Source organism: Pseudogracilibacillus sp. SO30301A (assembly GCF_037072025.1).
Lineage (GTDB): Bacteria > Bacillota > Bacilli > Bacillales > Amphibacillaceae > Pseudogracilibacillus.
On sequence record NZ_JAXHDD010000013.1, the window covers coordinates 1 to 57,671 of the forward strand.

A 57,671-nucleotide genomic window follows, 5' to 3' on the forward strand; every position below is an offset into this window, starting at 1 on the left:
ATACTATGAAAAATAAATTCTTGTTTCATTACTTCCTTAATCCCAATATATGTAAATCAAATCATCTTCAAAACTCTCTGAAATACTTTTAGTTTATTTAATAAATACAATTTAAGACACATTTAAGACATTGTCTTAAATGGATCATAACTATATACTTTATTTAAGTTTGAAATATTCAAAAAATAGGAGGGATTTATAATTGGAAGTTGAAAGACAGGACGTAAATGGTAGGAGCACAAAAGGAAAAAAGGGTTTTCTAAAGTATTTGGGACCAGCACTTATCACATCAGCGCTAGTAGTAGGTCCTGGAAGTTTAACATTAGCCTCTAAAATTGGTGCTATCTATGGAAACCAACTTATTTGGATACTTATTATAACGGTGATATTTATGATGATTTATACGGAAATGAGTATGAGAATTGGGCTTGCATCTAAGTTTACTTTTATTCAGTTAATCAACCAGAAATGGGGTAAATTCGGTGGGCTTCTCATCGGAGTAGGTGCATTCTTAGTTACTACTTCTTTCCAAGCCGGAAATTCAGTTGGAGTCGGCGTTGCTTTTTCCATTATCACTGGACTCAATACGCAACTATTAATCGTATTATTGACTATTTTTGGGATAGTCCTACTATTTTCAAAGAATTTTTATGATTTGTTAGAAAAATTGATGATTGGTCTTATAGCACTTATGTTACTGTCATTTTTAATCACTACATTTTTAGCTAAACCATCCGTTACTTCAATCGCTTCAGGATTTATTCCAACTATTCCGGAAGGATCCTTAGGTTTGATCATTGCTTTAACTGCAACCTCTTTTTCCATAGTAGGGGCAGCTTATCAATCTTATCTTGTTAAGGAAAAAGGATGGGGTATTACAGATGCTAAAGAGGGGTCAAAAGAGTCTTATTTCGGGATATTTCTTTTAGGGCTTATCACTTTTTTAGTAATGATTGTAGGAGCTGCAGTTTTAAAACCCGCTGGAATAATGGTCGACTCTGTAGATGAAATGGGATTAACTTTAGAACCGCTCTTTGGTAGTTGGGCAACGATTGTGTTCATGTTTGGATTATTTGGTGCAGCCTTTTCTTCACTTATGGGGAATGCCACAATTGGTGGGGCAATGCTTTCCGATGGTTTAGGTTTTGGAAATAGTTTAAAAGATATTCGAGTTAAACTGATGATTATTTCCGTTATGCTAATCGGTTCTATCATTGCATTAATATTTGGTGGTGCACCGGTGAATATGATTGTCTTTGCACAAGCGATTACGATTGTCGTTGTTCCATTCATCGCAATTGCCCTACTTGTTGTAGCAAACGACGAGAATATCATGGGAGAACTAAAAAATACAACGACTAAAAATATAATTGCTATCATCGGCTTAATAGTTCTTATCCTATTAGCATTCAATAACGTTAAAAATATATTCTTTAGTTAATGAGGTGACTTATTTGAAAACAACAGAACAATTAATGACAACACTTACAACTCCCTCAAACCGGTTGATTAATGACATTAAAAAAATAAAGGGAGACATTATGATTCTCGGAGTAGGTGGGAAAATGGGGCCTTCCTTAGCGATCCTTGCGAAAAAGGCTTTTGATGAAGCAGGTTTAGACAATAAAGTAATTGGCGTTTCCCGTTTTTCCAGTGGAAATTTAAAAAGTGAATTAGAGGCTAGCGGCGTAGAAACATTGGCAGTTGATTTACTTGATGAGAATGAATTAAATTCATTACCAGAAGTCGCAAATATCATATTTATGGCCGGGAAAAAATTTGGTACATCTGGCAATGAACACGAGACTTGGGGAATGAATACGTATCTTCCTAGTAAAGTCTCAGAGAAATTTCCGAACTCAAATATTGTTGTATTTTCATCAGGAAATATTTATCCATTTATCGATATTGCAACAGGGGGATGTACAGAGCAGACACCTACCAGCCCAATCGGTGAATATGCTCAGTCTTGTTTAGGTAGAGAAAGAATTTTCACTTACTTCGCCAAGAAAAATAATACACCGATACTTTTATTCCGTTTGAATTACGCAATTGATATGAAGTATGGCGTTTTACTCGAAATTGCAAATCAAGTCTACAACGAAAAACCCATCGACTTAACTACAGGTTTAGTTAATGTAATTTGGCAAGGTGATGCCAATGAATATGCAATCCGCTCACTGCTTCACTGCACAACTGAACCATCTATTTTGAATGTCACAGGACCTGAAACAATATCTATCCGCTGGCTTGCCGAAGAATTTGGTAATCATTTCAATAAAGAAGTAACATTTTTGAATGAAGAAGCATCAAGTGCACTGTTAAATAATGCCGGAAAGGCACACCAACTATTCGGATATCCACATGTTTCTATACAGCAAATGATTGAGTGGACTGCGGAATGGATAAAGAACGAAGGAGAAATAATTGAAAAACCAACACATTTTCAGGAAAGAAAAGGAGAATTTTAATGCTGACAAATTCAGAATTAAATTTACTACATGATGGAGCGTTTATTCCCGCCCATCCACTTGCCCTAACAGAAGATAAGCAACTCGATGAACAACATCAGCGAGCATTAACACGATATTATATGGATGCGGGTGTAGATGGAGTGGCAGTTGGTGTTCATACTACACAATTTGAAATTAGGGATCCAAATATCAATTTATATGAGAAGGTATTACGAATTGCTATCGAAGAAATTGAAAATCAAAACGCACAAAAACCTTTTTTAAAAGTTACCGGTATTTGTGGTCATACAGAGCAGGCAATTAAAGAAGCAAAGATAGCCAAAGATTTGGGTTATAATCTTGGATTGTTAAGCTTTGGTGGGCTAGGACATCTAACGGAAGAAGCCTTGCTGCAACATTCAGAAGAGGTTGCAAAAATCATTCCAATCTTCGGATTCTACCTTCAACCTGCTGTTGGTGGTAGAGAATTAAGTTTTCAGTTTTGGAAACGTTTTACAGAGATTCAAAATGTGCATGCTATCAAAATTGCACCATTCAATCGGTATAAAACATTAGACGTAGTTAGGGCAGTCTGTCATTCGTCCAGAAATAAAGAAATCGCCCTCTATACCGGAAATGATGATAATATCGTCATCGATTTATTGTCGAACTACCAAATTAGAGTTGGTGGTAAAACAATAAGTAAGCAAATTGTCGGTGGACTGCTTGGTCACTGGGCAGTGTGGACAGAAAATGCAGTTAATATGTTTCAACAATTAAAAAATGCTCGTAAAAATGGGGACGATGTTACACCTTATTTATCTTTAGCAAATGAAGTTACCGATGCAAACGCTGCTTTTTTTGATACTGCTAATAATTTTAAAGGATGTATTGCTGGTATTAATGAAGTTCTTAGAAGGCAGGGTCTGTTAAAAGGTAATTGGTGTTTACTTGATAGCGAAAAGCTTAGTGTTGGTCAAACAGCAGAGATTGATCGCGTGTATAAAGAATACGCCCATTTACATGACGATAAGTTTGTTGAAAAGAATTTGCAAAAATGGCTAAAATGATATAAATTTACGTTATAGATCTGGGAGCGATGCTTTAGGCAAAGCTCCCAAAATTTTTAGGGGGCGCTTTGCATGATAAAAATAGGCATTATTGGACCTACTTGGATTGAAACACGAATTAAACGGTGCATTAAAAGGTTTCCTAATTTTCATCCAATCTTCAAAACTTCCAACAATATCTATGATGCTATTACTTTCACAAAGGAATTGGGCGATAGCTGTGATGTATTACTTTATTCTGGTTATATTCCTTATTATATTTCGAGAAAAGCTAGAGTTCATTCCGTCCCCGCCCACTATATCCCAGTAAAGGGTGCGTCTTTATACCGTGCTTTCTATCGATTACAAAAGCGACTTCATTCTATTCAGACTGTATCAATAGATACGCTGGCAAGAGCTGACTTGAAAGCACTCAATCTAGATCTCGATGAAAATATAAATAGCATTCATTATCGTGAGAAAGTTACACTTGCGGATACTGAAAAAGTAGTGAAGTTCCATACCGATAATGTTCAAAAATCTGAAGCGGATTGCGCCCTCACTGGTTTGAAAGTAGTTTCCGATAAACTAAATGAGTTATCAATTCCGAATGAATGGATTTTGCCTACTGACGGTGATATTATTGTGACACTGGAACGAGCCTTATTAGCTACGGAGAAAAGAAAAAAACTTGAATCACAAATTGTTTTCGGAATCATTTATATCGCTAACTTTGAAGCACTTAAAAGAGAAGCGGCTAATGAGCAAACAATTCAACGTCTTAATTTGGAAATTCAAAAAATTATTCTAGACTTTGTTGATTTATCGGAAGGTCATTTAACTTCTCTTGGCGGCAACGAATATATGTTTATCACAACTAGAGGCACCTTTGAAAGAGTGACACAAGGATATAAATATTTCCCTTTATTTGATGAAAAAAAACAAAATAAAATTCAAATTTCTGCAGGAGTTGGTTTTGGCGTAACAGCCAGCGAGGCCGGTTCACATGCCCGAATGGCATTACTACAAGCAATTGAGTATGGAGAGGGTAAATGTTTTATAGTAAAAGAAGACCGGAGCGTGATTGGTCCTATTGAAAATGAAATTCCTTTAACGTACCCTTTAACAATAACAGATATAAATATTATCAAAAAAGCGGAAAGTGCCTCTGTTTCCCCATTTTATATAAAAAAAGTGATTTCACTATTACAAAGGAAAAATACAAATACATTTACCGCACATGAATTGGCTGCAACTTTGGGAATTACTACAAGAAGTGCAAATCGCTTAATCGTCAGTTGGCTTGATGCAAAAATTATAGAAATTACAGGTATTGAAAAATTAAAAAAACGCGGAAGACCACGACAAGTATATTCATTGATAGAATAAGAGTTAGGAGGTAAATCATGGTATTTAAAATAGGATTAATTGGACTAGACACTTCCCATGTAGAAATTTTCACAAAACTATTGTATGAAGATAAAAGTAATTTTTACTGCAATATAAAAATTGTCATTGGGTATCCCTGTCCATCCCCAGATTTAACATTAAGCAAAACGAGGGTTGACGAATATACGTCCGTTTTGAACAAAGAGTATGGTGTCGAAATTGCGAAATCAATAGAAGAAGTAGCAGAAAAGTCAGATGCTATTTTTATTACCGCAATGGATGGGAGAAAACATCTCGACATTTTCAAGAAACTGCTCCCGTACAAAATACCAGTATTTATCGATAAACCTTTAACCATAACTGAAAATGACGCAAAAGAAATATTTACTTGGAGTGAAACATACAATACCCCTGTAATGAGTTCCTCTGCACTGAGATACTCAGATTCACTAACAACTTTATTACAAAATGAAAAGGAAAAACCAACTAGCGTTTATTTAAATGGACCACTGCCTTTTATTGAACATATCCCTTATTATTCTTGGTACGGTATCCATATGGTTGAAATGTTATTTACAGTTTTCGGTTCAAATTACACTCAATTGTCCGTTCAAGGCAATGAGCACAATGACGTAATTACTGCCGAATGGGAAGATGGACAATTTGGTGTAATAAGAGGTGTTCACGTATGGCATAGCAAGTTTGAAGCTCTCTTCCACTATCCAACTAGAACGGTGCATCTGCCTATCTATAAAGACAAAAAGTCTTATTACGCGCTATTATTGAAAAAAATAATCACTTTTTGTAAAACCGGACAAAGCCCAATTCCGAAAGAAGAGACACTTTCAATCATAAGGTTTATTGAAGAAGCCAATGCAAAAAGAGCTAAATTGATTATGTAAGTTATCGCCGAACCCGCTTTATTTCAAGCCCTTTTCCTACTTCTTCCACCTTCCAATTAGTGGAGATCCAAGTCTTTAAATTTTCAATTTCTAATTCTGTGAGTTGCAATTCTTTAATACTAAATTCCTCCACTATAAAATCCTTATCTTTTACTTTATCAAATTTCAGTTTTAAAAGATTAACTAAACCAGGGAATGTGAGAAATTTAATTTTGTAGCCTTCCTCTAAAATTTCCTTAAATACATTCCCTTCTTTGCCCACAAGCGGATATAATTCAGTGAAATCAAAGTTTTCATGTAAATTGTTTAAGCTCTCGAGATCTTGCTGCTCCGCTTTTGACAGCATTTCCTCGTTAGAAACTCCTGCTTTTCTAGCTGTTTCAATTAAATAGGCTTCCATTAATGTTATTTTATGTACCAATTCGTACCCTCCTAATTAAAAATTCGCTTCATCGCTTTTATGAATTCATTTACAGCAACCGGTATAATGGATAATCCGATTACAAAGAGCCATTCTTGCCAAACGAGTGGGCGTAGATGGAACCATTCGTTTAACACTGGAACAGAGACTAAGGCAATTTGTAAAACAAGACCGATTAAGACCGCACCTATTAAATAACGGTTTTTAAATATACCCGCTTGAAAAATAGATTGGCGGTTTGTTCGTAAATTAAACGCGTGAAATAATTGCGATACACTTAATGTTAAGAAAGCAAGTGTTTGGGCATGAATGATTGCTTCACTATTTATATTCTGTATATTCATTGAAAATAATGAAGTAGATTCTGTATAGATTTTTAACCCTTCCATGAACGCAAATAAGGTTAAAACCCCAATTATAATTCCGTTTAACACCATGAAAGAAACATCATCTTTCACAAAAATCTTCTCTGATGCGGAACGAGGTTTCTCCTTCATCACATTCGGATCTTCCGGGTCAACACCTAATGCAATTGCGGGTAGTGTATCTGTAATTAAGTTCACCCATAAAATATGAATGGCGGTGAGTGGTGCAGGCCACCCCATTAAAATGCCGATAAATAATGTGACAATTTCTCCTAAATTACATGACAATAAAAACAAAATAGATTTTTTTATGTTTTTATAAATGTTTCTCCCTTCTTCGACTGCTGCAGTAATCGTGGAAAAATTATCGTCAGTAAGAACGACATCCGCTGCCCCTTTTGCCACGTCTGTTCCCGTTATTCCCATCGCTACGCCAACGTCTGCCTGTTGTAAGGAAGGCGCATCGTTTACTCCGTCTCCTGTCATCGAAACAATATTTCCTTCCTTCTTTAAGGCTTGGACAATCCGTACTTTATGTTCTGGAGAAACGCGGGCATAAACATGAACCTTTTTTACTTTGTCTCTTAAAACCGCATCACTCATCTCATTTAACTCTTGACCGGTAATCGTTTCATCAATATGATCAGCAATGTGAAGCTCTTTTGCAATGGCAAGCGCCGTTTTCTGGTGATCTCCGGTAATCATGACAACACGAACGCCTGCCTCATGACATGTCGCAATCGCATCTTTTACCTCTTCTCTAGGTGGATCGATCATTCCTGTAAGTCCCAAAAAGACAAGTTCATCTTCAAGGTCTTCTTCTGTCCCTTGAAGGGGTATTTTTTTATAGGCAACAGCTAACACTCGTAAAGCTTTTTCCGCCATTTGATCAACTTGTGTCAAAATACTTGTTTCTAATTCATTTGATAGCGGGTGGATTGTACCGTTTATTTCAACTTCAGATAGTCTCGGCAATAGTTTTTCGACCGCGCCTTTCACAAAAACAAAACGGTTCCCTTCATGCTCATGAATTGTCGTCATCATTTTTCGATCGGAATCAAACGGATTTTCATCAACACGAGGAAAATCTTGTTCCAGCTCTTTTTTATGGAGCTCGAAACGTTCTGCCGCTTCAACGAGAGCAACTTCGGTCGGATCACCTGTTTGTTTATCATTTTCAATTGTCGCATCATTACATAACGTAATCGCCTCAAGAAAACGTTTCACAGTTGGATTCTCAATATTTATTTCCACCAAAGAAGATAAGTTCCCATTAACTGTACAATGGGTTAAAGTCATTTTATTTTGCGTTAATGTTCCTGTTTTATCTGAACAAATTACATTCACCGCACCGAGTGTTTCAACAGCTGGTAAATTTCTAATTACTGCATTTCGTTTAATCATCCGCTGGACACCTAGCGCAAGAACGATGGTGACAATGGCGGGAAGCCCTTCTGGAATCGCTGCGACGGCCAAACTAACAGCGATTAAAAACATATCAAGTACTTCACGACCTTGTAGAAATCCAATTAAAAATATAATCGCCGAAATGATTACGGCACCTATTCCTAAAATTTTGCCGAGCTCATTTAGTTTTTTCTGAAGTGGTGTTGACTCTTTTTCCTGACTATGAAGGAGTCTTGCAATTTTTCCGACTTCTGTGTTCATCCCTGTTTTTACGACAACACCCATTCCTCGTCCATACGTCGTTAACGTTGACATGAATGCCATATTTTTTTGATCGCCTAACGGAACATCTTTTGCGCTGAACCAAGCTGCATCTTTTTCAACGGAAGTAGATTCTCCAGTGAGGGACGATTCTTCCATTTGTAAATTAGTTGACTCAATCAATCTAATATCTGCTGGAACAATACGACCTGTTTCTAAATAAACAATATCCCCACGCACAAGTTCTTCCGAGGAAATCTCCTGTATAACCCCGTCTCTTTTTACAATCGCAACAGGGGTTGACATTTTCTTTAATTCCTCTAATGCTTTTTCAGCTTTCGACTCTTGAATTACACCAATAATTGTATTAATTGCAATAACGATTCCGATGATAATCGCATCACTTGTCTCACCGGCAAGTCCCGAAATAATAGCAGCAGCAAATAAAATATAAATGAGAGCATTATTTAATTGCCCCCAAATAAGTGAGAGAATTGATTGCTGTTGCTCCTCTGCAAATCGATTTGGTCCATCGATTTCTAAACGTTCCATCGCCCTTTTCGTGCTGATTCCTGTAGCTGGATCTGTATTTAATTTTTCAAAAAGCTTTTCAATTTGTTCAGGCATGTGCGAGTCATCCAATCTATCGTATTATTTTTTTACGCAAATATCATTTAATAAAAAAGAGGCTCCCCTTGATTCTTTTTACATAGAACTATTATTGCCTACACTCTATATTTTAGCATGAATTGACAACTCTTTACCTTATAGCTGGATAAATTTTATTAAAAATTTACTACTTTTTTCTATTTATCAGGCTAAAATTGCTGAAATAACAAGTGCTTTTCAAAAAAATAAAGAATGATTCCAAGTTGTGAGTCTTAGCGTATGAATGGAAAAGGTCTTTTTAAAGAGGATGTTCAAAAAGTCCGGTAAAAATGACACTGCGAATTTCGCACGAATGCTTGTTTCTCCGCTCCTTGAAAAAGGAAAGCACTTTTTCTTTGTGCTAGAAGCGTTTCCTTGGAAAAGAAGATCACTTTTCCTGCGTGCCAGATTTTGCTCATGTATCTAAATGCATACATTCCGCTGCCGGGAGCTGCGCCGCCTCGAACTTCTTGGTCCTTTTTATCCTCTTTTTTGAACACGCACTTAAAATACGGGTTGTATGTTTGTTTATTTAATGTTATTTTATACTTTGTAAACTCTTTTGCTTTGAGTTGTTTTTATATGTTTATACAAAATTAATTAAGGGCATATTTGAAATTGTCACTAATCCAAAATAATGTTCAAGTTCACTCTCTTACAAAGTGCGAGTTATTTCATTTGGGTTAGAGATGTGACAACACGAGATATATTTATAAAAACTTGGCTTGTCGCTATGCTTTATGAAAAAAGCCTTACTTGCACAAGTGCGACTCAAAAAACTTATCTACCTAAAAGTGAGGAAGGTTAATATGACGGAACAAATAATACAAAATGATTGGGCTCCGTTACTTGAAGATGAATTTTCGAAAGCCTATTATGTAAAACTGAGAGAATTTTTAATTAAAGAATACAAAACAAAAACGATATATCCACGAAAGGAAGACATATTTAATGCACTCCATCACACCCCTTTTCAAAAAGTAAAAGTAGTAATTCTTGGTCAAGACCCATACCATAGCCCCAACTTGGCACATGGCTTAAGTTTTTCAGTACAAAACGGAGTTGTAAAACCTCCATCTTTAATTAATATTTTCAAAGAATTGAAAAGTGATTTAGGGTACCCAATGCCATATCATGGTTGTTTAAAAGATTGGGCAAATCAAGGAGTGCTTCTATTAAATACAGTACTAACTGTTAGAGAAGGAGAAGCCCATTCCCATCGTGGGAAAGGGTGGGAAATCTTCACTGACCGGATACTCGAACTTTTAAATGAAAAAGATCATCCAATCGTATATCTATTATGGGGAAGAGCCGCACAACAGAAACAACGACTCATCGATACAAATAAACATCATATATTAACATCTTCTCACCCAAGTCCATTTTCCGCACATCAAAGTTTTTTTGGTAGTAGACCATTTTCAAAGACGAATGAGTTATTGAAAAGATCAGGATTGAAGGAAGTTGATTGGCAAATACTGTAAAGATCACTTCACTTTTGAAGAGGAGTGATCTTTCAGTCTACACCTGTGCGTCCTCTTTACAGATAAGTAGCCAAAGTTCCACTCCTGAAAACGATTAATCATTAAACCCGAGTAATTAAAAAACATCCGCCATATGACAGATGTTTTCTAATCAATAAACTGGTTGCAGCGCTGGATACAATAATTTTTCATATTGTGGTTATTTTGAGATTTAGCTGGATAATCGAGGGCGTGCGTGGTTATTTCGGGATTCTCGTGGTTATATCGGAATCTCCGTGGTTATTTCGAGAATTAGCTGGATAAAATGAATTCACAAAGAACAGATTAGAGCTATCAACATTTAAGACAGCCCTATGATGAATTTTATTCAATTAACTCAGGTTCTTGTGCTTCGTATCCATGCAATTCAACTGTCATCGATTCAATCACCTGGTCTTCGAGTGGTTTGTCGGCGTTATCACGTTCTGCGCTGACTATTTCGTCAACAATTTCCATACCTTCTGTCACTTTTCCGAAAGCTGCATAATCACCGTCAAGATGTGGAGAAGGGTCTGTCATAATAAAAAATTGTGAGCCAGCAGAATCTGGATCCATAGAACGTGCCATCGACAACACACCTCTGTCATGTTCTAAGTTGTTTTCAAAGTCATTCGAGCTAAATTCACCTTTAATCGTATAACCAGGGCCGCCCGTACCCGTCCCCTCAGGATCGCCACCTTGAATCATGAATCCTGGGATTACACGGTGAAAAATTAATCCATCATAAAAACCGTCTTCCACTAAAGAGATGAAATTATTTACTGTATTCGGCGCAATCTCAGGATATAATTCAATCTGCACTTTGCCGCCATTTTCCATCGTCATTATAACAACTGGATTATCACCAGTTGGAGTAACTTGTTCTACTTCATTTGCTTCCTCATTTGTCTCATCCGCTCGTTCAGTTGCTGTTTCCTCATCTTCATTAGTCTGACCATCATTTGACTGTCCGCCGCAAGCCGTGAGTATAGCAGCTAATACAATTAAACTAATGAATAAATATGCATATTTTCTCATATGATTTGCCTCCTAAAATGCTATCTCTCAAAATAGTATAACTTTTTAGGACAAGGAATGCTAAAATTTATTCAAAAAAAAGACCTCTACTTCGGGTAAAGATCTACTTAAATACATCTGGATAAAATCCTTCGGCTAATTTTTCTAACATACACGAGATTCTGGTTCCCGGTAATACGCTATTTAATGTAATGCTACAAATTTATCGTTTTGCACACTTTCAAGCTGCGATAAAGCTCAGTCATTTTAATTTCATAGTAGGTATTCCCAGCTGATATATTAAATCGTCACTCGATACAACAGTTGTCCGATTTGTCACGTATTACGTTGTTTCAAATAATTAGAATACAGAAAATGCAGAAGAAGAATTAGGGTTTGTTTCAACTGAAAACAATGCAGATATAAGAACAAACATCATCAACGTTGCAATGAGCACTAATACTCCATAAACAATAGTACTTCTTCCTTCAGACAATAATTTTGATTCGTAAAACCCGTTTATAGTTTCCTAAACAACAACGAAAAAAGAGAAACACGATAACGTATTGTGTTTCTCATTATTTATCTTCAGGATCATATATCGCAAAATTCAAATCATGAAACAATGTTGTAACATCGCGTGTTTCTTTGCCATAGTCAATTTCCTTTTCATAATTTAAAAAATCAATTGCATATTGAACCGTTGCCGCAACACCAAGTTTTAGAACAGCTTCATCAATATCAAAATGGGCATTATGATGTTCTGCTCCGATGCCTTTTTTCTCATTTTGAATGCCGACAAAGGCAAAAACCCCTGGGAAATATCTTTGATAAAACCCGAACGGCTCTGATGCCATCCAGGCTGGGTAATGAGTAAGTGTCTCCTCCCCTAATATGCGCTCAATTGCTTCGGCTGCAATATTTGCACATGTCTCTTCATTATTGACAAATAAATGAATCGGCGCCGGCTCTTGGATAAATTCATAATTACAATTATTTTTATGACAAGCTTCATCCAATAAACGAGTAAACACTCGCCGCGCCGCTTCTCCTTGATCTTCATGGAGGAACCGAGCAGTACCACTAAATTGCAGTTCATCTGGAATAACATTAGCAGAAGATCCAGCATGAATACTACCAACAGAAAACGTAATTGGCTGAAACGGATTCAAGGAACGAACTCGTGCCGCTTGGAGATCATTGTAAAAATCGCTAAAACATGCAATCGGGGAATTCGCCAAATCTGGACGAGAACCGTGGCCACTTTTCCCACGAATTATGACATCAAATGGGAAAACCCCTGCCATGCGTGAGCCAGGATCGACAGAAATTTTTCCAGCTGGGATATCATTTTTTAAATGGATACCCCATACGCCGTCTGCACCAATTTCTACGAGCCGTTTTAGCATTCGATAAATTCCTTTTCCGTTTTCTTCGCCCTGTTCAAATGCCAAGATAATTTTTCCTTTGATCTGATCTTTATGGTTTACCAAAATTTTTGCCGCTCCTAATAGCATTGCTGTATGTCCATCGTGACCGCATAAATGTGCGGCATCATTTTTCTTGGAAACAACAACTTTTTCTTGTTTTAAATTTCTCGGAGCTTCTTTCATTGGGAGTGCATCAAGATCACTTCTTAAAATTATAGATTTACCGGGGTTCTCTCCTTCAATAAATCCAATGACACCGCCAGATGGAATTACTTCATAAGTAATATTCAACTTCTCAAGTTCATCGGTAACAACTTTTATGGTACGTTTTTCTTCCATACTTACTTCAGGATTTCGGTGCAAATCTCTCCGAATGTTAATCACATATTCTTCTATTTCTGTTGCCAACTGCTTTACATCCATTATCATCCCTCCAATGGAAGTTTCCCTATTCTACTATTCCCTGAACGAAACTCTTCTAATAACAGCATCATCTTTTAACTGGACAGCGCATTTTTTTTGAGCAAAAAGTATACACCTATCCCAATAAAAGCACCTGTTCCATCAATCAACACATCTCGAACTTCCCCGCTTCTCCCAGGAATAAATAGTTGATGTACTTCATCCGAGATAGCGTACAGCACACAAATAAGAAACGCGTAAGCTGCATATTTAAAGTTGTGAATACGGAGTGCGTTTACAACAAGAATACCGAGTATAAAATAAGCAATAAAATGCGCACTCTTCCGTATGAAATGATGAAAATAATCAGAGTTAACCGGAAAGATTAGTTCTATTAGGTATAGAATTTTTGCCGCTAAATCACTGCTCAATTCACTTGATTCTGATCCCGGTTGATGTGACAAATAAAAAATGACACTCATCCAAATAAGCACCGGAATCCAAAATATGAATTTTTTAACATCTGTATGTACCATTGTCATCAGCCTAACAAATTGTTCTCTATTAAGAGTACACCTCTTTTCGAAAAATTTCATTAAAAATTATCGGGAGAAGGAAGTATTTTTATAGTTTAAAAAAATGCTTATTTTTGCCGCAAAACATAGTGCGTTGCATACAATTTTTCCAAATAGGGATTTCTTGATTTAGAGAAAATCAATTTTCGCTTCGCACCTTTCCCCCATGAATAATAAACAGTTGTTGATTCTTTCCAGTTTTGGTCTATGGCAACTTTTCTTAATGTCTTTAACGCAAAATTTAATTTTGAAAGATTAGAGGTAGCTGCGCATTCTAAATGAGGAATTTTTCTAAAACGCCATTGATTCACCTTATCGTCTGTAAACCAGCCGATTTGCAGAAACAAATCAATTGGGCTAACATATCCTTTATCAATTACTAGTTCCGTAGCACACTGTTTTACTCGCTGTTCTATCTTTTGTCTATTCATACAATACCTTTCCTTATTCTACATATTTAATCTCATGCGTGTCGCAAAAATCTCTGGCAACCTGTTTATAGGCCGCATTCCGATAATCATACCACTCGTTGGCAACCCAAGCTTATGTATTACATCTTTAAACCGCCTGAATATGCCTCTCCCATTAATCGCAACAAGTAGCTCCTCTACTTTACCAGGATCCGATAAAGTAAAACAAATTCTTTCCATCATCCGATATTCATCTATATCATATTCTGATAACTCTATATACCGAGTTTCGTTTTTGATAATATACCTAGAACCTAGATTTATCAATTCTTCCTCCCATTAAAATATAGCTTCATACGGTTTATATCTACTGTCTTTTCCAAATATACGTTCACCAATTCCAACGTTCACGATCAATAAAAGCAAAATTTTCAACAAAAACCATTTTAAATCTCTCAACAACTTCGCTTAATCCAATACTATTTCGCATAACTTCAACCCTCTAGCTAGCACTACTTTTGTTATTCTAACATAAAAGTATCATAAAAACGGAGAATGTTTACCGACTACTGCAAAGCGGGGATGCGGATTTTTTGCTGTTACTCTCCCTATTGAAGACGTTATTCAAAAATTAAAAAAGGAAATCGTTTCATTTAAGATAAAAATTGGGAACTTTCACTTTAGAAAGTTCCCAATTTTATTAATGTATTATATAGTTTGTTGCTTCTTCCGTTGCACTTGTCCTCAAATATTCTTCAACTAAAATCATCTCTGCAAAACCTTGGGCTGTAGGCAATTCATCAACTGGATGAGCGAAAAGATTTCTAATTTTGCCATCGTATTTTGACGTTAAATAAGCAGCTTTTAACTTCGCTTCTTCGTCATTTCCAAGTTCATAATAGACATATAACTCTTCCAAGCTTGTCTGAATGAGCCGCAATATTTCCAACAGTTCCTCGCTTTCATAACTCAGATTCACAATTACCAGCTCCTCAGTTTCCTTTTTTAAGATATATACCCGTCCAAATACTTTCCGAAACATAATTATTATAAAAATCGTATAAATATCTAACTTTTCAAATAATTCATGTTAAATTAAGTTTAAGAATGATATAATTAATTGAAACGTATTTTTCACGTCATAATAAATAAAATGTACTCGTCAAGCTATCAGGTGAGTTATTCTCATTACATTAATGCAATTCTTGATGACTATAAAATGCTTATAACTGCTATGAACTGGAACAGGCTACCATCTTGGCTTAAATTTTTAAAAGGGGGAATACGATTTGTATTCGATTCAAGATTTGTTGGAAGGTTACCAAAGGAAGCAATTTTCTCCAGTTGAAATAACGCAAAGTTACATAGAAAAAGCAAAACATAACAGGAATTTGAATGCATTTATTTCCATCACGGAAGATGTCGCACTACAACAAGCAAAACTTTCTGAAATGAAGTGGCAGTTAGGCGAAGTTGGGCAACTAGAAGGAATTCCACTCTCCTACAAAGACAATATTCACACGAAAGGTACCGCTTCAACAAGTGGATCAAAAATCGATCAAGACTTTATCCCCGAGAAGAATGCGACTATTATTGAAGCAATGAACCAAGCTGGGGCTGTCATGATTGGGAAAAATAATATGCATGAATTTGCGTTTGGCATCACGAATAACAATCCCTTTTACGGTCCAGCAAAAAATCCGTGGAATCCACAACTTATTTCTGGTGGTTCCAGTGGTGGCTCTGCTGTTGCGGTATTAGCTGGATTATCTGTTGCTTCATTAGGAACAGACACTGGGGGATCCATTCGAATTCCAGCTGCAAGCTGCGGACTAGTTGGTTTAAAACCAACTTATGGAATGCTTCCAAATGAAGGTCTAACACTAATCTCACAGACCTTGGATCACCTCGGGCCAATTACAAAAGATATATCCGATTTAATTCTCATGATGGAAGCATTGACTGGAAACAACTTTTCAGTGATTGATTCTACCGCTGAAGATTTGCGCGGCGTAAAAATTGGTGTTCCAGTTAATTTCTTTACTGAAAAAATTGAAACTGATGTTTTAGAAAGTTATAAAGCAACAATCAAAAAACTAGAACAACTTGGTGCACATCTCGTTGACGTAGAAGTTCCATATGCCAAAGAAGCAATTCCACTTACTTTTACATTAGCAATCACGGAAGGTGGCTATTCACATAAAGATAGGATCAAAAAACATATGGATGATTATGGTTACGACGTTGCCCATGTGATGCAAGCAAGTAAATCCATACCTGCCTATGATTATGTACATGCTTTAACGAGAAGAACGGAAATTATTGCTGCTTGTGATCGAATGCTTGAACAAGTGGATGCCATCATTACGCCTACAATACCAGCTCAACCAAAACCGATCGACCAAGAAATAGTTCAGTTCAATGGAGAAGAGGAACCAATTTTTGACTGTATGATTCGCTACACATCTTATTTTAATTTGACAGGACACCCTGCAATTTCAATACCGGTTGGTTTGGCAAATGATATACCTATCGCCGTACAACTTGTAAGTAGAAAATGGAAAGAAAGACAGCTTATTAGCATCGCGAAAATTTTCGAGGATAATTATTTGAGTGATTTTTATGAGCAACGAGACAAATTAGTCGCTAGCTTAAAAGTTTGAGAGAGGGTGAGAATCCTCTCTTTTTTAGTATAAAATTTTTCTATTGCTCATTGGCTAGAAGCCCAAGTATCGCAAGCACTAGCTTGTATGTCCTGCATCTGTAATTATATGGTGCTTCGTGGATAATATACTGTCCGCGTGGTGATTCCAGATTTCCCGTGGTTAAACCGTAATCTTCGTGGATATTTTACGAATTGGCTGGATAAATAATTACAACGTGGTGATTCCAGATTTCCCGTGGTTAAATCGCGATCTTCGTCGTTATTTTACGATTTAGCTGGATAAATAATTACAGTGTGGTTATTTCAAATTTCCCGTGGTTAAATCGAGATCTTCGTGGATATTTTACGAATTGGCTGGATAAATAATTACAGCGTGGTTATTTCAGATTTCCCGTGGTTAAATCGTAATCTTAGTGGTTATTTTACGATTTGGCTGGATAAATAGTACCCGCGTGGTTTTTCAAGATTTCCCCTTTTTAAGAAAGTAAAATTCAAACCTTTCAAATTTTGTTCATTTTTTCACATATAATATTTGTTTTTATGGAATATACTGTTAATAAGAAAACAGCTCTCTTTATTATTTGTTATAATATTCAGAACTAATGAGCACTTCTTTCTAAAATAGGGTATGATAGAGATAAAATGGTCTCTTGCGTGGGGAGGAAATGGATGTGGATTCAATAACGGTTATGACGTTCTTTAGTCTTGCGATGTTTTGTTTTTTCTTTGTGTATTGGATGAAAAAAAATGACAAGAAATACAGATATCAAAAAACAAAAATGGTTGATATGTTTATTACAAAACGAGGGATCACTGTTGAAAAATTCTTTAGTGGATTCCATTTTGATTTAGTCAACGATTCAAAGAACAAAAATATTTGGTTTTTTATACTTCAGGACAACACACTTCAATACAAACAAATCCCCTATGAAGATTTATTTCATGTTTCTTATAAGTTAGACGGTCATACAATCGAATCAACATCTCGATCGGGACAATTAAAACGGGTACTTATCGGTGGAGAAGTTGAAAATACTAGTATGCCCCCGGCCATTTGGAAAAAAGAAGACGATTTTCGTGTCGTAAAAGAAGTACGACTAACTGTCCAAATAGATGACTTACAAGCCACAACGCTAGATTTAATCTTTAACACTTACCACCTACCTGTCGAAAGAAAACATATCAAAGATAGAGATGCCAGGGAATGGTTTGACATCTTTTCATATATCATTGAATCAGAAGAACGGAAGGGAGCATAGGTGTCGCTCCTTTTTATTTTTGAATCTACTTTTACAAATTTCACCTATTCATTGTACCATTTTTTCATTCATTAATCTCCAACAAAAAAGACGACAAAAGATGCGGAGTCGCTACAACAACATGATGAGTGGCGAGAAAAATGCGGAGCTTCTACAACAACATACGGAGTGACGGCAAGAAGATAAGGAGTTGCTACGTCAACATGATGAGTGCCGGGAGAAGATACGAAGTTGCGACTGCAATAATAAATTCACAATCCAAACGCTTCTGCCAATAAACGATAAGAAATGTACTTCGCTTCTTCATCATGCGTTATCGTGATAATCATCATCTCGTCAGCCTTATATTTTTCGTTTAGTTCCTCGATTTCCGCCTTCACTTTGACAGGATCGCCGATGATCATATTACGTTTCATCTTTTCGATTTTCTTTTTGTCTTCATCTGTGTATACATAGTTCTTCGCCTCTGCGACAGACGGGATTTCACGGTTTTCAACCATATTATCTTGATGGATTTTCCAAAGAAAATAACTTAACGCAAGTTCCTCCGCTTCCTCCAAAGTTTCCGCACAAATTACAGTAATCGCTACAATTACATGGCCTGATGTCCCATGATGTTCAGAATATTTCTCACGATAATCTTTCACGATATCAGGCCCAACAAAATCAGTCATAAAATGTCCAAATGCATAATCCAATCCGTTTTCAGCGGCCAAGTCTGCACTTTTTCCACTCGTTCCAAGTAACCATGTCTCTGGCGGGGTATCTGGAACAGGAGTTGGGGATATTTTTCCATACGGATGATCTATCGGAAAACTTCCATGCAAAAATCCAAGCAACTCTTTAATTTGTTTTGGATACTCATTTACCTGTTTTAAATAATTATCTGATAACGCCAGCGATACCTCCGCTGACCCTCCTGGTGCACGACCTAGACCTAAATCGATTCGTCCAGGAAAAAGCGTCTGCAATAAATTATATGTTTCTGCCACACGAAACGGTTTATAATATGGTAAAAGTACCGCTCCAGCACCAATCCGAATCCGCTCCGTTTGAGAGCCAATCACTCCAAGCATGACATCTGGATTCGGTGAAGCAAGTCCAAATAAATCGTGGTGCTCCGCAATCCAGTACCGATGATACCCAAGCTCCTCCCCAAGTTGCGCTAATTTCACAGAAGTTTCCAGCGCCTCTTTCGGGGTTTTTCCATCCGAAATCGGCGACTGATCTAATATACTTAATTTCATAACGAATCACCTCGTACTGTGGATTATATTAGAAGTCTTGGCTAATCGCCAATCTTTTATAGCGAAATCCGTATACAGTAAGAAGGCTTTATATTGTCTTACCTACAAAAATATAGCTAAATATATATATAGGTTGAAAGTTATCATATTGTATTCCAAAATGATCATATTAAATCTACACGAAAGTGGTATACTATTTTGGATGGTGAAAAATGATGATATTAAATACTAAACTCCCACAATTTCTCCCAAAAATTCAATCTCTAGCTGAATTTAATAAACAAACTCTTCTTACCGACTCCTTCTTATTAGAAACAGAAGGAGATCTGGCCATGTATTATGCTCCACATAATGAGTATATAAATACCGACGCAAAAATTATTATCGTCGGTATCACTCCGGGCTGGAATCAGATGAAGACAGCATACATCCAGCTTGTAAAATCGATTAGCAAAGGAGAGTCTTTGGAAAAAATGCTTGAAAATACAAAAATTGCTGCCAGTTTTTCAGGTACAATGCGTAAAAACCTAATCGTTATGCTTGATAAAATTGGACTTCCGGAAACTCTTGCCATTGATTCGAGTGAGCAACTTTTTAGCACTTACCGCTCTTTTCTCCATACGACTTCTATCATTAAATACCCTGTCTTTTATAAAGGCAAAAATTACACTGGACACACCCCGACTATCGACCAGTCTAAACTCCTCAAGCGTTATGCATATGAAGTTTTCCCAATAGAACTAGCGCAAATTACTGATCCTGCGCTCGTCATTCCGCTTGGAAAAGCAACGGAAAAAGTAATCCACACTGTACAAAATAAAAACGAGCAACATATTTATTTATACGGCTTTCCGCATCCATCTGGAGCAAACGGACATCGCGAGAAACAGTTTAAACTAAATCAGAAACAACTAGAAGATAAATTTAAGATTTGGAGAAATAGCTGATAGAATTTTACTTTACATTTTTTACCTGCAAGTTTTATTCGAAAATTACATATTACTAAAGACAAATTTACGGACGGTGTACTTGATCCAAATAAAAAAATGGAATATGTTGTAAAAGACGGTGGACATATCGTTGCAAATACGACGCCGGGTTGTTGGGGACCGATGATTACACCAGCTCTAAAAGGTGGACATGAGGTGACAAAGCCTGTCTATGTAGAAGGGGCGGAAATTGGGGATGCAATTGTCATCCATATTAAATCAATAGAAATTACTTCCTTTGTCACTGCATCAGGAAATGATAAACCGGTAGACGGACGTTTTAATGGAGACCCGTTTGTTGATGCTTATTGTCCGAATTGTAAAACGGTAAACCCCGAAACAGTAATTAAGGGAATTGGGAATACGGCTATCCATTGTAAAAATTGTGATACGGATATAACACCGTTTAATTTTACACATGCTTATACAATCGCATTCGATGATAAGAAAACGATGGGACTTACGCTAAATAAAGAAGCAGCCGAAACGGTGGCTCAAGATGGAAGAAAATTCATGTGTACACCCGAACATTCTATCCAAAACCCAATCGTCACCTTTGCCCCGCACGATATGCCCGCAACAATGGCGAGAATACGGAGTTTTGTTGGACAACTTGGCACCACGCCAGCAAGAGCGATGCCAGATTCCCATAATGCTGGTGACTTTGGACAGTTTTTAATCGATGCTCCACATGATTATCGGGTCACCGAAGAACAATTAGAAGATCGTACAGACGGCCATATGGATATTAACCGTGTACGTGCAGGTGCTGTCTTAATCTGTCCGGTGAAAGTGGAAGGCGGTGGTGTTTACGTTGGGGATATGCATGCGATGCAAGGGGATGGTGAAATTGCTGGACATACTGCAGATGTCGCTGGAATCGTCAGTCTTCAAGTCCAAGTATTAAAAAATATGCAACTCGAAGGACCAATTCTACTTCCAGTTGAGGAGGATTTACCTTACTTAGCAAAACCGTTTACGGAACAAGAAAAAATTCGCGCCCAACAAATCGCCAAACATTGGAAGATGAATGAAGTAGAAAACGTATGCCCGATGGAACAGGAGCCAACTTAAATGATGCAACGACAAATGGTATGGAAAGAGCAGCAAATTTTTTCGATATTACCGTTCCCGAAGTGATGAACCGTGCTACGATAAATGGTGCGATTGAAATCGGTCGTCATCCAGGGGTTGTCACCGTTACATTTTTAGCACCAGAATCGTATTTAGATAAGAAAGGATTACTTGATTTAGTAAAAGAACAATATGTGTTGTGAAGCAAGCTCCCCCAGTAGGGAGCTTTTCTTATTAGTAGGACTTTATGTTAGATTCTCTAAGTATGTCAGGCGAGTAACTCTGCATCTTTCATGCCACTAAATATCAGGGCAAGCATCTATAAAAATTCTCCCCACATCAAGACGTAGGGAGACTATACACTACTACTATTCTATTTTTTCTGGGTTCTCTAAGTACGCAATCAATGTTTGTAAAAATCTTGCGGCTGGCGCTCCATCGATAATTTGATGATCAAATGTTAAACTTAACGGGATCCTCATTCTTTCCAAAACTTGTCCGTTCTCAATTACTAAATAAGTTTCAATTTTTCCTAACCCTAAGATTGCGACTTCAGGTGTATTAATGATTGGTGTAAAGAAGTGAATGCCAAATGCACCCAAGTTTGTAACCGTAAAGGTGCTACCAGATATCTTTTTCGGATCAATTTTTTTATCTTGAACAGATTGTGCCAACGCTTCTACCTCTTTATCCAAGGATTCAAGTGAATGCTGATCCGCATTTTCCACGACTGGAACAAAGAGTCCTTCTTCCGTATCCGTTGCAACTCCTAAATTAATCTCTTCGCTCTGTTTCCATACATCATTTTCATACGTACCGTTCATATATAAGTGCTCTTTGATCGCCTTTACAACAGCGTAAACTATCCAACTATTCCAGCTCATTTTTTTCTCGTAATTTTCCCGCTTAATTGCAAGTTTTGTCACATCAGCATAAGCAGTTTCCGTCAACTGGGCGCTATTTTGTAAGCTTTCTCTCATCCGAGTGGCAATTGTCTTCCGAATACCGGTTAATCTTTCACCAGATCCTGACTTACCTTCTACAAACTTTCGTATATCTTTTTCTGTAATTTTGCCACCGCTACCGGATCCTTGAACTTCCGTTAAATCAACGTTTAGATCTTTTGCCAGTTTCCGTAGGCGTGGTGCTACCCGAACGAAGGAACGTTTAGCGGGCTCTTCCGCAATAGTAGCTGCTACGGTAGATTCAGTGACTTCCTCAACCGATGCATCTGAACCTGTCTTTGCAATAATACCTAAAACATCTCCGACAGTTGCTACCTCTCCTCTTTTTACAATGATTCTCTCTAATACTCCGTCCGCTTCTGCTTCTATTTCACTAACCGCTTTTTCCGTTTGAACTTCGACTAACACTTCACCTTTTTGAACAGTATCTCCTTCTTGTTTATGCCAAAATATGATCGAGCTTTCTTCATAATTTTCATCAAATCTTGGAAGTATAACTTCTGCCATCGTATTTGCACCCCTTAGAAAGCTATTAGTCTTCCTCCAGCATTTCCTTTACCGCTTCATAGATTTTATCCGCACTAGGAACAACAAACTGCTCAAGTGGACGACTATACGGGATTGGAACATCTGGTATTGCAAGTCTTTTTATTGGAGAATCGAGATCATATAACGCTTCCTCAGCAACAATTGCACTAATTTCCGCTGTCATTCCATAAGATAAATAATCTTCATCAACAACTAATAAACGATGCGTTTTTCGTACAGATTCTAAAATAGTTTCCTTATCTAGTGGGACAAGTGAACGTAGATCAATAACTTCTACGTTAATTCCTTCTTCCGCAAGTCTTTCTGCTGCTTCCAAAGCATAAACTGTCATCATCTGGATGCCGACAATCGTAACATCCGCACCTTCTCTAGCAACGTTTGCCTTTCCTAAGGGCACTGTATAGGCTTCTTCAGGAACATGTCCGACAGCCGCATCCAATTGATCCATCCAACCTAAACCTTGTAACGTTTTGTGGAACATAAATACTACCGGATCATCGTCCCGGATTGCAGACGTCATCATCCCTTTTAAATCATATGGTGTCGTTGGAGCGACGACTTTCATTCCGGGTAAATGGGCAAACGTTGCGTAAAGCGTCTGAGAATGCTGCGCCGCATCGTTGTATTCTCCACCAACAGCGGTCATGAGAACCATCGGCATTTTCACATTCCCACCGGACATATACGGGATTTTTGCCATATGATTGTAAATTTGATCCATACAAACACCAAAAAAATCAACGAACATTAACTCCGTAATCGGCCGCATCCCCTCTGCTGCTGCTCCAATTGCAGCACCGATAAAGGCAGTTTCTGAAATTGGTGTATCCATAATTCGCTCAGGGCCAAACTTGTCCAACAAACCTTCTGTCGATCCAAAAATCCCACCATATTTTCCAACATCTTCACCTAAGACAAATACTTCTTCATTTCTCTCCATTTCAAGGGCTATCGCCTCGGCCATCGCTTTATTTCCAGTCAACAAACGCTGTTTTTTTACAGTTTCCATTTCGTGATCCTCCTTCATCTTTTTATTGATTCATTAGAAAACTTGGCTTATCACCAAGCTAACGGAGAATGACTTAGTTGCACTTACGAGTGATTGACGTACTAGTACTGGTGTTGTCACAGGACGTGACGGTTTTAGCCAGTGAGCAGTAAAAAAGTTTCATACTCTTTTAACTGCTAAAAAGATCCTCTAGTGCAGCTTCAGGTTCAGGATATTCACTTTCTCTAGCAAACTGATATGCTTCATCGACTAATGCTTTTACGCGGTTTTCACGTTCCGTAAGTTCCACCTCGTCGGTCAAACCTTCAGATAAAATATAATTTTTCAGTCGATCAATTGGATCTTTTTCCCGTAAACTCGGAACTTCATCCTCACCTCGATAAAGCTCTGGATCCCCTTGGAAATGCCCAAGAAAACGATATGTTTCTATTTCAATAATTGTAGGACCTTCCCCGTTTCTAGCCCGCTCAACTGCGCGTTCTGATGCTTTATACATCTCAATTGGGTTATTGTCATCCACTCGTTCTCCAACAATTCCATATGCAGATGCACGTAAGTGGTTTGACTCCACAGAAGTCGCGCTATCTTTAGGTACCGAAATTCCATATTGGTTATCCTCAACAACGACAATGACTGGCAATTTCCACAAAGCAGCTAAATTCAGTGATTCGTGAAAAGCACCTGAGTTTGCCGCCCCTTCTCCAATAAAAGCAACTGCAACAGCATCCGTACCTCTCTTTTTCGCAGCAAGTGCCGCTCCCACCGCCTGCGGAATCCCGGCTCCGACAATTCCACTACAAGCAAATTTTACTCTCGGATCAAATAAATGCATATGTCCGCCTTTTCCCTTTCCAAGCCCCGTTGCTTTTCCGAACATTTCTGCGGTCATTCGATTTAAATCTACTCCCTTAGCAATCGCATGATGATGCGGACGGTGCGGGGAAGCCACTGTATCTTCATCCGTCAAATGTGCACAAATACCAACTGCTGCAGGTTCTTGTCCATTCGATAAATGCATCTCACCAGGAACCGTCCCAGCCCCAATATTAAATGCAGGAGTTTTTCCTTCCATATAAACTTCTTCCATCGTCTCTTCATAATACCTAATCTTAACCATCATTTCGTACATCCATAATAACTTCTCTCTCGGAATACTCATCTTTTTTTCCTCCTTTTTTACGTCATACAGAGTACAAAGGGGACATCGACATTCAAAAATCGATTAGAATATATATTTTTTCATCATCTCCTTTATGGAAGCAATTGATGAAACCGCCTTCACTATTTATCATACTAAATAGATAATATGCCTGCAATACAGTTTAAAACAAATTCATCTAAACTTCATTACATTATTGCAATCCAATGAACCTTTGTCTCGATATATGAAAATTTTGAATCATTTTGAACTTTTGGTCAAAAAAAAGCTCAGTCCGCATATTGAACATGAGCTTTTATCCCAATCCCTTATATACTATTAAAAATCCTCCACTAATCGTGCTACATCCTTACCACATTTTTCACATTTTCCTTTTAGCAAAACGCCATGGGAATCGTCATGAAGTGAGTAATCCACAATGGTCGTTACAAAGCATTCTCCACAAAAAACATTTTCAATAATTTTTCGCTGTAAATTCTTAGGTACCTGCTTCCATTTCTTAGCTGCTTTCATATCAATAACCGACATAACTTTTCCCCATTTCCTTTGAAGTTTATGATACCCTTATTTACTAGTCATTATTTGTTTCGCAAATCTTCTAAAATCTTGTAAATGTTTATCAATGATAGACTGTAAAATGCTTAGGTTAATGGATTGGTAGTCATATACAGCAATATTTCGAAATCCAACCATTGCTTTCATATTTTTTGAAACTTCCGAATCGATATAACCGTTGTTTTCTAATAAAGAAAATGCCTCACGATTAGTTTTAGGGATCCAAATTTCCTTTCGCTAACTATATGCATGGCAAGATCTATGCTTGCTTCACATGCTCGTTGTATATTTAAAATGATACTGTCCTGTTTTATATAGTTATGAAGGTTTTTCGGATTATGTTCGTAAACTTCTTCTTCTACACGGATGATACACCGTTCTATTGTTGCTATTTTAGATAAGCTCACATCACTGTTCATAAACGGATCCGCTCTCCTTTATTCTTTCCAACACTTTCTTTCGGCATTCATTTAGGTCTGTGTACATAGAAAGTGCTCTTATTCGTTGTAAAATAAATTCATTTTCATCCTTGCAAAAAATAACTTCTCCTGTATAAAAAATTTGTGCAGCAAATACAGTATCCACTTTTCTAATATCAACAAGATCAACGGATTCAATCTGTAAATTTTCCGCAAGTTGCTGAGCCGTCAGAAAACGTTCATAATCCGAAATATCCGTTTGAGTAAAAAAAGCAATGTCTATATCACTATCCTTACGTGCAGTACCTTTTGCATAAGATCCAAAAAGAATAATAAATATTGGGTTAAATTTCGATAACGTAGTGCGAATTATTTTTATTTGGTCTTGGCTAATCATAGGGAAAACCTCCCTTAGTTCCTTTTATGTTAGTTTACCACGGTTGGGGACATACTTCATCCACCATTTTTTTACTGCAGTCTTCCCCGCGCATCGACTTTCCATTCGTCGATCACTTTTCCGTCTCGATACACCAAATACGTTTCAAACAAATTCGCGACAACACAAGCGTGATTCGGAATAATTGTAAGTCGATCATTCAATTTCACATCGACCGTGCCTTCAACCGGGATAACGCCATGTTCCTCGGATAGACGAGCGATGACAAATTCGGGGTGTTCCTTCACAAATCCGTGACCAGCGATACTTGCATTTCCGTGTGCCCCTTGGTCGAGTGCGAGCGTCTTACTACCAGCGTCAATAACAATTCGGTTCTTCTTCACAGAAACGACGCTTGAAAGCACGGTGAGTGCACATTGCTCCCTTTTAGCAACGCCAAGTCCGACTTGTACCATATCATAAAATACTGCGTTTCCAGGTCGGATTTCGGTAATTCCTTCCACGGTACCAGCAATTTTAAATGTCGGTGTCGATCCAACGCTCCGGTTCGGAATTGGAATGCCTGCTGCTTCACATAATTCCGCACTTGTCACCACAGCAGCCGCCTCTTCATTTGCGATCGTCTCAATTTCCTCGGTCGACGAAGCGGCATATGAATGTCCTGCGTGAGTAAAAATTCCGTCCAGCCGAAGTCCAGATAGTCCCTTCACATGCTGTGCCAACTCCACGACTTGCTCATTCGGATCCACCCCGACCCGGTTCAACCCTGAGTTTACCTTAATCCACACGTTTAGCGGATTTTTGGGATCAAAACACTCCTCCAATAAATCCGCTTGCTCCACGGAATCCACTGCTACGATGACTTTTGCTTGCTCCATCAGCTTCTTCACTCGTTCTAGCTTTGGTTTTGCGGCGAGTGGATATGCAATCAGAATATCCTTTATCCCACCAGCGACCATTATTTCTGCTTCACCAACTTTTGCCACAGTAAGACCTACTGCTCCCGCTTCAATTTGCCTCTGTGCTATTTTAATACTTTTATGTGTTTTGATATGCGGCCGTACGGCAACTACTGCCTCTTTTGCAAAACTGGCAATATCATCAATATTCTTTTCTAGTTTATCTAAATCCAACAACAAAGCTGGTGTATCTATCTTGGCAAAATTTATGCTCATCCCTCGGCCTCCTTTTCATCTATCCAAATTTTATCATGGAAAAAAGACAAATTGCGAATATAACCTATTCTCTTTAATTTCTAACATCGCAAAAGAAAAATATGGTAGTTTTCGTTTATATGTTGGAGAACCTGGGTTAAGCAGCAATACTTTTCCAACATACCGCATCATTGGAATATGCGAATGACCGAAAATAATGATATCAACATCGTCCGTCTCAAATACTTCAAGCGCCCGCTTTTCCGACGTTTTCTTCTCCCCATGCCCATGTGTAACTCCAATTTTGAATCCTTTTACCTCGATTAATTGCCGCTCCGGAAATTGCTTCTTCACTTCGTCTGAGTCGACATTTCCGTGTACGCCAATAACATCAGCAAAACTCGCTAGTGTCTTGTAAACAAAGTTTTCGCTCCAATCCCCACCGTGAATGATAAGGTCGGCCTGCTCACAGGCGGAGAGGAGTTCTTTTGGAAGCACACGAATTTTTCCCCGAAGATGGGTATCTGATGTTACGATGATTTTCAAAAAACTCCACCTCCTTAATCATCCTGCCGAATAATAATCGTATTGTTGAATATAGTTTTTAACACTTTCTTCATCTGATATATCCCCGATACCAATAATATAGAGGACAGTTATTTCATCCGTTGCCGAATTGACAACCTTCTTTTTTAGTTCAATATACTGCAAATCGTGTTCTTCTAGCCCTATCGCTAAAACTGATTCTTTCAATTCAATTAAGTATCTCGCTTCTTCTCTCCAATGTTCATCTTTTTCATCCCACTGATTAGTGGATACGTCCAGTTCCATATTTTTTATTTCATTACCTAATTTTGTTTATAATTCGGAAAGGAGTCTGCTGTCAACAAATCACCATTTAGTAATAAAAATGTATTCAATTTTATACCATCTCCGAAAATTATCTGAAAAAGACTTTCCATTTCTTCGGTTATTTGCGCTTTCCAAAAACAGAGATGGTAATTGTCAAAAAGTATCGTCTTCTGGGTCATATTCTACACTAAAAACAATGTCTGGTGTATCGTTAGCATAAACAAATGATTCTATCTCTGACGCACAATCTGTCCCAAATCCATTACATGCTCTTTTCGTTTCTATAATCGTAAAGTCTTTACCGTACGTTTATAATAAATAGTTTTCTATTTTCGCTTCACCCTCCTCATAATCTAAATTAGGAAGGATAATATTTTCACGAAAAGCTTCAAAAGAACATGCAGATAACACAATTAAAAGCTGCCCGATCACAAAACGTTTATACAAGTAATTTCAACTCCACATATTCATAATTAAACTTTTAGCTTAAGGATTAATAACTATTTCAACAGGCGATTTTTTTCTCTACCTTCTTCATCTTCATTCGAGGCGATTGGTTTTGCCATCCCATAGCCATTCATTGACATATTAAGTGACCGAGATCCCCATTTTCCTGTATATATGCTTCAACAGATGCTGCTCTTTTTTCGGATAACTCTAAATTGTATTGTTCCTCACCTTGGTTATCGGTATGCCCGTTAATTTCGATGGTGGTTCCGTCTTCAAGAGATTCGAGCATGGCAATAACCTCTTCTAATACTTGGCTTCACTTTTCAAATCGTTTTTATCAAAATCGAACAGGATATAACGAGTTCCTCATTTAAGGGCGTTTGCATATGCTAATGAAAAAGCGGAGGAATACACATGTTTCAAAATCCATATTATTTTGGAGTACCTGAAAACAATTATGACCCTATGCTTTATCCGATAGAAACATTGCAGCAAGTGAACACACAACAAGTTTTGCAAATTTTGCGTGCCGAACATGCCGATTTATATAGTCAGTTAGAACAAGCGGGGATGAGCAGGCAAAACATTAATAACATCTTTTTCTTTGTCGTAACATATACAATCAACCAAGCAGGAAGTAATCGCACAGCTAATCAAATTTATAATCAGTTTCGAAACCAAGTACCATGGGTTTTCCTTTTATTTCGGCAAGCGGGAGTACCACAAAATATCATTAATCAAGTATTACTTCAAGTTATTCAAATTACATTAGATTTGATTAGGGATGAAGGCGGACAGCAACCAGGAGATAACTGGAGTCGCTGGGAAAACCTCGGTGGAGAGATTACATCAGCACCAGCTGTTTCCTCTTGGCAACGAAATCGTCTTGATGTTTTTGCTCGTGGAACAGATGGAGCGCTATGGCATATTTGGTGGAATGGACGTAACTGGAGTAATTGGGAGAGTCTTGGTGGCCAGATTACCGGTCCACCTGGAGCCGTTTCTTGGGGACCGAACCGAATCGATGTATTTGCACGTGGAACGGATAATGCACTTTGGCATATTTGGTGGAGCGGTAATAACTGGAGTGAATGGGAAAGCCTTGATGGACAAATCACAACTGGCCCTGCAGCCTCATCAAGACGATCGAACCAAATCGACGTTTTTGCACGTGGTACCGATAATGCATTATGGAAACGAACGTGGAACGGCCAAGTGTGGGAGGGTTGGGAAAGCTTAGGCGGTCAAATCACTTCTGAACCAGCAGCTGTTTCTTGGGGACCGAACCGAATCGATGTATTTGCACGTGGTACCGATAATGCGCTTTGGCATCTATGGTGGAATGGGCGCAATTGGAGCGGATGGGAAAGCCTTGGCGGACAAATGACAAGCGCGCCAACGGTTTCATCAAAGCGGGCAAATCATCTCGATGTTTTCGCACGTGGAACCGATAACGCCTTGTGGAAGCTTACATGGAACGGCCGAGCGTGGGAAACGTGGCAACGGATCGGTGGCAACTTAACATCCGCTCCAGCCGCAGTTTCTTGGGGACCAAACCGAACCGACATTTTCGCAAGAGGACAAAACAATAACCTCATTCATCTGTATCAGGGTAGATAGATTTTTGATTTTGGGGATCAGTCATCATACTCGGATGGCTGGTCATTATCCCATTATGCGACACTCCTTAATAAAAAATAAACCAGAATATCTACACTGAATCCAAAAAATCACTCGAATAGAATTCGATCCCAACTATCCATAACGGTAATATATTTTAAACTCTTACAAACAATGAATCAGAAAATGACCTTTACATAAATTAAAAGTCATCTTCTGATTCATTTATATATAGCATCTAAAATATCAATAATTGTATCATTTTGTCTGCGTATCACTATTAAATTTCTAATAATTGTTCCTAATCCTAAAATAATAAAAATCAAAAATATTACTAACATTATCTATCCCTTTAAACATTGTATTTTTTCAACAACCCATTATCCAAATAATAATTTTCCGGAATCGATATATGGTATTAAACGTAACATTTTTTGATTAGATGTTACTTTTCGTCACGAAAGGAGATGAACAGTAACGGTGATATTTTTCAGATATGCTTTTTCTGGTTGTAGTGGGTCATAAATAATTATTACTTCAGTTCCTGGAATAAAGCCTGGTTTGATCGAAATCCACGATTTTCTCTCATAAACTTTTCCTTTCACTTTATATTGAAGTGTTGGATACTCATCAGGTAAATCAAACTGTCTTTTCGAATGTCTTCAACGGATGAGCGATTTTTCATATGCATCTTTTTTTGCCACTTAGCATGTTGCGACAGCCACTGTGCATGTTGCACAAGCTACTCTGCATCATGCACTCCCCACCCGACCATCCTCTTCTAACATTTTAGTTGATTCACCCTCAAAGTCCATCCTCCAAAAAGCAAGATAAGCCGAAAATCTTGCTATTATGCGGTTTTTCGTTCATGATTTATATGAGGTGAGTAAATGTCAACCAAAGATAGAACCACCAGCACATTTGTTATGTTACCAGGTAATATGGTCGAGAAAATTAATGAATATAAAGAAAAAAACGATATACGTACGAGAAATGAAGCAATACGTATACTGATTAATAAAGGCTTAGAAGACTCTCAAGATCCTCCCAATCCCTGATAAGAGATGTTAGAATTCATAGTACAAGCAACTCCTTTTTGTACTGTGTTTTCGGTATAAATTCAGTCTAACAAATTAGGAGCATTCTTGCTCTTATTTTTTGAACTTTGTATAAACCCCAACATATATTGTAGAGCAGAAAAATAAAATAGGGAAACCACTTTAATGATTTCCCATAAACTTTTTCTATCATCTAAAGTCAGGTTTAAACTCCCCAGTTACTTCCTGATGACCTTTATTCAATGTATAATATTCCTCTTGTTCTAGATCAAAACGATCCATTATTGGGATATCATTAGCTGAAAACAGATAGGCATCCTCTGCCACTTTATGTTCATGCCACGCCCAATTTGGTACGACGAAATAATCCCCTTTTTTCCAATCAAAACGAACTCCATTAATAACCGTGTAACCTGACCCTTGATGGGCGTAATAAATCGTCGAGTGGGTATGACGATGCGCTTTCGTATGAAAGTCTTTCGGTAAAAATTGCATTCTCGTGCCAATTGTCGGGTTAGCTGATCTTCCTGTCGACGGATTAATATATTCTACTGCATATCCGTCATAAGAATTTGGATCAAAATGCATTAATCCTTTAATAGCATCTACAATACGATTCCACTTAAAGTTGGCAAGTGGAGCAATCGTATATTTTCCGTCTCCTACTGGTCTGACCATTCCTCCGCGGTAACGAATTTCAGAGAAATTGTCAGGTACATCTGGCTGTTGTAAACCACCATCATATGGTTCAAAAAATGTACCACCAATGGAGTAAATAGTTGGGATATCCAACATATCCATCCAAACCATCGGCTTATCTCCTTCATGACCATGGCCATGCCATAAATTTTTAGGAGTCGTAAGAAAATCCCCTTCTTCCATAAAGATTCTTTCTCCTTGAACGATTGAATATGCACCTTCACCATCCGTAATAAACCTTGCTGCACTTTGTGAGTGTCGATGCGATGGTGCTTCTTCTCCAGGCTGTAACAACTGTACAGCTGCATATAGAGTTTGGGTAGTTGATACTTGTCCCCACGGTTTACGATATGTTAGTCCTGGATTTTGGAAATAAATCGCACGACGCTCTCCACCGCGTTCAGGGGTAAAAATTTCCGCTGCTTCCGTTAATTTCTTCTTTAGCAATTCTCCACTCCATAAATAGGCTTGCGCATGTGGTTCAGGGCTTTTGTTCATCACTTCTGGAATTGCTTCCCAAAGCGGCCCAAGGTTATATTGCTGAATATCTTTTGTAAAATCTTTGACCAAATTACTTTTTAAAAATTCCTGTGTTTCATTAGACATGCTGACCATTCCTTTCTTTTTTAATTTTCTTCGTCATCCAGCTTACTAAGATTACGCTTAATCTGACCTAGATGACCTTCAACATGTTTTACTACTAAATTATCAATGATAAACTGGACAGGTTTCCCTTCAAAGTTTGGATTATGACATGGCGCTACGATCTTGAGTTGATCTTCTGTTAAAGATGATAATGATTTTTCTACTAAAGATGGGATTTTTTTTAAATCCCGAATCGCGTCGTCTACCTTCACATTTTGAATATTTTCGTCAGAGACTGCATAAAGGCGGTCTTCGTCTGTAAGCCCTCTCCCCCATTTAGCTGAAGAATCTTCTATAATTCTTTCTATCTCACGTAGCCAAAACGGTATCGCTTCAGCGACGTGGACAATAATTTGCATAATTGACCATTCATCTTCTGTCGGATTCCAGCGAATCGTTTTTTCATCTAATCCACGAACGAATGCTATCATTTCATCAATATTATGGTGAACAGATTGGACTTTTTCAGTTGTTTGCATTAACTTTTTCACCCACCTTTGCTACTTTATTTTCTAATACCCCTACTTGATCTACTTCGATACGGACAACATCACCGTCTGTTAAAAAGGATTGCGGTTCCATTGCGACACCAACTCCTCCAGGGGTACCCGTCATAATGACATCTCCCGGTTCAAGTGTCATCAGATTCGACAAGAACTCTACTAGTTTCTGAACTGAGAATACAAGATTTTCTGTATTAGATCGCTGTCTTTCTTCTCCATTTACATACAGAGTGATATCTAATCCAGATGGATTAGTCAATTCATCAGAAGTTACTAACCAAGGACCCATTGGGGCACTTCCGTCAACAGATTTTCCTTGTAGCCATTGCAGTGTACGGCGCTGGATGTCGCGATACGTAACATCGTTACAAATCGTATACCCTGCGACAAAATCTAATGCGTCTTTCTCACTGACATTTTTTGCACGTTTTCCAACAACGAATGTAAATTCCGCTTCATAATCCAATTGTTCTGAAATTGGAAAGAAAGGAATATCGTCCTCTGGTCCAATCAAAGCATTAGAAAATTTAGCGAATACAAGCGGATACGGTGGAATTTCTCTACCCATTTCTAAAATATGTTCTCGGTAATTATGACCAACACAAATAATTTTCTTAGGTTGCTGAACTGGTGCTTCCAGCCATACTTCATCCACCTTTAAAACATACTCAGCATCCCCAAAGTTGTTTAAGGCAAATTCTACCGCTTTTTTTGCATATTCTAAGCTCGTTTGACCGCCTTCTAAAAACCCTACCATATTTTTTGGAATATAAGCCTCCGCAATTTGTGCTGCTCTAATTTCCCCTTTTGATTGTAAATATGTAAGAAAAGCTGCATTTAGATCAATTACTTTGTCGTCTTCTAACGCCCCAATCCTTGTTTCTCCTTCATGAGTAAATGTAACTAGTTTCACGCTAACCTCTCCTTTGTTTCCTAATGATGAACATTGTTCTCTTTTATATTTTTAATGATAGCGCATTCTTATTTCTGTGTCAATAGCAAGTTTTTTTTACTTTGCCGTTTTTTTAAATACATAATTTTCCTTAATTTCAATATATAAAATTCAACCCCCTTTGATATGCTTTTTTGAAAATCTCTTCACTACTGTTGGATAATCCCTTTTAATCATTACAAACTAGACATACGAAAATCGTACTGCCTTATACACGTCTAATGACTCTATGAAAAAAATGTGTTATTTTCGATATTTAATGCCACAAAAGCAATTATGGTTGATACTAGAATAAAAAGTCTTTTCAGCGCTTATCAAGAACACACATTGATTACTTCGAATTGAAATTTGTTCTTCTAATTATTTCTTTACTTCGCTATCGTATAGGATGCTAATATAGTTTCCTGTTACATTTTAGTTTATAATTAGTTCATATTTTATACCTTGATTATAAATCTGCCGAATTAGCTTTATTTCAATACACTGTGGGTTGGTACTTCCATAAAAGAATTAACGGTAACATTGACACAAGAAATGGAAATTCTATATACTAGTGTTACGTGAATCAAGTTAACATACATTCACTGCACATCTGTACGTGAAGTGGCAAACTAGCATCGTTTTGTACTAGCTGGCTCCGTGGCTTAGAAATTGTGCTCCATAGAGGATCACCATGTCACGCAAAGTAGAAGATTTTAAAAGTAAATCATTATTTTTGGGTTAAACAAATCCATAAATTTGTGAAAGGAAACAATTAGCCTATTTAAAATAGACATCCCTTTATTTTTATGCAATGATACTCATATGATTAAAGGAGTGATCAAATTGTCCAAAACAACTACAAATCAAACTGTAATTCAATCGCTCCAAACTGGAATTGAACTTATTGATCAAATCGTTCAAGAAGCGCGCCCCCTGAAATTTACAGATATTGAGAATATAACAAGTATGACAAAAAGTAATTTGCACAAATATTTAAATACACTAACGATGAAAGGTATTTTATTTCGTGATGAAGCAGGCACGTACTACTTAGGAAGTAAGTTAATTGAATTTGGTAATGCGGCAATCGGAAGCGTAAATTTAATCGATATCTCTGCCCCTTATTTAAAAACAATTAGTAAAAAAGTTAACTTGACAACGTTACTCTCTGTTTGGACAAACAGCGGACCAGTAATAGGAAATATTTGGAGTACACATGTAGGAATTAATATTGGAGCAGATATCGGAACAAGGTTACCTTTATTATCTTCGGCCGGAAAAGTTTATCTAGCTTTTGGAGATGCGACGATGATTGAGGAGTGGCATAAAAAAGAATTAGCAAGCTTGCATACCCAGCAGAAAACTGACTTAGAAAAGGAGATTGAAACGATAAGAAAAACACGATTTGCCTATGCAACGGAACCTATCGTCGAACATATTTCTTCTTTCAGTATACCGATATTAAATTTTGATAAAAAAATTATTGGCTGTGTTACTCTCGTAGGCTTTAACACGCAAATACCTACGCGTCCTGATGATGTCGTTAGTAAAATTGCAAAGGAAGAAGTGGAAAAAATTTCACAAATTTTTGGCTATCACGCTTAAGAAAAAACATGAGTACTCTTACAAACAAATCAAGCTATCTAAAATGCATGCTACTCTAGATAGCTTGATCAAGATTGATAATTCCATTAAGGACTCAACTTTTTAATGATACCCTTTAGTACAGGTCTGTCCGTGACCGATCATTTTGTTTGGAAGTTCAGATTCTCACTTTATACACATATGCAATCTCACCTTCTCTTTGAACAAATCAACCCTCGATTTTCAACGTCTTATTTTTAATTTCTATCGATTAAAGTCTATCTGTTTTTTAAAATAGAAACATACATGATTAAATCCTGAAAAGGTTGTATTCAATTTCTTTCGTTAAAAGTAGAAAATTGAAACCCTCCGTAAATTTTCAGAAGTGCTTTATTACCTTTTAGAAAACTCAATAATCTCACTATAAATTCGTGAATTTTAAGAATTTTCACTGTTAAGTAGTATTAAAAAACCTTATAATTAGAAAGTATGATAGTCCTGCCCATAACCCTAATTAGACATCGTCACGTTCATCACATTGTTTCTATACGCTCAGTTGAAGGCATTTTCCTATAGCGTATTAGCGAACACATTGGGCGTAATCTTAGGAACAAGATCTCCTTGGTGTGCAATGATGCAAAAATAAGTGCGCAGGAAATGACTGATCTTTATCGGATTCGCTGGAAAATTGAGTTTTTTTATAAATGGGTGAACCAGCATCTAGTTTTGAAAAAGATTTATGACCACCCAACCCAAACAATGTATATAATCAAATCTATATCACCATGATCACATTTTGCTTGACCCTAAAATAAAGTTGGTATTCGAAATGTTTAATTGGGTAAGAGATTGTGGGATCAAAATCTAGTATCATCGAGATATTTAAGGGGCTAGCAGGAGTATCCCAGGGCTGGGGAAGGAGCGACTAGCAATTCGAATTTTTGAAGAGATTCTATCCCAATATGAATCAGGAGATGTTGCCAATTTAGTTGTAATAGATGAAATTTTAGGCTAGACTCATTTGAAAATGAGAACATGTCATTTTGGTAAGTACGATTCAAACTTATCTTTTAAAATGTCTCGAGAAAAGGAAAATACATTGTGTAACTAAGCCTAACAACAAAAAATTGATTAAATAAAAAAGGAGATTGTAATAAAAGAAATGTTGAGTGGATCAATAATAAACTTATTAAGAGAGAGGTTTTGATTTGGAGATTTCAATTGTTTTATAAGGGTGGCAATTTCCACTCACCCTTACTTGAACTTTGAATTTTTATCGCTAACTAAAGGAGGAGCGCTTCATGCAACAATCCCAAATGGTGACTAAGACAGAACGGCATTTACGACGGATGTCTCGTCATTTGATTAAAATTGATAGTGAAGAAAAAGCGTTACAGTATATAAGCAATTCGTTTCAAAAAAAATTACATTGCGATTTTGTTGGAATCGTTTTTCTTTATGAGGAGACATTTAAATTACGTGTGATAAGCGGTAAAGTTAAGCCAGTGTTTTCAGATGTTTTTCCAATAGAAGCGGCACACTGCTCGAGCCAATTATTAAAAAATAGTATGACGAATGAAATGCTAACTGATGAACAACACCATTGCCCAATTATTGTAGCTTTAAACAACGCTTCTGTTAATACGTGGTTTACTGTTCCCATTCAAGATGATTTGGAAGTGAATGGTTTCTGCGTTATCGGATTTTATGAAAGTATTCCATTATTAGAAATGAAAAATCAATTTGAGGAATTTGGAAAAGACATTGCGCTCGCTATTCATATTACACGCGAAAGAAAAAAACAACTTAAGAAAATGGAAGGAATTGAGTGGGTTATAAACAACCTTTCTCTTGATCTACCATTTAAAGAAAAAATTTCAGAAATAACATCCATGGCCGGTAAAGGTACAGGTGCTCAGTATGCATGTATTTATCTTTTTAATGACATTGATAATGAATTTATTTTCCAATCTCCTTCCTATGGCAAAAAAGAAATGCCTAAAAAAATTAAGGTAACTTCAAATAATGCATTAACTAACTATTTTCCCTACTTAGATAAAATAGGAGCAAATAAAATGACAACGTTAATTGCGATGGACTTTAAAACAATTGGCGTTATTCATTTAGAAGATAAGGATTCGGATGGATTTAATGCAGAAGATCTTGACACTGTCCAATTGTTAAGCACTCATATAGCCACATCATTAGAGAATGCCCGTCTTTACCATAATGAACAGGAAAACCATGAGCGGTTACGTTCCTTGTTAAATTACCAGGAAGCACTCGTAAAAAAAACAGTTGATCAAGAAGATTTTGCAGGCATCACCGATGTCGTCCATCAAATCTTTTACAAGCCTATTATATTATTTGATCACTTTAAAAATTGTTTGCATTTCCATACTGAAAATCAGGAGGAATTAAATATTCAAGCAATTACAAAGAAAATAAAAGATGTTCAGGAAAATAATATGGATTATTTTTTAATTTCAGTAGACGGAAAAAGGCATACAGTATGGCCAATTAAACGAGGAGACGAACTATTAGGTTATGTTTCGATTGAAGCATCTAAAAAGGATCTAGATGAATATGATCAGCTAATGATTGAAATAGCAAGAAACATATATGCCACACAGTTTAGTAAACGAAAATTTATTTACGGTACAACAGAGCAAGCAAAAGAAAATTTAGCTACTTCATTGCTAGTTCCTGCAATAACAGATAAGGACAAAGTTTTACAATACGCTAATTTATTTCATTGGAATATATATCATCCACATCGTGTAGCCATGTTATCATTAGAAGTTAAAAACGGACAACACGAGACAGATTTACTTGATGCTCAAATGGGGAAAACGGCTATTTGGGATTATTTGAAACAATTTATTTTGGAAAAAGAAATGGAGGTAATTGCTGCACCATTTAAAGAACAATTCGTATTGTTTGTTCCAGATCAAAAAGACGATATTACATATTATCGCAACTTGATGCAAGAGATTAATAGAGTAATTATGGATAGTGCCATTATTTGTCGAGCTTTGTTAGGTATCGGCTCCGTTACAGCTAGTTTAGAAGATTATTATGTCAGCAGTGAGCAGGCGTATCAAGCACTAAAAATTATCCAAAAGAACTATCATGAAATGGACTATGCTTTCTTTGAAAATCTAGGTGCATATACAGTTTTACAACATTTACAACATGTACGTGCAGCCGAATTGTTTATGACGAGCCAATTAGAACCAATTCTCGAGTATTCGAAGAAAAGCAATATGGATCTTTTGCATACGTTGAAAAGTTTTTTATCCACCAATTGCAATGCAAAACAAACAGCAGACTTACTATTCTTACACCGAAGTTCTTTACGGTATCGGTTAGAAAAGATAGAAGAGCTGTTACATGTTGATTTAGATAATTCTGAGCATATTTTCCAACTAATGATGGCACTTAAATTATACGATATGCATACATAAGTGAGAGGGAGTCCCGACTTAAAGAAGGAAGATTTGAAAATAAATTCCTACATAATACTGGTTTTAAAATGAAATCTTAAAAACTATAATACATTTACAGTATCATTATAAGAAGGAGGATACAATTATGCCAAAACAAACAATTTGAATAATTGGTACTAGAGAAATGGGTACTAGGATTGCTAACACAGCAGCTTTGAATGGATGTAATGTAACGTTACATTAATGAAACGCAACTTAAACAATCATCAACCAAATGGATAGGTGTATAAGTAAAAGTGTAGAAAGAAACAAACTTACGGGGAAAGAAAAGAAAGCGCTTTATAAACAATAACACCGACAACAGACATAACGGTATAAAAGAAACAGATATGATTATCGAGAAGATAACAGATCGTTATTGATTAGAAAGGGGAAGTATTTATTCAATGAAACAATTGAATATAAGTAACCAGTTATATGAAACGACAGAAAAATACGGCAGTCGTGAAGCAATTTATTTTGAAGGGATCAGATTGACGTATAAAGAGTTGAACGAACAAGTTTCAATGCTTTCCAAAGGATTACTAGTAAATGGAGTTAATCGTGGTGATCATATTGGTGTCTCCCTGCAAAACTCTATCCAATTAATCGTGACATATTATGCCATCGCCCGTATAGGGGCAGTATTTGTCCCCATTAACCCCGGTTTTAAAGAAAATGAGACTGATCATATTATTAACCAATCTGATGTAACCGTTTTATTTTGTGATGCACCTCGACATTACCAAAAGACTTGTTCGAAAATCAACAATTTTAAATTTAAAATCTCCGTTGGATTTACCGATCCAGATTTTGTAAGTTATGAAGATCTTTTAATGGCAGTAGAAAAAGATGAGTACATTCATGAACAACCGAAAGAGGACTTAGCGACGATTATGTATACATCTGGAACGACTGGAAAGCCTAAAGGAGCCATGTTGACACATAGTAATTTAATGTCAGCAACAATCGCAGCAGGACGTCGTATGCAAGTGACTGAAGAAGATGTTTATATTATTCCAAGCCCTCTCTTTCATATTTTCGGAGTAACATTTACTTTAAGAGCATTAACGAGTGGTGGCAAATTAGTATTAATGAGAAAGTATTCTGTCACAAATACACTTAAATTGATTGAACAAGAAAAGGTTACTGTTCATCCCGGAGTACCAACGATGTTCAATTTAGAGTTAAACTTCCCACAAATAGACAAGTACGATTTACGTTCACTTCGGACTGGAGAAGTTGCAGCGGCACCGAGTTCAATAGAGTTAATAAGAAAGATTCGTGAGGAAATGGATTGTAATATTTTGATAGCTTACGGAATGACCGAAACATCTGCCACTGTTACCATAACTAGTTTTGAAGATAGTGATGGAGTGCGTTCAGAAACAGTCGGTAAAACAATACCTGGAACAGAAATTAAAATAGTAGATGAACGTAGAAATGAATGTGCTGTTGGAGAAGTAGGCGAAATAGCTTGCCGTGGTCCAGGAATAACAAAAGGGTATTATAAAAAACCGAAAGAAACAGCAGAAGTTATTGATGAAGAAGGTTGGTTTTATACCGGGGATTTAGCAACTAAGGATGAAAGCGGATACATTCGGATTGTTGGAAGAAAGTCTGATACTATTATTAGCGGCGGATATAATGTATATCCAAAGGAACTAGAAGATACACTACATGAATATACTGGAATTGCTGATGCAGCGATAGTTGGAACTCCTGACCCATTATTAGGAGAAGCAGTTGTCGCTTGTATTGTGAAACAACAAGGGGCAGAAATTCTTCTCCCCGAATTAGAAGAATATATGAAAAATAATTTTGTAAAGTATAAACTTCCAAAATATTATATGTTTATGGAAGCGTTACCAGTCATGCCGTCTGGAAAAATTAGCAAGTTAAAATTAAAAGAGATTGTAAAGGAGAATCTATTAACAAGTGAAACGATTACGTAAATTGAAATGTGAAAAACAAATTAATAATCAGTGGTACTGCATTAATTTACGAATACGCTAATCTCCTAGGATACCTTAATATCATATTCCGTGCGCAACAAGTTAAATCTCAATAGCAATTAATGAATTAATGTATCAATTATCGGAATATTTCTTTAATTTATCGATGAGCGTTCGGGTCAATTCTAAAAGTAGTACAAAAATGGATACTACATAAATATATTCAAAAACCATTACAGAAAATGATGGAAGATTTAGTCATTTCTAAGTTATACATCATTTATTGTAACCAAAGTTTTCTAAGGGAAAAAATAGAAAACCTTAGTTCTCGCCAAGCCTTAAGTTGCACTTAGTTAGTTACCCAAATTGCACGGAAAATCCTATTCATTGTACAAGCAAAGGACTTTGTATTTGTGTATAGCAAAATTGCGGGAAAATCCAAATAGTATTGAAATCCCATTTATATCCATTTAAGAATCGCACTTACAACCAGAGCCGCATTAATTAATCAATTTCAAAAAATAAGACAAGATGGTTATTGTATCGCTGAAAACTCGTATTTTAAAATTACACAGGTATTGCTGTTCCAATTAGAAACCATATGGGAGAAGTTGTTTCCTCACTATCCACTATTGGCAGAACAAGCAGGTTTCATGAAAAAGGTATTCTTAAAATTGCTAATAAGATTAAACAATATGCACAAAAAATATCAGAACTTTTAGGATGCTATTAATAATATACTCTTCCAGACACTAATGATCGCATAGTTGTAGATACAAATCCATGGATTGTTGATGAGTTTATTTATCTAGTTTTTTAAAATAGTTCCATATACAAGAACACAAGCCTATAACTCTTTATGCTTTACAGTATAATAGAGTTATCTTCAAAGATAGAGGAGTGTTAGGAAAAATGAATGAAAAATACAATGCAATTGTAGTAGGTGCTGGTCCGGTTGGTTTAACAGCTGCATTAGCACTTCGAAATAAAGGTATTTCATGTTTAGTTATCGAAGCAAAACCAAAAGATCATCCGCGTCCTGGAAGTAGAGCAATTTATTTACACAATGCAACGTTGGAATTATTAGAAGAAACGTCTCCAGGATTAGGTTTTGAGCTGGCGAGAAATGGTGTAATTTGGCCAATTGTAAGAACCTTATTTCAAGGGAAAGAAGTATACTATCGTAATTATGGCGTAACGGATAATACTAATACCGAAAAATTGCCACATTTCACTTCATTACATCAGCATGAGATTGAAAAATATTTATATCAGCACTGTGTAAAGAAAGATGTAAATTTTATGTGGGGAGATGCTATCAAAACTGTCGATAGTTCTAAAGAAAAGGTGACACTCACAACCGAGAGCGGAAAATTATTGGAGACGAAATATGTCATCGGTTGTGATGGAGGACATTCAGTTGTTCGCAAAGAAGTAGGTATCGAATTTGAAGGTCCACGTACGTATGATACATTTTTGGTAGTAGATGTGGATGAAGACTTAGATAATCCGCTCCCACTCGAAAGAACGTTCCATTATCAACATCCGGCTATAGAAAAACGAAATGTATTGATGGTGCCATTTAAAAATGGATGGCGTATTGATTTGCAGCTTTTGGAAGATGATGATGTAAACGAATACATGTCGATTGACGGGGTAAAAAAATGGCTTCCAAAAGTAATGGATCCGAAATATGCGGAGCGTATTACATGGGTTTCTTCTTATCGATTCCACCAAGTTGTTGCAGATTCATTTACAGATAAGCATAGACGCGTTTTGTTAGCGGGAGAAGCGGCTCATTTGTTTGCACCATTCGGGGCAAGAGGACTCAACTCTGGTGTACCTGATGCACTTATTGCTGTTAGAGGGATTGACCTAGCATTAAAGGCCGATAATAAAAATGATCGTTTAGAAGCTATCGAAGCTGCGGCAACCGAGAGAAAAATTGCAGCAGAGTGGAATAGAAATGCATCAACTACGGCGCTTCAACATATCCAAGGAAATTCTCCGAAGATGAATATGAAACGGGAAGTTGCTGCTTCCTTATCTGCTGTCATTCCGAAATTAGGTCGTTGGTTGGAAGAAGGACCATATGGACCGAAATATGGTCCACCCGAATTAACCACGAAATATTAGGAGGAGGATTTTCATGACATTGATATTTGATCAATATGATTTGAAAGGCGAGACTGCTTTATTAAATGATATCGCTGGGACTGTTTTACAATTACCATGGTTTGAAAAAGCGGGTCATTATAATCAAGAGACTGAAACGAAACTAGAACTGTTATTAGATGAATTACATGTTCATCATTATGAAATAGAGTGGATTTCCAAAAATACGCTAGCAGAGAAGTTAAATACAGTTTCCTTTGGAGACTCAAAGATATGGAAGGCTTTAAAAGAACTCCCGACTATTTATACAGAAAAAATAGAGGAAAAAGAATTGGAAGAAGCATGGAATATCTTGCTGAATGATTTACCTGAGCACCTTTTTCATTTCATATTTGAAAAAGCTTATGAACTCTACCAAAATGAAGAAGAAATTCACCATTTAATAAATCAAGCTTATTATGTCTCCACTTTAATTGCATTAGCTAAACTTGCAGGTGAAGAGATTGTTGCTGATAAACTTACAAATATAATTGAAACTGGAAATGTAGTGGTAGGTTTTCAACGAGAGAAAATATATCTTCTATAAAAGTATGTAGGACGTCACAAAGTACAATACTATGTGGCGTCCATTGCTTTTTGTATTTAAAACAGAGATATGTAGTATAATTTGATGAAAAACCCTTAAGTCTGTAAATAGCTAATCAAAAGTTGAGCCTTATAATGTTTGTACTTTTAGCAGCAAAAGGTGATACATGAACCTATTGCGAAGCCCTCCCACTTTATACATTTGAGAAGGTCCAGCCGAATACATTCTACCAATAAGTAAGGTAACAAAGTAGACTAATGACAAGCCTAATCGTAGGAATCGTAGGAACTAGCTTGCTAAAAAGAATCGCTTACATAAGCAATTTCATGTCTAAAAATAAAAAGAAGCCACTGGCCCTTCATAATAAACACGTTCACCCCAACTGGTTGAGTTATGACACCCATCCCTGCGACAAGTACAATGATAACTCCAAACCAAATAGGATCGTATCCTAAAGTATTCACTACCACAGATTTACCTTCTAGACTTTCCTTTATCGCTATTATTTTAAAATCTTGATGATAGGTAATTGGACGATCTGAAACTTTTTTAACATTTGGTTTCAATTTTATTGTTCAATCTCAGTAAAATGGTTTTACTCATCTCAACTCCTCCCTTTATTCGATTTAAACCCCCGTGTTGACATTGTTTTGATATTAAATGTTATCCGCCAACATTGACTTTGCTTGTCCGTATAGGAGTGTTCGACGCAGGGATGCCAAAAATATGCTAGTGGAATTCCCTGCGACATACGTTAACAGCGGACAAGTGAATGTCAGGCAGCTACACTGTGGCTCCGTGCCGTATACCTTGGATTGACCAAATTGTCTGAAAATAGGGTATTTTATAAAGGCTTTGTTATTATTATGAACACAAAAACCCCGAATAATAGGCTCTTTTTTAAAAAGTGTTCATTCTTCAGGGTATAGTCCACAACAATAAGGGATTTTTACCAAAAATGTAAAATATGTTCTTGCTCTTATGAAACAAAGTCTTGAAATTTTTTGTAAAACTTAATGAGACCCACCGCTTTTGCATGCTGACTGTGAAATGGAATGGGTTTTAGCTTTTCGACTTTTAGCGGATTATTCATTTCTCCATCATTGATAATCGCATTTGCAATTACTTTCCCTAACATGGAAGCCATTGCAGCCCCATGACCACCATACCCAAAGGCAAAATACGTTCCATCTTCCAACTGTCCAATATATGGGAGCATGTCTTTTGTAAAGCCTACTTTTCCACCCCACCGATATTCGATAGGAGCACTTTTTAGTTGCGGAAAAACATTTAGCATCCCTGTATGCAAGTCATCGTACATCCGTTTTAGTCCATGCATACTTGCAGCTCGCCCGGATCCACCGAAGGCAAGTCGATGATCACCCGTTCTCCGAAAATAATACAATAGATTTTTTGAATCCGCTATGGCACGATTATTCGGAATTAAATCATTCATCAATTCCTCTGTTAACGGTTCAGTGGAAATCATAATACTTTCTACAGGAACAACTGCGTGCTTAATTGTTTGATGTAAATCACCAGAGTAAGCATTTGTTACAATGACAATTTCATTTGCAAGAACTCTCCCATTTGAGGTGTGCACAATAACTCTGTTATCTTGTCTTTCCACACGCACTGCCTCAGAATATTCAAAGATCCTTCCATCAAGTTGAACGGCTGCTTCAGCAAGGCCAAGTGCATAATTTAAGGGATGAAAATGAGCACTTTTTTTATCTACACGACCTCCATGATAAAAATCAGTATGTAATTCTGTATTCAAAGAATCTTTTTCAATAATGGTAATTTCTTCGTAGCCAAGTTCTCGTGCCATAAACTCCTGTTCCTTTTTCATGCTCTCGAGATGAGATGGTTTGTACGCTGCATAAAAATCTCCATTCCGTATAAAATCACACGAAATATGATGTTTTTCAATAATTCCTTCAATTAAATCAATTGAGTCTAAAGAAAGTTGCCACATTTCTTTTGCTGTTTCGATTCCGTACTTATTAGCCCATTCTTGCATAGTACCAAGATAACCAGTAAGTACTTCACCTCCATTTCGTCCACTCGCTCCACTACCTATCCTTTCTTTTTCAAGAACGATTGTTTGACAGTTTTTACTTTGTAAATGATAGGAGGTTGAAAGGCCAGAATAACCGCCTCCAATGATGACCACGTCGCACTCATGATCTCCCTCTAACTTCGGAAAATTAGTTCGTTCATTTGCTGTTGCTTCCCACATAGATAAAAAATTCATTCTTTTCACCTTCTATTAATGTAATAATTAAGTATAAAATGTCTACTATAATAATAGATTGGGGTCTCAAAAATAAACCTTTCCTTCTATTATTGAACTACTGCTTGATCAATATCTTCTTGATAAATAAAACAATCGGCCTTATTCCAGGTAACATATCTTTTCGTATTTTCTTCAATTTTCGTGCCGTTTGCAGTTTTAATAAGTAATTTTTGTCCATCTGCCAGTTCAGCAACAACTTTTGTTATAGAACCTATATATATATAATCTTTAATAGTTACTTCTAGCTGACTATCTTCACTTGTTTTTTTCTGGCAAAATGAAATATTTTCCGGTCTTATTGATACTTGGACTTCTTGTCCCACACTTAATTGTTCATCGTTTTTTGTAAGTAACGATTCTTTACCTACTTCTATTTTTAAATTGTCTTTTTCGACTTTTGCTATAACCCCATTTAAAATGTTTGTGTCCCCAATAAAATTAGCGACGAATAACGTTTTAGGAAATTCGTATATTTCGTGAGGAACACCTACTTGTTCAATTTTCCCATTATTCATAACAACGATTCTGTCAGACATGGTAAGTGCCTCTTCCTGATCATGGGTAACATAAATAAAAGTAATGCCTAGCGATTGTTGCAAATGTTTTAGCTCTAATTGCATGTGTTTACGAAGTTTTAAGTCGAGAGCTCCAAGAGGTTCATCTAATAACAATACTTTGGGATTATTAACGATGGCACGTGCTATAGCAACTCTTTGTTGTTGTCCACCGCTTAATTGAGTTGGCTTGCGATTATAATAGTCTTCTAATTGGACAAGTTTTAAAATATTGGTTACGCGTTCTTTGATTTCTTGACTTTTAAATTTCTTCATTTTAAGACCAAATGCGATATTGTCAAACACATTCATATGGGGAAACAAAGAATAATTCTGAAATACCGTATTCACTTCACGATTATATGGCGCAACATCATTCACTTTCGAATTGTTAATCCACACATCTCCCGTGGTTGGTTGTTCAAACCCCGCAATCACTCTTAAAGTTGTTGTTTTTCCACACCCTGAAGGACCTAATAAAGTTAAAAATTCACCAGGTTTAACTTCCAGACTAATATTATCGACTGCCTGAAGATCACCATACTTTTTTGTAATATTTTCTAAACGTACAATTGGCTCTACCAACTGAATCCCTCCAATTCAATTTAACCTTAAAGTAAGATGTTATACTACAATATCATTTAACCACTTACAAACATTAATTCATTTGTCTAAAAGGTTGCTTAAATACTTTACATCTCGTAAATTCAATAGTATATTTCATGCTTTTTTAAGTACTCAACTTGTGCTACTACTACTCCACATAGTCCTCATTTACCCATTCCATGCAAGCAGCATTGTATAACGATTCTTCATCATCTAGTAAATAATTTGCAATGACTTTTTAAAAGTAAAACCAATTTGTTTTTGAAATGTTAGAACAGAATGAAATATTTCATTCCTCACTACTGCTTTGACATAGTTTTCTACGCTCATTTGTGTCGCATATTTATGATAGTTAGGCATCCGGCCGCCAATAATAATACTTTTTTTAAATTAAATTCTTTATATACTCGTCTTCGTTCCTCATATAAACCTCCATCTCGACTCGCTCCGCTCTTCGAGTCACACTATCAGAAAAAACAATTTTCAACCTTTAATAACCAGATTCTGGCATTAAAAAATTGGTTATACGATTGTACCGATGTTTGTATGGAAAGTACCGGTAAATATTGGATCCCTGTTTCCAATTTACTTGAAGGTGAAATTAATGTCACCATTGCGAATCCTAAATGGGTTCGTGCAGTAAAAGGAAATAAAGATGATAAGTATAAATATACTTTCCTTCATCTACCTGTAATTTAAAAGTTGTATTATGCTTGTTCATTACAAAATTATTCAGCGCACTGACGCGATTCAGCGGTTTCAGTCTATCATTCAGCGATCTGACCGATTATTCAGCGCAAACCCCATGATATTCAGCGGGATTTACAATTATTCAGCGAATTACAAAATTATTCAGCGCACTGACGCGATTCAGCGGTTTCAGTCTATAATTCAGCGATCTGACCGATTATTCAGCGCAAACCCCATGACATTCAGCGGGATATTCAATTATTCAGCGAATTACAAAATTATTCAGCGCACTAACGCGATTCAGTGATTACAATCATCAGATAACCATTAAAAAAAAGTGCATTTTTTGTGGCTTATTTGGTGTGCCCTTAGAAATATTTTACATAGAAGTGTTTCACTGATTTTGTTTTCACACTATTTCCTACCGAGGTTCCATGTTCCGGTAATTAGGATCTACTCCGATCTCAATGCCGTATAAATTGACTCCATTTTTCTTTATGATTACGAATATACCTATCGCCAAAAATTTCTTCGTATGTATGGTCTTCCTCGTAATCGTTAAATTAACAATTAAACTTAATGCACAACCAACAATTTTCGCATCATATTCTACATATACCTGCCTCGTGAAAAAATGGGTAACTGACTTTCTATATGTTCATATTTAAGTGACATTCTTGCCCAAAAAAACGATAAGGTATTGCCGATAAACATATAGGCTAAAAACTCTCCATTTTTCTCTAAAAATTAAGAACGGATCTTTAGTTGGCTTATTTTTTCATTATCGCTCTAATGTATCTACGGATTTTTATAACAAAGGATGAATTTTCCTCCGTAAAACATTCAACATGACTTCAAACCCTTTCATATTCGAACAATTTTTCATCAAGCATACGAAACAGATAATTTTACCACTTTAATATCCCTTTTCTATACTTGTTAAGCACGATAATCCGTATTTTCCCACTCCATTATCGTTGCATATTCCAAAGAAGCTTCATCACCTATTAAATAGTTCGCCTTTACAGACCTTATTTTAAAACCATTCTTCAGTTGGAAACATAGGACAGGGTCAAAAATTTTCTGCTCCTCTACTTGTTTCACATATTCTTCTGCCGTCAATGTATCAGCATACTGATGATAATTAGGAATACGCCCACCAATAATAATGCTTTGTAAATTCAGCCGTTTACAAAGATTTCTTCGTTCTTCATATAAATGGCGACCGATTTTTAAATTGTGATAATCCGGATGAACGACCACATCAATTCCATATAGATTTCTCCCTTCTGGGTTATGGTTTGCAATATAATTGTTCCCAGAAATTTCTTCAAATGAATGGTCATCCCCATATTCATTATAATTGACAATAACACTTGAAGAGGCTCCAATAATTTTTCCATCATATGCTACACAAACTTGCCCTTCTGGAAAAATTTCAATATGACTTTCATAATGTTTTTTCTCAAAAGCAATATTAGGATTACCAAAAGCAGCTTGGGCAACCTCTATGACTGCTTCAATATCTACTATTTGTATTTCACGAATCACTATATTTTTTTCCAAGCAGGATATGTCTGACATGTTCCATCCATCCCTTCTAATCTTAAAGTAAATTTAGTTAAATCTCTGTATACTTTCCCTCTAAAGGTTTGCCAATGCATAAAAATGTTTTTCGTTTCGGTAGATTCATAACAATCGAAAAAACGGTTTCCATCCGCTAAAATAGTGATATCTTATTATCTGAAGATGTGCTTTTAAAATATAGAAATATTGGTAATAAAACCAATATCATTAGAAGAATGGAAATTGCTGATCCAAGCTGCCAATTCATACCACCCAAGAACGCATCCCGTATCACATTTCCAATCATTACCATTTTACCTCCACCAAATAAATCTGCCGCAGCAAAGATACTGACTGCAGGAATAAATGTGATGACACTCCCAGCAATTACGCCTGGTAAAGTTAAGGGTAAAGTTATTTTAAAGAAAGATTTTACTGGATCAGCTCCTAAATCTTCGGCCGCTTCTAAATAAGTTTTATCTAACTGTTCTATAGATGCATAAATAGGTAAAATCATAAACGGAAGAAAAGCGTAAACTAAAGTGATGATCATAGCAAATGGTGTATACATCATTTGAATGGGTTCGTCGATTATCCCAAAATGAATTAGAAAATTGTTAATCACGCCTTTGTCATTTAACAATATAATCCATGCATACATCCGTACGAGAATGTTAGTCCAAAACGGAATCATAACCAATAGGATGAGTATATTTTTCCATCTTCCCGCATGAGCAATAAAATAGGCAAGTGGATAAGCAATCAATAGTGTGATACCTGTTGATGTAACGGTCCAAACAAGCGACTGCAAAAAGATTTTTAAGTATAGCAAGTCAAACGTCTTTTTGTATCCACTAACGCTAAATTCATAAACGATGCCGCCATACCCGTCACCAGTAGTGAAACTAATAATCACAATGATCCCTATCGGAATCATCATAAATATAAGTAACCAAATAAGAGCTGGAGATAGCATTGCATATGCAGTTCTCAAATTTTTAACCATTGCTTGTCTCCTTTCTTGTATTTCTTAATCCGACTATGAAAACTAAGGCTGTGATGATAAGAATTAAAATTGTTGAAAGCACATTAATTTCGGGTGTAACACCCTGACGAACCATTGAAAAGATAAGAACGGGTAACGTATTCGCACCTGGTCCCGTCGTAAAAAAAGCAATAACAAATTCATCCATTGATATGGTGAAACCCATTAATGCTCCCGCAAGAACCCCAGGGGAAATTAACGGGAACGTGACTTTCCAAAACGTATGCCATCCGTTTGCTCCAAGGTCTTTTGCTGCCTCTTCAAGGGAGGAATCAAACCCTTTTAACCTTGCCATCACAACCAAAGTCACAAACGAAGTGGCGATGACAACATGACCAGGGATCACTGTTTCGAGTTGTAGAGAAACACCAAGCCAAGCATATAAAGTAAGTAGTCCTATGCCTAATACAAGGGACGGAATCATGACAGGAATATATATTAAAAGGTCAATTATTCTTTTCCCTGGAAATGTATATCTATGGAGGGAAAGAGCAGCTAATGTTCCCAATACAGTTGAAATGAGAGTGGTGATAACCGCAACGTATAAACTATTTTTCAGGGCACTCATTATCTGTTCATTGGAAAATAATTTAGGATACCAATCAAGGGTAAACCCTGTCCATATTGTGCCGAGTTTTGAATCATTAAACGAATAGATCATCATAATCACAATTGGAACATAAAAAAATAAAAAGACGAGTATTGAAAAAGATAGTAAAATTTTTTTGTTTTAGGTCTCAATTTTTCACCTTCTAAACTGATTATTTTGAAGAATAAAGAGAAAGTTCTGTAAGAGCTTTCTCTTTTATTCAATTCATTATCAAAAAAGACTCTTTAGCCTGCTTACACTTCTTGCACATTTTTACGATAACAGACCATGTTTTTATTTCGAACGGATTTCTTGTAATAAATGATTCATTAATTCCATGGTTTCGCTTGAATACGGTTGTGTAGGTGCGGCCTTTTTAAGATCTTCATCTGTCGTGCTTAATGAAGGCAGTTTTTTCATTTCATCAGTGTACAATTTAGCAGCTTCCTCATTTGGAGATGGGTATGGAAATGATTTAACCATTTCAAGGCTAATTTCAGGTCTTAAATACCAATTCAAGAACACCTCTGCAGTATACTTTTCCTTAGAAGTGTTTGGAATGACTGCTGAGGTATGCCATTTTAATCCTCCTTCCTTCGGAAGAACACAGTCCAATTTTTCAAAACCTTGTATGTGCGCAACAGATGCCCCAGCACAAACGGTATATCCAATCCAAGCTTGCTCACTCATAAATTGTGGTTCTGGATTAGGGTCAAACGCTAACACATTGGGTACCAAATCTTCTATTTTTTTGGCGGCCTCTTTCACTTGTTCTTCTGTTGGATTGCCTATGTCATATCCCAAGCTCTGTAATGCCATTCCAAACAACTCCTGTGGGTCATCAGATACTAAAACATGTCCTTTGTATTTTGGATCCCATAGGTCTTCCCAACTTGTCGGTTTTTCTTTTATTTTTTCGGTATTATATATAATACCGTTTGTTCCGTAAGCGACTGGAATTGAATATTTATCACCTGGATCATCAGGACGATCTGTCCAAATTTCTGATAAGTTTTCAAAGTTTGGTATATTTTCCATATCCAATTCCTGTAAAAGTCCCTGTTCCTTCATGATTATAAAAGTACCAGTACTAGGAAAAACAACATCATATGGAACGGTTCCACTCTTAATCTTTGCCATCATTTCTTGCTCTGAGGAATAAGTAGAATAAACAACTTCAACTCCAAATTCCTCCTCAAATTCGTTAAGCACCTCTTGTGGAATAACATCAGCCCAGTTAAATATATTGAGCTTGTCCGCCAGTTCCTTTTCCCCAGTATCTGAATTTCCTGAAAATGTTTCTTCCTTTTCAGAATTACCACATGCTGAGATAATTAAAATAGAGATGAGAAATAGCGACGTTAATCTAACCCATTTCATTTTCTTTTCAGCTCCTTTTTTATGAATCACTCGGATTGTTGAGAAATAACTAAACGACCAGACTTACGAGTGTTGAATCTCATCGAGAAATCCAACTATAAAAAAATTACACTACACGATTAAGTTACCTTATAAAATTTGATGGCCACTCCTATGAACTGTTGTTCATCATTTGTAACTGTCTTTAAGTCACAGACGAATAATAAATGATTTAACCAGTCATACTTTGGACTTGAAACTTCAAATGTAGGAGTAGTACGAAAATACTCTGAATCAATACCTTTTTCAGCTGGTTCATGGACTATTCCTCTATTAACTACATAAATAAGTACTCCATCATCCGTTTTCAACGTGTACCTTGCACATATATCCATGACTCCGTCTTCTCTACCCATTGACCAATCAGCTCCACCAGGAACTATCGTCCCTTTTATACTCGGCCCTTCAAACGTCCCACCTGTAATAGGTGTGATACTTCGAAAGCCACCTGCAACAGAACCTATCTCTAAATCTTCATCAACCGAGACGAATGCCTCAAAAACATATTCTAATCCAATAGTCATATTATTCAGTCTCCTTTTTCACCTTTTAATCAACTTCATTTCCCATCTATATTAAACAGTAGATGATGAATTTAAATGCATAATTTCTTCAAAAATAAGCCGTTCAGATTTATAAGGGTCATTTACACAATCCCACTGTTCATCTATGATCATCGTTGCCCGTTCTTTTGTATCGTATGAAGGCCAATGAGGTATGTTCAGATGTTGCGGATTGCCATGAATTGCAAATGCTGCCCAAGCATCTTGCACATTGGCTGCCAAGTCTTCTGGTAAGTTATTGCCAATGAATGTTTGCTCATCCTCCGTATCCAAATTATGGAAAACGAAAGGCAGATCAATTGCATGGCAAGCTCCATATTTCCCTATTTGGGACGGCCAAGCAAATAAATACATCCATGTGTCATTATATTTTGATTGTAATTCTGCAAATTGAATAGAAGGTATTCTAAACAATATTTCATTTACACGTGTATGTTTATCAGTTGTAATAGAAGAGGTATAAAATTTCTTTATAGTGGTATCAACATCATAAGTATTTCTACCAATTATAGCGATTTGCTGTTCTAAAAAGTCATCTATAACCTCTTCCAAATTAGGATAATATAGTCTCCAAAATTTAATTTCATCTTTAGTAGTTCCAATCATCAATTTTATATCTGATGCAAATCCGTCAGCAATGCTTTCAAATGGATTTTTTGGTATTAATTTTCCGTCTGCTACGGGAGCGAATATGATCTCACTTTTATATTCGTACTTTTCCATCAGTTCATCACAATAAATCCTCAGTTGATCTTCATCTATTTCTAAAAGCTTTTCTATCGTGCTAGCCCCTGTTAATTCAACAAAATCTCTACCTATTTGTCTGGATATGTCCGTATTTTTCACTAAGTTTAACGTACCACTTTGAGCGATGACTTTATGGAAAAGTCCCTTCGCTTTCGGTATGGTCATTAATACTGATACACTGCCACCCCCACAAGACTCTCCAAAGATAGTAATATTGTCAGCATCCCCACCAAACAAATGAATATTTTTCTTAACCCATTCCAATGCCTTTATTTGATCAAGTGTCCCCAAATATTTACTATCTTCATATTCCTTACCACCTATCTCCTCTAAGTTAAGAAACCCAAAGATATTCACCCGGTAGTTTATCGATACTAAAACAATATCATTACGCTTAACGAAATTTTCTCCGTCATAGACAGGATCACTGGATGCACCTGCAATATATCCTCCTCCATGTATGAAAACCATCACAGGTTTTTTCGCACTACTAAGTTCTTTTGTCCAAACATTTAATGTTAAACAATCTTCAGACTGGGTCGCTAATGAAGATTGTTCAATTTCGTCAACTGGTTGAATACATGAAGAACCAAAATGAAAAGCATCCATTTCATTGCTACTTTTCTCTAAGGATTGCGGAGCCTTCCAGCGCAAAGAACCCGTTGGCGGCATGGCGTATGGTATACCTTTAAATGAAATGATCTCATTGTCTTTTTTTCCTATATATGTACCCTCGAAAATACTTACTTTCGCAGTCTTCATTTTATCTTTACACCTTTCGCATTTAATTTTTCATTTTATCATTCATAGCAATCGAATTCTTTCTTATACTAAATGACAAGTAACGAAATGATTAGATGACACTTCTCTTTTTTCAGGAATTTTTTGTTTACATCGATCCATAGCAACTGGACATCGTGGATGGAAGACACATCCAGTTGGCGGATCAATCGGCGAAGAAATCTCACCTTTTAAAATAATTTACTCTTTTTTTCTTCTAGAGTCGGACTCGGAATAGCTGATATTAGTGCTTGTGTATATGGATGAAGTGGGTTTGCATATAATTCATCCGTTTCTGCCTCTTCTACTAGGTGCCCAAGATACATAACACCACTCGATCAGAGATGTGGCGTACGACACTCAAATCATGGGCAATAAATAAGTAAGTGAGTCCACGCAATTGCTGTACCTCTTGCAGCAAATTAATTACTTGGGACTGAATCGATACATCCAAGGCAGATACGGATTCGTCATAAATGAATATTTTTGGATCAACAGCTAATGCTCTTGCAAGGCCAATTCTTTGTCTTTGCCCTCCAGAGAATTCATGTGGAAATCGATAATAATAATCTTTCTGCAATCCTACTTGATGTAGTAATTCCATTACCTTTTCCGATCTTATAAATACTTAATGGTTTTTACAGTGTAGCTCCTATTCTTTTTTTAGATTTAAAGAGGAATACGGATCTTGAAAAACCATTTGCATTTCTTTTGATAATTCTCGATTATTTTTTTGTTTGCCTGAAAAAGATTTTCGTTCTTATAGATCAATTCACCATCCGTCGGTTCAACTAATTGTAGAATAGTGCGACCTGTAGTGCTTTTCCCACATCCTGATTCTCCTACAAGCCCATAAGTCTCTCCCTTTTAAAGATGAAAAGAAATATTACCACAGCTTTTACATTGTTTATTACTTTTCCTATTGGGTTTCGAATCGGAAAATACGTCTTTAAATTTTTTACATGAAGGAGGGGTTTCCACTGATTGGTTTTTTTGTTTGTTCAACCAAAATTATCCACCCCTTCACTAGATACGCTATCATAGTGTTAACACTTTACACGATGAGTATTAGAAACTTCCTTTATATCTGGATCCTTTTCATGACAAATAGATGTTACGTATTCACACCGTTCTACAAATCTACAGCCTACCGGGATCTCCTGAAGACAAGGTACTTTCCCTGGAATAACGTGTAGTTTTTGCGTACGGTCGTCTTCTAATTTTGGTATAGATTTTAACAATCCTCGTGAGATTCTACAATCTGATGACGCACGGTTAATACAGGATTCAATGAACTGATTGGATCCTGAAAGATCATTGAAATTTCATTTCCACGAATTTTAAGCATTTTTTTGAGATAGTTTTAATAAATCATTTCCGTTATATAAGATCTCGCCAGTATATTTTGTTTGCTTTTCATTATGAAAAGATGCTTGTTAACGACGCTATTTAATAACCTTCGCTCCAACAAACCGTATCTTACTTACTATATTCATGACTTTCTAATTAACACTCCCTTCCATAAAGCGCTTTCAAAAAACTTATTTTTTTACTGGTTATCTATTAGATTTCATTATAAATGTAGAAAAAACTTTATTATACCAGCAATTTGTAGGAAAAATGAATTTTTTTTCGCTAAATGTGATAAAGAAAGATGACTATTTTATCATGTCTAGATTTAGCACTTTATCTCTTTACAACTCTAATAAATACACTACTGTTTTTTAAACGACATTTTCAAAATTGCAATATATTTTGTTATTATAATAGAGCACTATATATAGTGCTTAAAAAGGGCTGATGATCTTTTTGGGAGTGAATCACACATGGACATTTTAAAATAATGGATCAATTGGAGTCGAGATACTCGCATGATCCTCAATAATTTCTGCTGCATCGAATAACGTGTCTTCTCGGAATCTTTTCCCTATAAGTTGTACTCCTGTTGGAAGTCCTTCATAAACAGATACTGGTACCGAAATTGCTGGAAAGCCTAATAAAGGAACTGCCATCATAGGCCATTGCGCTTCCATTAAACGACGATTACTTTCAACACTTTCAATATCGATATTTTGTTCAAAAGCTTGCTCGGCTGAAACTGGTGTAAGCAATAATGGGTATTCTTCCTGAAATTGTTGCAACTGTGTAATAAGTGTCCCTCGACGAGCATATCCTTGTTTGTAATCTTCCAACGTAATATTTCCCCACCATTCTTTAGCAACTTCGTAATTATGCTTTAAATTTATTTTTGATGCTTCATCCCCAAACTTTTCAATCATTGGCATGAGACCACGAAGATCTTCTAATACTAATAAACACCAAAGCTTATGTGCTTCTGCAAATAAAGATAACTCTACTTCCTCAACAATATATCCAGCATTTTTTAAGTTATTAACAGCTGTATCTATTGCTTCAGTCACTGCTAAATCTGGCATGGCTCCTCCCACATCACGCAATACCCCTACTTTAATCGGATGTTGGAGAGGCTCCCCGATTAAAGGTAATTGTGCATGGATAGGATCACGCGGATCATAGTCAGACATAGCAGAAAGAGCTAATCGTAAGTCAGCCACATTTCGTGCTAAAGGACCGTCATTTGCCATATATTGAGCAGAAAGCGGCGCATCAACGGGGCCACCTCCGCTTGGCACC

At 36.6% G+C, this 57,671-nt stretch carries 49 protein-coding genes and 6 pseudogenes (1 of these 55 running past the window's edge); 18 read left to right on the forward strand and 37 right to left on the reverse strand.

From position 1 onward, the window contains the following. The first annotated feature begins 202 nt into the window (after window positions 1-202). The 5 genes from SPD89_RS08525 to SPD89_RS08545 all read left to right on the forward strand — a co-directional run bounded on the left by SPD89_RS08525 (window position 203) and on the right by SPD89_RS08545 (window position 5,793). Window positions 203-1,441, forward strand: a complete 1,239-nt coding sequence (locus SPD89_RS08525; protein WP_336261534.1) for an Nramp family divalent metal transporter — start codon at window positions 203-205, stop codon at window positions 1,439-1,441. Between the two features lie 13 nt (window positions 1,442-1,454). Then, on the forward strand, window positions 1,455-2,471 hold the full coding sequence (locus tag SPD89_RS08530) for an NAD-dependent epimerase/dehydratase family protein (RefSeq protein WP_336261535.1): 1,017 nt from the start codon (window positions 1,455-1,457) through the stop codon (window positions 2,469-2,471). Beyond that, complete coding sequence (locus SPD89_RS08535; RefSeq protein ID WP_336261536.1) at window positions 2,471-3,523, forward strand: dihydrodipicolinate synthase family protein; 1,053 nt, start codon at window positions 2,471-2,473, stop codon at window positions 3,521-3,523. The genes SPD89_RS08530 and SPD89_RS08535 overlap by 1 nt, the downstream gene beginning before the upstream one ends. Before the next feature lie 72 nt (window positions 3,524-3,595). Then, window positions 3,596-4,891, forward strand: a complete 1,296-nt coding sequence (locus tag SPD89_RS08540) for a hypothetical protein (protein ID WP_336261537.1) — start codon at window positions 3,596-3,598, stop codon at window positions 4,889-4,891. Between the two features lie 17 nt (window positions 4,892-4,908). After that, window positions 4,909-5,793 (forward strand): Gfo/Idh/MocA family oxidoreductase, encoded by an 885-nt coding sequence (locus tag SPD89_RS08545; RefSeq protein ID WP_336261538.1) that lies wholly within the window; start codon window positions 4,909-4,911, stop codon window positions 5,791-5,793. A gap of 1 nt (window position 5,794) precedes the next feature. Here the strand turns inward: SPD89_RS08545 and SPD89_RS08550 are convergent, their stop codons facing one another. Beyond that, on the reverse strand, window positions 5,795-6,214 hold the full coding sequence (locus SPD89_RS08550; protein ID WP_336261539.1) for a hypothetical protein: 420 nt from the start codon (window positions 6,212-6,214) through the stop codon (window positions 5,795-5,797). 11 nt (window positions 6,215-6,225) lie between these two features. Further along, window positions 6,226-8,874, reverse strand: a complete 2,649-nt coding sequence (locus SPD89_RS08555; RefSeq protein ID WP_336261540.1) for a calcium-translocating P-type ATPase, PMCA-type — start codon at window positions 8,872-8,874, stop codon at window positions 6,226-6,228. Window positions 8,875-9,704: 830 nt separating this feature from the next. Here SPD89_RS08555 and SPD89_RS08560 point away from each other — a divergent pair. Then, window positions 9,705-10,379, forward strand: coding sequence for a uracil-DNA glycosylase (locus tag SPD89_RS08560; protein WP_336261541.1), 675 nt, complete (start codon window positions 9,705-9,707; stop codon window positions 10,377-10,379). Between the two features lie 363 nt (window positions 10,380-10,742). On the opposite strand, the gene SPD89_RS08565 is transcribed toward SPD89_RS08560, so the two are convergent. From SPD89_RS08565 to SPD89_RS08590, 6 genes are all read right to left on the reverse strand, one after another. Next, a complete protein-coding gene (locus SPD89_RS08565; RefSeq protein WP_336261542.1) occupies window positions 10,743-11,435 on the reverse strand; it encodes a peptidylprolyl isomerase in 693 nt (230 codons plus the stop codon). Window positions 11,436-11,992: 557 nt separating this feature from the next. Then, on the reverse strand, window positions 11,993-13,267 hold the full coding sequence (locus SPD89_RS08570) for an amidohydrolase (RefSeq protein WP_336261543.1): 1,275 nt from the start codon (window positions 13,265-13,267) through the stop codon (window positions 11,993-11,995). Between the two features lie 74 nt (window positions 13,268-13,341). After that, complete coding sequence (locus SPD89_RS08575) at window positions 13,342-13,782, reverse strand: VanZ family protein (protein ID WP_336261544.1); 441 nt, start codon at window positions 13,780-13,782, stop codon at window positions 13,342-13,344. Window positions 13,783-13,889: 107 nt separating this feature from the next. Next, window positions 13,890-14,252 carry a hypothetical protein gene (locus SPD89_RS08580; protein ID WP_336261545.1) on the reverse strand — a complete coding sequence of 121 codons (363 nt, stop codon included), beginning with the start codon at window positions 14,250-14,252 and terminating at the stop codon, window positions 13,890-13,892. An 18-nt stretch (window positions 14,253-14,270) separates the two neighbouring features. Continuing rightward, the gene (locus SPD89_RS08585) at window positions 14,271-14,558 is read right to left on the reverse strand and encodes a hypothetical protein (protein ID WP_336261546.1); all 288 of its coding nucleotides are present in this window, start codon (window positions 14,556-14,558) and stop codon (window positions 14,271-14,273) included. 373 nt (window positions 14,559-14,931) lie between these two features. Further along, a complete protein-coding gene (locus SPD89_RS08590; protein WP_336261547.1) occupies window positions 14,932-15,210 on the reverse strand; it encodes a hypothetical protein in 279 nt (92 codons plus the stop codon). Window positions 15,211-15,520: 310 nt separating this feature from the next. Between SPD89_RS08590 and SPD89_RS08595 the strand changes: the two genes are divergently transcribed. Beyond that, window positions 15,521-16,894 carry an amidase gene (locus SPD89_RS08595; protein ID WP_336261548.1) on the forward strand — a complete coding sequence of 458 codons (1,374 nt, stop codon included), beginning with the start codon at window positions 15,521-15,523 and terminating at the stop codon, window positions 16,892-16,894. A 673-nt stretch (window positions 16,895-17,567) separates the two neighbouring features. Beyond that, a complete protein-coding gene (locus SPD89_RS08600) occupies window positions 17,568-18,155 on the forward strand; it encodes a hypothetical protein (RefSeq protein WP_336261549.1) in 588 nt (195 codons plus the stop codon). Window positions 18,156-18,406: 251 nt separating this feature from the next. On the opposite strand, the gene SPD89_RS08605 is transcribed toward SPD89_RS08600, so the two are convergent. Further along, on the reverse strand, window positions 18,407-19,402 hold the full coding sequence (locus SPD89_RS08605) for an LLM class flavin-dependent oxidoreductase (protein ID WP_336261550.1): 996 nt from the start codon (window positions 19,400-19,402) through the stop codon (window positions 18,407-18,409). Between the two features lie 212 nt (window positions 19,403-19,614). Here SPD89_RS08605 and SPD89_RS08610 point away from each other — a divergent pair, with 212 nt between their 5' ends. Beyond that, complete coding sequence (locus SPD89_RS08610) at window positions 19,615-20,349, forward strand: uracil-DNA glycosylase family protein (RefSeq protein WP_336261551.1); 735 nt, start codon at window positions 19,615-19,617, stop codon at window positions 20,347-20,349. A 36-nt stretch (window positions 20,350-20,385) separates the two neighbouring features. Beyond that, window positions 20,386-21,668, forward strand: a pseudogene (locus tag SPD89_RS08615) (acetamidase/formamidase family protein). Window positions 21,669-21,833: 165 nt separating this feature from the next. On the opposite strand, the gene SPD89_RS08620 reads toward SPD89_RS08615, so the two are convergent. The 11 genes and pseudogenes from SPD89_RS08620 to SPD89_RS08670 all read right to left on the reverse strand — a co-directional run. After that, window positions 21,834-22,937: a dihydrolipoamide acetyltransferase family protein gene (locus SPD89_RS08620; protein WP_336261552.1), complete on the reverse strand. Its 1,104-nt coding sequence runs from the start codon at window positions 22,935-22,937 to the stop codon at window positions 21,834-21,836. A 25-nt stretch (window positions 22,938-22,962) separates the two neighbouring features. Next, on the reverse strand, window positions 22,963-23,988 hold the full coding sequence (locus SPD89_RS08625; protein WP_336261553.1) for an alpha-ketoacid dehydrogenase subunit beta: 1,026 nt from the start codon (window positions 23,986-23,988) through the stop codon (window positions 22,963-22,965). Between the two features lie 169 nt (window positions 23,989-24,157). Then, window positions 24,158-25,147 carry a thiamine pyrophosphate-dependent dehydrogenase E1 component subunit alpha gene (locus tag SPD89_RS08630; RefSeq protein WP_336261554.1) on the reverse strand — a complete coding sequence of 330 codons (990 nt, stop codon included), beginning with the start codon at window positions 25,145-25,147 and terminating at the stop codon, window positions 24,158-24,160. 318 nt (window positions 25,148-25,465) lie between these two features. Next, entirely contained in the window at window positions 25,466-25,675 is a 210-nt protein-coding gene (locus SPD89_RS08635) for a hypothetical protein (RefSeq protein WP_336261555.1), read from the reverse strand. 36 nt (window positions 25,676-25,711) lie between these two features. After that, a pseudogene (hepT, locus tag SPD89_RS08640) lies at window positions 25,712-26,121 on the reverse strand (type VII toxin-antitoxin system HepT family RNase toxin). Further along, complete coding sequence (gene mntA, locus SPD89_RS08645) at window positions 26,111-26,518, reverse strand: type VII toxin-antitoxin system MntA family adenylyltransferase antitoxin (RefSeq protein ID WP_336261556.1); 408 nt, start codon at window positions 26,516-26,518, stop codon at window positions 26,111-26,113. The pseudogene hepT and the gene mntA overlap by 11 nt, the downstream one beginning before the upstream one ends. Before the next feature lie 71 nt (window positions 26,519-26,589). Next, the gene (locus SPD89_RS08650; protein ID WP_336261557.1) at window positions 26,590-27,693 is read right to left on the reverse strand and encodes an alanine racemase; all 1,104 of its coding nucleotides are present in this window, start codon (window positions 27,691-27,693) and stop codon (window positions 26,590-26,592) included. Window positions 27,694-27,726: 33 nt separating this feature from the next. Continuing rightward, window positions 27,727-28,218, reverse strand: coding sequence for a metallophosphoesterase family protein (locus SPD89_RS08655; protein WP_336261558.1), 492 nt, complete (start codon window positions 28,216-28,218; stop codon window positions 27,727-27,729). 18 nt (window positions 28,219-28,236) lie between these two features. Then, entirely contained in the window at window positions 28,237-28,503 is a 267-nt protein-coding gene (locus SPD89_RS08660; protein ID WP_336261559.1) for a hypothetical protein, read from the reverse strand. Window positions 28,504-28,833: 330 nt separating this feature from the next. Then, window positions 28,834-28,971 carry a hypothetical protein gene (locus SPD89_RS08665; RefSeq protein WP_336261560.1) on the reverse strand — a complete coding sequence of 46 codons (138 nt, stop codon included), beginning with the start codon at window positions 28,969-28,971 and terminating at the stop codon, window positions 28,834-28,836. Window positions 28,972-29,101: 130 nt separating this feature from the next. Further along, window positions 29,102-29,275: pseudogene (locus SPD89_RS08670) on the reverse strand (OmpA family protein); the annotation flags it as partial. A gap of 113 nt (window positions 29,276-29,388) precedes the next feature. Here SPD89_RS08670 and SPD89_RS08675 point away from each other — a divergent pair. Beyond that, window positions 29,389-30,594 carry a sialidase gene (locus SPD89_RS08675; protein ID WP_336261561.1) on the forward strand — a complete coding sequence of 402 codons (1,206 nt, stop codon included), beginning with the start codon at window positions 29,389-29,391 and terminating at the stop codon, window positions 30,592-30,594. A 455-nt stretch (window positions 30,595-31,049) separates the two neighbouring features. Here the strand turns inward: SPD89_RS08675 and SPD89_RS22975 are convergent. Further along, a pseudogene (locus tag SPD89_RS22975) lies at window positions 31,050-31,214 on the reverse strand (DUF3592 domain-containing protein); the annotation flags it as partial. Window positions 31,215-31,484: 270 nt separating this feature from the next. On the opposite strand from SPD89_RS22975, the gene SPD89_RS08680 reads away from it, so the two are divergent. Then, window positions 31,485-31,652, forward strand: coding sequence for a ribbon-helix-helix protein, CopG family (locus SPD89_RS08680; RefSeq protein WP_336261562.1), 168 nt, complete (start codon window positions 31,485-31,487; stop codon window positions 31,650-31,652). 189 nt (window positions 31,653-31,841) lie between these two features. Here SPD89_RS08680 and SPD89_RS08685 read toward each other — a convergent pair whose 3' ends face one another. From SPD89_RS08685 to SPD89_RS08695, 3 genes are read right to left on the reverse strand one after another with little or no spacing between them, the layout of a single operon-like run. Further along, entirely contained in the window at window positions 31,842-32,957 is a 1,116-nt protein-coding gene (locus tag SPD89_RS08685) for a cupin domain-containing protein (RefSeq protein WP_442961093.1), read from the reverse strand. A 20-nt stretch (window positions 32,958-32,977) separates the two neighbouring features. Then, on the reverse strand, window positions 32,978-33,475 hold the full coding sequence (locus tag SPD89_RS08690; RefSeq protein WP_336261564.1) for a DinB family protein: 498 nt from the start codon (window positions 33,473-33,475) through the stop codon (window positions 32,978-32,980). After that, entirely contained in the window at window positions 33,462-34,412 is a 951-nt protein-coding gene (locus tag SPD89_RS08695) for a fumarylacetoacetate hydrolase family protein (protein ID WP_336261565.1), read from the reverse strand. The genes SPD89_RS08690 and SPD89_RS08695 overlap by 14 nt, the downstream gene beginning before the upstream one ends. An 864-nt stretch (window positions 34,413-35,276) precedes the next feature. On the opposite strand from SPD89_RS08695, the gene SPD89_RS08700 reads away from it, so the two are divergent. The 6 genes from SPD89_RS08700 to SPD89_RS08720 all read left to right on the forward strand — a co-directional run bounded on the left by SPD89_RS08700 (window position 35,277) and on the right by SPD89_RS08720 (window position 44,161). Then, window positions 35,277-36,038, forward strand: a complete 762-nt coding sequence (locus SPD89_RS08700) for an IclR family transcriptional regulator (RefSeq protein ID WP_336261566.1) — start codon at window positions 35,277-35,279, stop codon at window positions 36,036-36,038. Window positions 36,039-37,318: 1,280 nt separating this feature from the next. Beyond that, the gene (locus tag SPD89_RS08705; RefSeq protein ID WP_336261567.1) at window positions 37,319-39,484 is read left to right on the forward strand and encodes a helix-turn-helix domain-containing protein; all 2,166 of its coding nucleotides are present in this window, start codon (window positions 37,319-37,321) and stop codon (window positions 39,482-39,484) included. Window positions 39,485-39,912: 428 nt separating this feature from the next. Then, window positions 39,913-41,460, forward strand: a complete 1,548-nt coding sequence (locus SPD89_RS08710; RefSeq protein WP_336261568.1) for a class I adenylate-forming enzyme family protein — start codon at window positions 39,913-39,915, stop codon at window positions 41,458-41,460. Between the two features lie 577 nt (window positions 41,461-42,037). After that, on the forward strand, window positions 42,038-42,193 hold the full coding sequence (locus SPD89_RS22980; RefSeq protein ID WP_442961100.1) for an IclR family transcriptional regulator domain-containing protein: 156 nt from the start codon (window positions 42,038-42,040) through the stop codon (window positions 42,191-42,193). A gap of 179 nt (window positions 42,194-42,372) precedes the next feature. Beyond that, window positions 42,373-43,596: an NAD(P)/FAD-dependent oxidoreductase gene (locus SPD89_RS08715; RefSeq protein WP_336261569.1), complete on the forward strand. Its 1,224-nt coding sequence runs from the start codon at window positions 42,373-42,375 to the stop codon at window positions 43,594-43,596. Window positions 43,597-43,609: 13 nt separating this feature from the next. Beyond that, window positions 43,610-44,161: a hypothetical protein gene (locus SPD89_RS08720; protein ID WP_336261570.1), complete on the forward strand. Its 552-nt coding sequence runs from the start codon at window positions 43,610-43,612 to the stop codon at window positions 44,159-44,161. 296 nt (window positions 44,162-44,457) lie between these two features. On the opposite strand, the gene SPD89_RS08725 is transcribed toward SPD89_RS08720, so the two are convergent. The 13 genes and pseudogenes from SPD89_RS08725 to SPD89_RS08775 all read right to left on the reverse strand — a co-directional run. After that, entirely contained in the window at window positions 44,458-44,631 is a 174-nt protein-coding gene (locus tag SPD89_RS08725) for a TRAP transporter large permease subunit (RefSeq protein ID WP_336261571.1), read from the reverse strand. Between the two features lie 509 nt (window positions 44,632-45,140). Further along, window positions 45,141-46,418, reverse strand: coding sequence for an NAD(P)/FAD-dependent oxidoreductase (locus SPD89_RS08730; RefSeq protein ID WP_336261572.1), 1,278 nt, complete (start codon window positions 46,416-46,418; stop codon window positions 45,141-45,143). A gap of 89 nt (window positions 46,419-46,507) precedes the next feature. Further along, window positions 46,508-47,599: an ABC transporter ATP-binding protein gene (locus SPD89_RS08735; RefSeq protein ID WP_336261573.1), complete on the reverse strand. Its 1,092-nt coding sequence runs from the start codon at window positions 47,597-47,599 to the stop codon at window positions 46,508-46,510. Between the two features lie 1,650 nt (window positions 47,600-49,249). After that, on the reverse strand, window positions 49,250-49,894 hold the full coding sequence (locus tag SPD89_RS08740) for a GNAT family N-acetyltransferase (RefSeq protein ID WP_336261574.1): 645 nt from the start codon (window positions 49,892-49,894) through the stop codon (window positions 49,250-49,252). Window positions 49,895-50,030: 136 nt separating this feature from the next. Then, window positions 50,031-50,882 (reverse strand): ABC transporter permease, encoded by an 852-nt coding sequence (locus tag SPD89_RS08745; RefSeq protein WP_336261575.1) that lies wholly within the window; start codon window positions 50,880-50,882, stop codon window positions 50,031-50,033. Further along, entirely contained in the window at window positions 50,875-51,582 is a 708-nt protein-coding gene (locus SPD89_RS08750; protein WP_336261576.1) for an ABC transporter permease, read from the reverse strand. The genes SPD89_RS08745 and SPD89_RS08750 overlap by 8 nt, the downstream gene beginning before the upstream one ends. Before the next feature lie 222 nt (window positions 51,583-51,804). Then, window positions 51,805-52,890 (reverse strand): ABC transporter substrate-binding protein, encoded by a 1,086-nt coding sequence (locus tag SPD89_RS08755; RefSeq protein WP_336261577.1) that lies wholly within the window; start codon window positions 52,888-52,890, stop codon window positions 51,805-51,807. A gap of 119 nt (window positions 52,891-53,009) precedes the next feature. Continuing rightward, the gene (locus SPD89_RS08760; RefSeq protein ID WP_336261578.1) at window positions 53,010-53,453 is read right to left on the reverse strand and encodes a DUF3237 family protein; all 444 of its coding nucleotides are present in this window, start codon (window positions 53,451-53,453) and stop codon (window positions 53,010-53,012) included. A 51-nt stretch (window positions 53,454-53,504) separates the two neighbouring features. Continuing rightward, window positions 53,505-55,001 carry a carboxylesterase/lipase family protein gene (locus SPD89_RS08765; RefSeq protein WP_336261579.1) on the reverse strand — a complete coding sequence of 499 codons (1,497 nt, stop codon included), beginning with the start codon at window positions 54,999-55,001 and terminating at the stop codon, window positions 53,505-53,507. 63 nt (window positions 55,002-55,064) lie between these two features. Then, window positions 55,065-55,954: pseudogene (locus SPD89_RS08770) on the reverse strand (ABC transporter ATP-binding protein). Window positions 55,955-56,065: 111 nt separating this feature from the next. Continuing rightward, a complete protein-coding gene (locus tag SPD89_RS22985) occupies window positions 56,066-56,260 on the reverse strand; it encodes an oligopeptide/dipeptide ABC transporter ATP-binding protein (protein WP_442961095.1) in 195 nt (64 codons plus the stop codon). Window positions 56,261-56,271: 11 nt separating this feature from the next. Then, window positions 56,272-56,416: pseudogene (locus SPD89_RS22990) on the reverse strand (peptide ABC transporter ATP-binding protein); the annotation flags it as partial. Window positions 56,417-56,854: 438 nt separating this feature from the next. Further along, window positions 56,855-57,671 carry the 3' portion of an amidase family protein gene (locus SPD89_RS08775; protein ID WP_336261580.1) on the reverse strand. 644 nt of this gene lie beyond the right edge of the window, so the window shows 817 of its 1,461 coding nt (coding positions 645-1,461); its start codon lies off the right edge, out of view — the gene reads right to left on this strand; its stop codon occupies window positions 56,855-56,857.

Excerpts from the sequence above, each read along its gene's own strand:
- SPD89_RS08535 (WP_336261536.1), top strand. The coding sequence starts at position 2,471 with ATGCTGACAAATTCAGAATTAAATTTACTACATGATGGAGCGTTTATT.
- SPD89_RS08540 (WP_336261537.1), top strand. The coding sequence starts at position 3,596 with ATGATAAAAATAGGCATTATTGGACCTACTTGGATTGAAACACGAATT.
- SPD89_RS08545 (WP_336261538.1), top strand. The coding sequence starts at position 4,909 with ATGGTATTTAAAATAGGATTAATTGGACTAGACACTTCCCATGTAGAA.
- SPD89_RS08555 (WP_336261540.1), bottom strand. The coding sequence starts at position 8,874 with ATGCCTGAACAAATTGAAAAGCTTTTTGAAAAATTAAATACAGATCCA.
- SPD89_RS08560 (WP_336261541.1), top strand. The coding sequence starts at position 9,705 with ATGACGGAACAAATAATACAAAATGATTGGGCTCCGTTACTTGAAGAT.
- SPD89_RS08565 (WP_336261542.1), bottom strand. The coding sequence starts at position 11,435 with ATGAGAAAATATGCATATTTATTCATTAGTTTAATTGTATTAGCTGCT.
- SPD89_RS08570 (WP_336261543.1), bottom strand. The coding sequence starts at position 13,267 with ATGGATGTAAAGCAGTTGGCAACAGAAATAGAAGAATATGTGATTAAC.
- SPD89_RS08575 (WP_336261544.1), bottom strand. The coding sequence starts at position 13,782 with ATGGTACATACAGATGTTAAAAAATTCATATTTTGGATTCCGGTGCTT.
- SPD89_RS08580 (WP_336261545.1), bottom strand. The coding sequence starts at position 14,252 with ATGAATAGACAAAAGATAGAACAGCGAGTAAAACAGTGTGCTACGGAA.
- SPD89_RS08605 (WP_336261550.1), bottom strand. The coding sequence starts at position 19,402 with ATGAAATTAAGTATATTAGATCAGTCGCCGATTTCGGATGGAAAAACC.
- SPD89_RS08610 (WP_336261551.1), top strand. The coding sequence starts at position 19,615 with ATGATGATATTAAATACTAAACTCCCACAATTTCTCCCAAAAATTCAA.
- SPD89_RS08620 (WP_336261552.1), bottom strand. The coding sequence starts at position 22,937 with ATGGCAGAAGTTATACTTCCAAGATTTGATGAAAATTATGAAGAAAGC.
- SPD89_RS08625 (WP_336261553.1), bottom strand. The coding sequence starts at position 23,988 with ATGGAAACTGTAAAAAAACAGCGTTTGTTGACTGGAAATAAAGCGATG.
- SPD89_RS08630 (WP_336261554.1), bottom strand. The coding sequence starts at position 25,147 with ATGAGTATTCCGAGAGAGAAGTTATTATGGATGTACGAAATGATGGTT.
- SPD89_RS08635 (WP_336261555.1), bottom strand. The coding sequence starts at position 25,675 with ATGTCGGTTATTGATATGAAAGCAGCTAAGAAATGGAAGCAGGTACCT.
- mntA (WP_336261556.1), bottom strand. The coding sequence starts at position 26,518 with ATGATTAGCCAAGACCAAATAAAAATAATTCGCACTACGTTATCGAAA.
- SPD89_RS08650 (WP_336261557.1), bottom strand. The coding sequence starts at position 27,693 with ATGAGCATAAATTTTGCCAAGATAGATACACCAGCTTTGTTGTTGGAT.
- SPD89_RS08660 (WP_336261559.1), bottom strand. The coding sequence starts at position 28,503 with ATGGAACTGGACGTATCCACTAATCAGTGGGATGAAAAAGATGAACAT.
- SPD89_RS08675 (WP_336261561.1), top strand. The coding sequence starts at position 29,389 with ATGTTTCAAAATCCATATTATTTTGGAGTACCTGAAAACAATTATGAC.
- SPD89_RS08680 (WP_336261562.1), top strand. The coding sequence starts at position 31,485 with ATGTCAACCAAAGATAGAACCACCAGCACATTTGTTATGTTACCAGGT.
- SPD89_RS08685 (WP_442961093.1), bottom strand. The coding sequence starts at position 32,957 with ATGTCTAATGAAACACAGGAATTTTTAAAAAGTAATTTGGTCAAAGAT.
- SPD89_RS08690 (WP_336261564.1), bottom strand. The coding sequence starts at position 33,475 with ATGCAAACAACTGAAAAAGTCCAATCTGTTCACCATAATATTGATGAA.
- SPD89_RS08705 (WP_336261567.1), top strand. The coding sequence starts at position 37,319 with ATGCAACAATCCCAAATGGTGACTAAGACAGAACGGCATTTACGACGG.
- SPD89_RS08710 (WP_336261568.1), top strand. The coding sequence starts at position 39,913 with ATGAAACAATTGAATATAAGTAACCAGTTATATGAAACGACAGAAAAA.
- SPD89_RS08715 (WP_336261569.1), top strand. The coding sequence starts at position 42,373 with ATGAATGAAAAATACAATGCAATTGTAGTAGGTGCTGGTCCGGTTGGT.
- SPD89_RS08720 (WP_336261570.1), top strand. The coding sequence starts at position 43,610 with ATGACATTGATATTTGATCAATATGATTTGAAAGGCGAGACTGCTTTA.
- SPD89_RS08730 (WP_336261572.1), bottom strand. The coding sequence starts at position 46,418 with ATGAATTTTTTATCTATGTGGGAAGCAACAGCAAATGAACGAACTAAT.
- SPD89_RS08740 (WP_336261574.1), bottom strand. The coding sequence starts at position 49,894 with ATGTCAGACATATCCTGCTTGGAAAAAAATATAGTGATTCGTGAAATA.
- SPD89_RS08745 (WP_336261575.1), bottom strand. The coding sequence starts at position 50,882 with ATGGTTAAAAATTTGAGAACTGCATATGCAATGCTATCTCCAGCTCTT.
- SPD89_RS08750 (WP_336261576.1), bottom strand. The coding sequence starts at position 51,582 with ATGATCTATTCGTTTAATGATTCAAAACTCGGCACAATATGGACAGGG.
- SPD89_RS08755 (WP_336261577.1), bottom strand. The coding sequence starts at position 52,890 with ATGAAATGGGTTAGATTAACGTCGCTATTTCTCATCTCTATTTTAATT.
- SPD89_RS08760 (WP_336261578.1), bottom strand. The coding sequence starts at position 53,453 with ATGACTATTGGATTAGAATATGTTTTTGAGGCATTCGTCTCGGTTGAT.
- SPD89_RS08765 (WP_336261579.1), bottom strand. The coding sequence starts at position 55,001 with ATGAAGACTGCGAAAGTAAGTATTTTCGAGGGTACATATATAGGAAAA.